Origin of the sequence: Methylobacterium aquaticum (assembly GCF_016804325.1) — a bacterium.
Lineage (GTDB): Bacteria > Pseudomonadota > Alphaproteobacteria > Rhizobiales > Beijerinckiaceae > Methylobacterium > Methylobacterium aquaticum_C.
The window spans coordinates 4912672-4968126 of record NZ_CP043627.1 but is presented as its reverse complement, the minus strand read 5'-3'; the positions used below and the strand labels follow the sequence as shown (position 1 = coordinate 4968126).

Below are 55455 nucleotides of genomic sequence, written 5' to 3'. Positions count from 1 at the left end.
TCAACGACCGTTTCGGCCACGCCGTCGGCGACGAGATCCTGCGCGGACTGGCGCGCTGCCTGTCGGCCGCCCTCCACCGGCCGGGCGACCTCGTCTGCCGGATCGGCGGCGAGGAGTTCGGCGTCATCCTGGCCGGCACCGACGCGGAGGGGGCGGCCCGGGTCGCCGAGCGCCTGCACGCCGAGGTCGCGACCCTGGCGGTGGCTTCCGCCGGCATCCCGGTCGGCGCGGTCACGGTGAGCATCGGGCTCGCGGAAGCGATCGGCGGCGCGCAGGGAGAGCTCTACCGGGCGGCCGATGCGGCGCTCTACGCGGCGAAGAGCGGCGGCCGCAACCGCACCTGCCGGGCCGAGGCGCGTCCGGCCGTTCCCCACCTGCGGCTGGTCGCCGGCGCGGGCGTCGCGGGCAGCGTCAGCGCACCGTGAGCAGGATGCGGGCCGCGAAGGCGCCGAACAGCCCGGCGAACAGCCAGTCGATCCCCCGCATCAGCCGCGGCCGGGCCTGGAGCGCGCCGGTGACCCGGGCGGCGCCGAGCACCATCAGGATTCCGAGCGGCAGGAACAGGACGATGAAGGCCAGCCCCAGGACAGCGAGCTGACCGCTCGGGTCGGGAGCGTCGGCCCGCACGAATTGCGGCAGGAAGGTCAGGAAGAACAAGACCACCTTCGGGTTGGTGAGGTTGACCCCGAGCCCGACCCAGAAGGTGCGCCACAGGCCGCCCCGCACGGTCTCGGCCCGGACGTGGAGGGACGAGCCGCGGCGCAGGGCGTCGACGGCGAGCCAGGCGAGGTAGAGCGCGCCGACCACCTTTAGCACCGTGAAGGCGGTGGCGGAGGCGGCGATGACCGCCGAGATGCCGAGCACGGCGGCGAGCGTGTGGACCAGGGTGCCGAGGCTCGTGCCCAGCACCGTGACGATCCCGGCGCGTGTCCCCGACCCGATGGTGCGCGCGAGCGTCAGGCTCATGTCGGGACCGGGCGTGACGAACAGCACCAGGCAAGCGGCGAGATAGGCCAGCAGCGTCGGGGTATCGGGCAGGAAGCTCATGGAGCGGCTCCGCGGGGTCTGGCCCGGTCTGTACCCGTCCGCGCGCCCCGTGCAAGCCGACGCGAAACCCTGCTGCGCGAGCCTGGAAAGCCGATCCGGAATCCGCCGCGGCGCGAGCCGTTGAAACGCGAAGCGCCCGCCCGGAAGAATTCCGGGCGGGCGCGGGGGGGACGCCGGTGATCGGGGAGGCGTCAGAAGGTGATGCCGCCCTCGATCATGTAGCGGTCCTGCGAGGTGCGGTTGCCGGTGCGGCCGAAGCCGGTGCCGAGCGTGCCGAAGGCCAGGTCGCCGCGGGTGATGTCGTAGAGCTGGACCCGCGAATACTCGCCGCGGACGAAGAAGCGATCGAAGGTGAAGGTCGGGGTGACGGTGAAGGACAGGGCCGAGCTGCCCGCGCCGTAGAGCAGGCTGGTGCCGCCCGAGAAGCGGTCGCCGGTCTGGGTGATGTACTCGACGCGGCCGGCGAGCGAGAAGTTGTCGTTGAAGGTATAGGCCGCCAGGACCGCGCCGCCATAGGTCGAGGCCCCCTCGACGATGCCGATCCGGAAGTCACGCGCGACGTTCGTGTACTGGAAGTAGGGCGTGATCGTCCACGGCCCGTTCGAGTAGGTGTAGTTGATCGACAGGATGCCGCTGTTCTGCTGGAACAGCGGGGTCGCGTAGGAGTAGCGCAGGCTGCGCGACAGCACGTCGGTGCGGTCGAGGTTGAGGCCGCCGTTGATGCCGAAGGTGTTGTTGTCGTCGAGCTTGTAGGTGACGGCGCCGGTGAGCCAGCTGATGTTGCCGGAGAAGAACCCGTCGGTGCCGGCGACCGAGGCCGACCACGGGCCGTCGCTGTAGTTCACCTGCACGCCGTGGTTGATGATGTTCTCCTGGTTGAACAGGAGGCCGCGGGAGATGTTCAGGTTCTGGAACGTGAACGGCGCCTCGGTGCCGATCAGGGTCGGCATGCGGCCACCCTGGATCGACCAGTTGTCGTTGAACACGTACTTGCCGAAGGCGACCGGCAGGGGCGTGAACAGCAGGTCGGTCTGGTCGAGGGCGCTGTAGTTCAGGAAGCCGAGGGACGGGATCGCGTAGGCGCCGGCCTGGACGTAGAACTGGAACGGCCCATCGGCCTTCTGGATCCAGCCCTGGATGTTGGTGAAGTCGACCCGGGCCGCCCGGTCGCTCGGCAGCGGCGCGGCCGAGAACGGGAAGGGGTTGGTCTGGGTGTAGGCGTAGCCGGTGATCGCGCCGCCGACATAGATGTCGCCGAAGCCGCCGAGGGTGACGCAGGACGGGTTCGGGTTCGGCTTGATCACGCCGCCATAGGCCGGCAGCGACAGGGTCGCCTTGCAGCGTTCGACAACGGCCACCGGGGCAGGGGCCGGGGCGGCCAGGTCGGCGGCGTGAGCGAAGCCGGACGACAGCAGGGCGACGGTCAGGCTGCTGAGGGTGAAGCGCATTGCCACGTTCGGGAAGTCCATCTGGGGCCGGATGAGGCCGGGGCCAACTGCAGCCAAGCTGGCAGTGTGGCGGCACCGTGGCAAAACCAATTGTTGGGCGTTTGCTCAAAAAATAGGCAATTTAGGCACTGTTGCGAGGGTGTATCCGGCGCCGTGTCTTTCGCGCAACGCGGGTGGATACTTGGTGGACGTACAACGAACCTCTCCATTGACGTCGTGGCCTTGGGGAAGGTCGCCTCGGCTCCGACCTCCACGGCGCGCGAATCGTCGAGCGCCGCGGGTCATGCGATTGCCGATCGATCGCTTCGCGATGCGGAAATCGGCTTCGCTCAGACGTGTGAAGCCTACGGCTTCACCGCGCGGGCTCGGGATACGAATTCCGGAAGTGATCTTCTGGAATTCGTATCACGCCTCCTCCGCCAGCATCCGCCGCAGCCAGTCGAGGAAGGCCGAGGCGGCCGGCGAGAGCGGGCGGTCCGTCGCCGGGATGGCCGCGAAGCCGTCGGGGAAGCGATGGAAGCCGCAGGGGGCCACGAGGCGGCCCGCCGCGAGGTCGTCGCGCACCAGGACCTGCTCCACCAGGGCGATGCCGAGGCCCGACAGCGCGGCCTCAATGCACAGGCCGTTATGCGGAAAGGCGGTGTCCCGCTCCGCCGCGACCTGCCTGCCGGTCGCCGCCTCCCAGGCCGGCCAGGAATGCGGCGTGTATTCGTGGAGGATCCGGGTCCCGGCGACGAGGCGTCCACCCTCCGCCCGGACCGGGTAATCGGGCGCGCAGACCACCCCGAAGGCCACGTCGCCGAGGCGGATCGCCCGCGCCTCGTCGCGGATCGGACGGGCGAGGCGGTCCCAGCTCAGCACCAGGTCGGCGCCGTCGTCGCGGATCTCCCGGGCCGAGGTCATCGAGAGGCGCACCTGCACCGTCGGCCGCTCGCGGTAGAAGCCCGAGAGGCGCGGCACCAGCCAGCGCATCGCGAAGGTCGCCCCGCAGGCGAGGTGGATGGTGGTGCCTTGCCCGGCATCGCGCAGGCGCCGGTAGCCCCGTTCCAGGTCGTCGAGCACCCCCGCCACCACGGTCCGAAACGCCTCACCGGCGGGGGTGAGGCGCAGGCCCGTGCCGGCCTTCTCGAACAAGGCGGTGCCGGCCTGCTCCTGCAGCGCCCGCACCTGGCGCGACACCGCCCCGTGCGTGCGCCCGAGTTCGTCGGCAGCCCTCGTCACCGAGCCGAGGCGCGCCGCGGCCTCGAAGGCGCGCAGGGAGGAGAGGGGCGGCAGGTGGCGCATGACCGGTGTCTGTGAGTTTCGCGCACGAAGCGCGCCGGAGAACTCAATATACGGCCGCCCTCGTCCCGGGTAGCAGGGTGGCGCCCGGGACGCGAAGGAGACTCGGGACAAGAAGGAGATCCGCCATGGCCGCCACCGTCATCCCGTTCCCGTCGCCCCGCGCCCCGCGGAACCCGACCGTGAGCCGCGCACACGAACCGCGGCTTGCCGGGGTGGCGATCCTGCGGGGCTGGCTGCGACGCTGGTCGGCCCGCCGCGATCTGGCGCGCGACCTGCCCTTCATGACCGACGAGACGCTCGCGGATATCGGGCTCTCCCGCGCGGAGGCCCGCGCCGAGGCGCGCCGCCCGTTCTGGAGGCTCAGTGCACACGACGCGGCGTGACCCTGCTTCCGCGGCCGGTTGACCGGCCGCAGGTCCGCTGCCAGCCTGCTCCCGCCGGGGCCGACAAGACGCCCCGCCGGGAGGATCCATCCGTGTCCCTACGCGTTCGCGCCGCCATCCTGCACCACGCCCCCGTCGCGCGGCCCTATGCCGAGACGCGGCCCCTGCGCATCGAGACGATCGAGCTCGATCCCCCGGGGCCGGACGAGGTGCTGGTGAAGATCGCCGGCGCCGGCCTGTGCCATTCCGACCTCTCGGTCATCAACGGCGACCGGATCCGCCCGGTGCCGGTGGCTCTCGGGCACGAGGCCTCCGGCATCGTCGAGGAACTGGGACCCGGAATCACCGACCTGAAGCGCGGCGACCACGTGGTGATGTCCTTCGTGCCGACCTGCGGCGGCTGCGCGCCGTGCCGCGAGGGGCGCGGCGCCCTGTGCGAGCCCGGCAACGCCGCCAACGGCCGCGGCACGCTCCTGTCGGGCGCCAAGCGCATCCGCTGCGACGGCGCCGAGGTGAGCCACCACAGCGGCGTCTCGGCCTTCGGCGAATACGCGGTGATCTCCCGCCGCTCGATCGTGAAGATCGATTCCGACATCCCCCTCGTCGAGGCGGCCCTGTTCGGCTGCGCGGTGATGACCGGAGTCGGCGCGGTGGTGAATACCTGCCGGGTGCAGATGGGCCAGAGCGTCGCCGTGGTGGGTCTCGGCGGCGTCGGCCTCTCGGCGCTGATCGGGGCGGTGGCGAGCGGGGCGGGCCGCGTCGTCGCGGTCGATTTGTCGGAGGACAAGCTCCGGGTCGCGCGCGAACTCGGCGCCACCGACGCGTTCCTCGCCTCCGATCCCGACGCGGTCGCGGCGATCCGCGACGCCACCGACGGCGGGGTCGATTACGCCCTGGAGATGGCCGGCTCGGTCAAGGCCTTCGACACCGCCTACCGCATCACCCGCCGAGGCGGCACCACGGCGACCGCGGGCCTCGCCAACCCGAACCACAGCTTCACCCTGCCGCCGGTCGGCCTCGTCGGCGAGGAGCGGGTGGTGCGCGGCAGCTACATGGGCTCCTGCGTCCCGGCGCGCGACATCCCGCGCTACATCGCGATGTACCGCCAGGGCCGCCTGCCGGTGGACAAGCTGATGACCGGCACGCTGACCCTCGACCAGATCAACGAGGGCTTCGACCGGCTCGACCGCGGCGAGGCGATCCGGCAGGTGATCGCGATGTAAGCAAGTGTTCGCGGTGTGAGAGAGGCCGTCTCGGGCTCCACCGACCCGACACCCTCGATGTCATCCCGGGGCTCGCCGTAGGCGAGAACCCGGGATCCATAGCCGCTGGCGACGCCGGACAAGGCGGGTAGCGTTCCGCTTCATCTTGCATCGTCGGCGGTTATGGATCCCGGGCTCCGCTTTCGCGGCCCCGGGATGACTCGGAGGGTGACAGTGTCGGCGGGAGAGCCGAAAAAGCTTCCGCGGTCCGGGCGCCAGTCGCATCACGATCCTGGAAGGGTCGGACCGCAGCGTTCGCGATCGATGCGAGCGTGTCGGGGAGGGCACGCCTCGTGTTTTTCCTCCCCGAATCTCCATCCTCGACCACCCGCTTCGCCGATCCCGGCCGCGCTGCACTTGTCGCCTGCGCGCGCGCATGCATCGATGGGCGACCACCACGAGGGGGCCGCCGCTGCCGGCCCGAGGGTTTTCTTTCAAGGACGTGCCATGGGGCTGTTTCAGGATGCCTTCTCCCGGATCGGCCGGGTCGTCATGTCCTATGCCGGCGACACCGCCTTCCTCCACGCCGCCTGCTCGGCGGCCGCCACCGTGATCCTGGCCGACCAGGAGATCGACGAGGAGGAGATCGAGACGGCGCTCGCCGACCTCAGCAACAACCCGATCCTGCACAAGTCCTACGGCGTGCTGAAGCTCGAACAGGAGCTGCACGAGGCGATCGCCCGGGCGAAGAGCCGGGCCGGGCGGCTGGAGAACCTGCGCTTCGTCGGCGCCATCGCCGACCGTCCGCTGGAGCAGCGCCAGGACGTCTTCCTGATCGCCGCCGACGTCGCCGACCAGGGCGGGATCAGCGAACTGGAGCACAAGGCCCTCGACGAGATCGCCGAGGTGCTCGGCGTCGAGAAGACCGCCCTTCTGGGCGTGTGAGGGCCTGACACCGGGCGAGTCCGCCCCATCTCCTCCCCGGTCCAAGGATGGGGAGCATGTCGCGATGGATGTCGGATTTCTCGGGCTCGGCCGGATGGGCCGGGGGATGGCCCTCAACTTGGTGAAGGCGGGCCATCGGGTCCGGGTGTGGAACCGCTCGGCGCAAGCCGCGGAGGCCCTGCGCGCCCACGGCGCCGAGCCGGTGGCGACCCCCGCCGAGGCGTTCCGGGGCGATGCCGCCGTGACGATGCTGGCCGACGACGCCGCGCTCCACGCCGTCATCGTCGAGAGCGGCCTCCTCGACCAGGCCGAGCGGCCGAAGGTGCATCTCGGGACCAGCACCATCTCGGTGGCGCTGGCCGAGGAACTGGCGGCTATCCATGGCCGGGCGGGCGTCGCTTACGTCTCGGCACCGGTCTTCGGCCGGCCCGACGTGGCGGAAGCCGGCAAGCTCAACATCCTGGCGGCCGGCCCGGACGACGCCATTCTCGCGGCGCAGCCGCTCCTCGACGCGATGGGGGCGAAGACCTGGCGCTTCGGCGAGGCGCCGGCCCGGGCGAACACCGTCAAGCTCGCCGGCAACATGATGATCGTCGCGGCGATCGAGGCGATGGGCGAGGCCTCGGCGCTCGCCGAGGCGCACGGCGTCGCCGCCGCAGACCTCCTCGACCTCCTGACGAACACGATCTTCGCCGCGCCGGTCTACAAGAACTACGGCGCCTCGATCGCCGCCGGCCGCTACGAGCCGCCGGGCTTCGGACTGGCGCTCGGCGCCAAGGACGTGCGCCTGGCCCTCGCAGCGGGCGAAGCCGCCCGGGTGCCGATGCCGCTCGCCAGCGTGCTGCGCGACGGCCTGCTCGAGGCGCTCGCCCATGGCGACGGCGAGAAGGACCTGGCGGCGCTCGCCACCGTCTCGATGCGGCGGGCGGGCCGGGGCTGAACCCTGCCCGCGACGGCGCCTACTCGGCGGCGATGCGCCGGGGGCCGAGATCGAGGGCGGCATGCCCCAGGGTCTCGGCCACCGCGGTCAGGATCCGCGACAGGGCGTCGAAGCCGGGGCGGGGCAGGAGCTTGCGCTCGTCCATGTAGAGGGCGCGGTTGATCTCGATCTGGAGGGCGTGGCGGCCGAAGGCGGGCTCGCCGTAATGCTCGGTGATGAAGCCGCCGGCATAGGGCTTGTTGCGCACCACCCTGAGGCCGTGGCCGCGAAAGGCGGCCTCGGCGCAATCGATCAGGTCGGGTCCGCAGGCGGTGCCGAAGCGGTCTCCGAGCACCACGTCGATCGCCGGTCCCTCGTCGCGGCCGAGGCTCGTCGAGGGCATCGAGTGGCAGTCGATCAGGACGGCGTGCCCGAAGGTGCGGGCGGTGCGCGCCACCAGGTCCTTGAGGGTGCGGTGATAGGGCTTGTACAGTTCCTCGATCCGCGCAATCGCCTCCTCGACCGGCAGGCGGCCGCGGTAGATCTCCTGGCCGTCCGCCACCACCCGAGGCACCGTGCCGAGGCCGCCCGCCACCCGCATCGAGCGCACGTTGACGAAGGGCGGCAGCCGCCCGTCGAACATCCGCGGGTCGAGCTCGTAGGGCTCGCGGTTCACGTCGAGATAGGCCCGCGGGAAGGCGGCCTGCATCAGCGGTGCGCCCAGGGCGACGACGGGCGCGTAGAGCCGGTCGACGAAGGCGTCCTCCGAGCGGCGCAAGGCCACCGCGTCGAGCCGCGACGCCGCCACGAAGGAAGCCGGGTAGACCGCGCCCGAATGGCCGGTGTTGTAGACGAACGGCAGGGTCTGCCGCTCCGGCTCGTCCACCCGGAAGGGCGGCGTGAACAGGCTGGCGGGAGAGGCCTGGCTCATCCGGCGGTCCGGGGGCGGAGGGAGGGGACAGGAGGAGAGGGCATGGCAGGGGGGACATGGGACGCGGTCGCACCTTCATCCGGCTAATCTGGCGCCGCGGCCCGGCCCTGTCCACTGCCGCGAGGGTGTGGCGCCCCCGCAAATCCGGTCCGGATTCCGCCGGCGAATCCCGTGGGGAACCCGCCCCGAGGGGCGGCGCGTCAACACTCTGTTTACCACGCGGCCGCTTTATGGAATGAACACAGCGAATCGGAATCCAGGACTCCCGTTCATGAAGATCCTCCTCGCGGAAGACGACAACGACATGCGTCGCTTCCTCGCCAAGGCGCTCCAGAACGCGGGCTACGACGTGGCCTCGTTCGACAACGGCCTCTCGGCCTATAACCGCCTGCGCGAGGAGCCGTTCGAGCTCCTGCTCACCGACATCGTGATGCCCGAGATGGACGGCATCGAGCTGGCGCGCCGCGCCACCGAGCTCGATCCCGACATCAAGGTGATGTTCATCACGGGCTTCGCCGCGGTGGCGCTCAACCCCGATTCGAAGGCCCCGAAGGACGCCAAGGTCCTGTCGAAGCCCTTCCACCTGCGCGAGCTCGTCACCGAGGTCGAGAAGCTGATGGCGGCCTGAGGACCGCCCCGGGTCGAGATGGCGAGGGCGGACTGACGCGCCGCCGCTGGCGCGCTCCGTCGCGGGCGCCTATATTGGGCAAACCCCGATTTCGGGCCTCCCCCGCAGCGCACGAGCCGACGGATGCAGCCGGTCACGATCTACACCACCAGCTGGTGCCCCTATTGCTCGGCGGCCAAGTCGCTGCTGCAGGAGAAGGGCGCCGCCTTCACCGAGATCGACGTCGAGGCCAAGGCGGGTGCCCGGCGCGAGATGATCGACAAGGCCGGCGGCCGCACCAGCGTGCCGCAGATCTTCGTCGGGGCGACCCATGTCGGCGGCTGCGACGATCTCTACGCCCTCGACAAGTCCGGCCGCCTCGATCCGCTGCTGGCCGGCTGAACCTCTGGCGGGGGCCGGCCGCTCGTCGTAAGCTGGCCGGGCCTTCCCGGAGTTCCCGCGCATGACCGCTCCCCGCTTCGTCGCCGCCTGCGTGCAGATGCGCTCCGGCCGCGACCCCGCGCAGAACCGCGATGCCGCGGTGACGGGCATCCGCGAGGCGGCGGAACGCGGCGCGCAGTACGTGCAGACGCCCGAGATGACCTCACTCCTCGAGCGCGACCGGCCGAGCCTTTTCGAGAAAATCCGCGAGCCCGAGCACGATTCGACCCTCGGGGCGCTCCGCGACGTCGCCCGAGAGCGGGGCGTCGTGGTCCATGTCGGCTCGCTCGCGGTGAAGAATGGCGACAAGGTCGCCAACCGCGCCTTCGTGATCGACCGCAAGGGCGCGATCTCCGCGGCTTACGACAAGCTCCACCTCTACGACGTCGACCTGCCGAACGGCGAGAGCTACCGCGAATCGGCCACCTATACCGGCGGCGCCCGGGCCGTCGTGACCGACCTGCCCTGGGGCCGGCTCGGCGTCGCGATCTGCTACGACGTGCGCTTTCCCGCCCTCTACCGGGCGCTGGCCGAGGCCGGGGCCGAGATCCTGTCGGCGCCCGCCGCCTTCACCCGCCAGACCGGTGAGGCGCATTGGCACGTGCTCCAGCGCGCCCGGGCGATCGAGACCGGCTCGTTCATGATCTCGGCGGCGCAGGGTGGCCGGCACGAGGACGGGCGCGAGACCTACGGCCACTCGCTCATCGTCGATCCCTGGGGCCGGGTTTTGGCCGAGTGCGACGGCAACGAACCCGGCGTGATCCTGGCCGAGATCGACATGGCCCTGGTGGCGGATGCCCGCGCCCGCATCCCGGCCCTGCGCCATGCCCGCCCGGTGGTGGTCGAGACGGCCGGCGCCTGACGGGCTTCCCTTGCGGCCGGATTTCCGCCACACCGAGGGTTCGCGGAATCGCGAGACCCTCGCAAATGCGCGCCCGGCCACCGATATCCTCCCCATGATCCGCTACGCCCTGTCCTGCGAGTCCGGCCACAGCTTCGAGAGCTGGTTCCCGTCGAGCGAGTCCTACGACGAGCAGGTCCGGGCCGGCTTCGTGACCTGTCCGTTCTGCAACAGCCCGAAGGTGGCCAAGCAGATCATGGCGCCCTCGCTCGGCCGCGCGGCGACACTGCCGGCTCCGGTCGAGGCGCCGAGCGTACCTGCGACGCCTGCGCCGGCGGAGGCGCCGGTCAGCCTGGTCTCGGAGCCCGAGCGGCAGCTGCGCGCGATGATCCGCGCCCTGCACGAGCACGTCGCCCGCACCGCCGACCATGTCGGCGAGAATTTCGCGACGGAAGCCCGGAAGATGCATTACGGCGAGGCCGAGCAGCGGGCGATCTACGGCGAGGCGAGCCTCAACGAGGCGCGCTCGCTCATGGAGGAGGGGATCGCGGTGCAGCCGCTGCCGTCCTTGCCGGACGACCGGAATTGAGCGTCGGCTCATTGTTCTCTCAGAGCCTGTTCGACTTGCTCGGGCTGCACCGTGGTGAAAATTCCTGTCCATCCCACAACCTCATCCTGAGGTGCCGCGTAGCGGCCTCGAAGGAGGGCTCCAGAAATCTCAGCGATAGCTGGAGCCCTCCTTCGAGGTCAGTCGATCTTCAATCGACTAACACCTCAGGATGAGGTCGCGGAGGGGAGAAAATCCACCGATCGGCCAAACAGGTTTTCAGCTCGCCAGAAACAGCACCGACCGGTCGGACGCCTCCAGCACCGTTTCCGCCAGGGGGCCGAAGGCCGCCCCCTCGCCGGAACGGCGGGTGACCCCCATCACGATCAAGTCGTGATCGCCGGCCCGGGCCTGGCGCAGGATCTCGCGCTCGAGCGCCCGCGTGGCGCGCACCTGCGTCCGCACCCGTAGGCCCGCCTGCTCGGCGAGATCGAGCACGTCGCGCAGCGCCTCCGAATCGCCTTGGGCCAAACCGGTGAGGCGCCGGGTCCCGGCGGCCTGCGAGAGGAACAGCACCGTCAACGGCGCACTCGCGCCGCGGGCCAGGGTCACGGCGATCTCGGCGCCGCGCCGGGCGGCCCGGGTGCCGTCGATCACCGCCAGGACCGACAGGGCGGCCCGCTCCGGGTCCCGGCTGTGCGACCCCCGCGCCGCCGTGATGGCGAGCGGTCCGTCGAAGCGCTCCGCGGCCTGCGCCACCGCGTCGGCGAGCCCGCCATCGGGCGCCACCGTCGGATCGATGCCGACGATCAGGAGATCGTAGCCCTTGGCGGCCTCCTCGCCCACGACCTCCGCGGCGGGCGCCTCGCGGGCGAGTTCCGTCACCTCGACCGCCGCGGCGTCCTCGTCGTCCGTTCCCTGCCGGGCGCCCCGCGCCGCCTCCGTCACCGCGCCCGACAGGACGGCCTCGTCCGTCGCGGCGCCCAGCCGCACCACCGTGACCGGCATGCCGCGCGAGCCGGCGACGAGGCCGGCGAGCCGCGCGGCGAAGCGACCCTTCGGGCCGTCATCGGCGGCGACGAGCAGGCGTTCGAGATTGGCGACGAAGCCGCTCTCCTCCGCCGCCTCGCGCTCCAGCCGCTCCTTCTCCTCGCCCTTGAGCGGCAGGCGGTGGAGCGCCCAGCGCAGGGTCGGCGGCATCGCCAGGGTGGTGATCAACGCCATGGCGACGATCATCGTGAACAGGTCCTGGCTCAGCGCCCCCATGCCGAGCCCGATCGAGGCGACGATCACCTCGGTCGAGCCGCGGGCATTCATGCCGCAGGCGAGCGCCAGGGATTCCGACCGCCGCAGGCCCCCGAGCAGCCCGCCCGCGAAGGCGCCGGCGAACTTGCCGAGGCTCGCGATGGCGATGAGCCCGAGGGTGAGGAGCAGGAGGCGGGGGTCGCGCAGGATGGTGAGGTCGGCGCTCAGGCCGGCGAGCCCGAAGAAGATCGGCGCGAACAGGGCGGTGACGACGCCGCGCAGCTGCTCGTCGATGCGCTTCGTCAGGATCGGAGACTGGCCGACGAGAAGGCCGGCCACGAAGGCGCCGAGCACCGTATGCACGCCGATGGCCTGCGTGATCAGCGCCAGCACCCCCATCAGCACCAGGATCGCGGTGATCACCGCGGCCTCGCTGCGCAGCGAGTCGTTGGCCCAGCGGATCAGCCAGAAGACGAGGCGGCGCCCGACCGTGAGGCTGAGCCCGAGGAAGGCCAGGGTGCCGGCAAGGCTGCGGCCGACCTCCCACGGGTCGATCGTGCCGGCCTGCGCCAGGCTGAAGATGACCGCGATGATGACCCAGCCGATCGTGTCGTCGATGATCGCCGAGGCGACGATGACCTGGCCGACGTTGCGGCGCAGGAAGTTCATCTCGCGCACCACCATGGCGACGATCTTGACCGACGAGATCGCGAGCGCGGTGCCGAGGAAGAGCGCGGTGACGAGGCGCAGTTCCGGATGCGGCAGCATCGCCTCGGGCAGGAACCAGCCGAGCAGGAAGCCGCAGCCGAACGGCACCGCGACGCCGGTGACCGAGACGCTGAGCGCCGCGCGCCGGACCTTGCGCACCAGGGCGAGGTCGGTCTCCATGCCGGTCATCAGCAGCAGGAGCAGGATGCCGAGCTGGGCGATGCCGTCGAGGAGCGCCTTCTGGTCGCGGCCGGGCGGAAACAGCCAATGTTGCGCGTCCGGCCACAAAGCCCCGAGGAAGGAGGGGCCGAGCAGGATGCCGGCCAAGAGCTGGCCCATCACCGCCGGCTGCCCGATCCGCAGCATCGCCTCGCCGAGCAGGCGCCCGACGGTGAGGAGCAGGACGATCTGGACGACGAGCACCACCTCGGACGGGCCGCCGCCCGAGCCGATTCCGGCGGCGTGGGCGGTGCCGGCGGCGAGCAGCGCGACGACGAGGAGCGCCGTCCTCATGCGGCCGAGCCCGTCGGGAGGAGAAGCCCGGGGTGAGGGGAGGACGCAGGGACGCTGGTTTCTCGCACGCGGGTCTCTCGTGTCCTCTCGCTTCGAGCGAGCGTCAACCGGGGCGCGCTTGACCGGTTCCTGAAACACCGTCAAGGCGGTCGGCGAGGGCAAGCGCCCGTTGCTCGTTGCTCGTTGCTCGTTGCCCGTTGCCCGTTGCCTGTACGAGCCGGGAGCCCGATCCTCGCCAGGGCGGTCACCCGGCGCTCTTCCAACAACAAACGATTTTGCGGAGGAAACCCCATGCGAGCCTTGAGGCTGCTGCGCACCGCGGCAGCGGGCGCGGCCCTGTCGCTGATCGCCCTCGCGGCCCTCGCCGCCGACTACCCGGCGCCCAAGGAAGGCGACTGGACGATCAAGGACTTCAAGTTCCACACCGGCGACGTCCTGCCGGAGCTGCGCCTGCACTACACCACGATCGGGGATCCGAAGGGAGAACCGGTGGTCGTCCTGCACGGCACCACCGGCTCGGCCGCCAGCATGCTGACGCCGGGATTCGCCGGCGAGCTGTTCGGCCCCGGCCAGCCGCTCGACGCGGCCAAGTATTACATCGTCATCCCGGACGCGATCGGCCACGGACGATCGTCCAAGCCGTCGGACGGATTGAAGGCGAAGTTCCCGCGCTACAACTACGACGACATGGCGGAGGCGCAGTACCGGCTGCTCAAGGAGCATCTCGGCCTCAACCACGTCCGCCTGGTCATCGGCAACTCGATGGGCGGGATGCATGCCTGGATCCTGGGCGTGAAGCATCCCGGGTACATGGACGCCCTCGTCCCGATGGCGGCGCAACCGAGCGAGATGGGAAGCCGCAACTGGATCATGCGCCGGCTGCTGACCGAGACCATCCGGCGCGACCCGGCCTACGCGAACGGCGAGTACACGACGCAGCCGCCATCCCTGCGGGTCGCCAACGTGTTCTTCGCCCTGGCCACCAGCGGCGGCACGCTCGCCCTGCAGAAGCAGGCGCCGACCGGGGCGCTGGCCGACAAGCTGGTGGATGCGCGCCTGAACCAGCCGTTCAGCGCGGATGCCAACGACTACATCTACCAGTGGGATTCGTCGCGCGGCTACAATCCCTCCCCGGGCCTCGAGACGATCGAAGCGCCCGTCCTGGCGATCAACTCGGCGGATGACGAGCGCAACCCGCCCGAGACGGGGATCATGGAGCGCGAAATGAAGCGGCTGAAGACCGGGCGCCTCTACCTGATCCCGGCCAGCGCCGAGACCACCGGGCACGGCACCACGGCCTTCGCCCGGTTCTACAAGCAGCAGCTCCAGGATTTCCTGCAGGCCGCGCCGAAGCGCGCGATCTAGGTCGTCGGCGGGTCTTCGGTCCCGAAGTCCCGTCGATTGGCGCAGCCGTATCGATATCCTTCACGTCGTTTTGGAAGAGAGCCCCCGGGACCACTCCCGGGGGCTCTCTTCTCATCTCACGCCTTCTCGAGCACGTAGGTCCCCGGCGCCGCGCCCAGAGACGGCAGCACCCCGCCGCCGGGCTGGCGCGCCGGCACCCGCTCGGAATTCTGGTATTCGAGCCAGCTCAGCCAGTAGGGCCACCACGAGCCCTTGTGCTCGGTCGCAGCCGCGATCCAGTCCTGGAGCGTGCCGTGGGCCGGCCCGCCGGTCCAGTACCCGTATTTGGGCTTGGCCGGCGGGTTGACCACGCCGGCGATGTGGCCGGAACCCGCCAGCACGTAGTCGACCGAGCCGCCGAAGGCACGGCAGCCCTCGAAGACCGAGAGGGCCGGGGCGATGTGGTCTTCCCGCGTCGCGAGGTTGAACACCGGCACCGTCACCTTGCCGAGGTCGAGGCGCACGTTGCCGAGCACCATCTCGCCGCGCGACAGCTTGTTGTCGAGGTAGCAGTTGCGCAAGTAGAACGAGTGGTTGGCGGCCGGCATCCGGGTCGCGTCGGAGTTCCAGTACAGGAGGTCGAAGGGCAGCGGCGCCTTGCCCTTCAGGTAGTTGTTGACGACGTAGGGCCAGATCAGGTCGTTCGGCCGCAGCATGTTGAAGGCGTTGGCCATCTTGGCGCCTTCGAGGTAGCCGCGGTCCTTCATGCCGGATTCGATCGAGCGGATCTGCGCCTCGTCGACGAAGACCTTCAGGTCGCCGGCATGGGTGAAGTCGACCTGGGTGGTCAGGAAGGTGCTGCTCGCGATGCGGTCGTCGCCCACCGCCGCCATGTAGGCGAGGCTGACGGCGAGCAGCGTCCCGCCGACGCAGTAGCCCACCGCCGAGACCTGGCGCTCGCCGGTCGCCTGCTCGATCGCCTCCAGGGCCGAGAAGATGCCCTCGCGCATGTAGCTCTCGAAATCCTTCGAGGCGTGGCGCGCATCCGGGTTGACCCAGGAGATCACGAACACCGTCAGGCCCTGGGCGACCGCCCAGCCGATGTAGCTCTTGTCCTTGTTCAGATCGAGGATGTAGAACTTGTTGATCCAGGGCGGCACGATCAGGAGCGGGCGCTTGAAGACCGTGTCGGTCTGCGGCGCGTACTGGATCAGCTCGATCAGGTCGTTGCGGAACACCACCTCGCCCGGGGTGTTGGCCATATTGACCCCGACCTTGAACTGGCCCTGGTCGGTCTGGCGCACGCGCAATTCGCCGCCGCCGGCCTCGACGTCCTCGGCCAGCATCTTCATGCCGCGCACGAGGTTGGCGCCGTTCTCCCGGAAGGTCTCGCGGATGAGTTCGGGGTTGGTCGCCACGAAGTTCGACGGCGACATCGCGCCGGAGATCTGCCGGACATAGAACTGCGCCTTGGCGCGGGTATGGTCGTCGAGCCCCTCGGCCTCGTCGACCAGCACCTCGGCCCAGCGGCTGGTGATCAGGTAGCCCTGCTTGAGGAAGTCGAAGACCGGGTTCGTCGTCCATTCGGGGGCGGCGAAGCGCTTGTCCTTGGGGTCGGGCAGGGCGACCGGCGTCACGGTCTCGCCCTGCATGCGCTGGAGGGTCGAGCCCCACAGGGCCAGGAACTGCCCGCCGATCAGGCTCTGGGCCTCCAGCGCCTTCTGGGGATCGGTGAACCACTTCTCGGCCACGGTCCCGAGCGTGCGCACGACTTCCGTCACCGAGTCGGCGAGCGCCGTGTTCGGCTTGCCCGCCTCGAGGGGCTTGGCGTAGGCGGCGAGCGCCCGGCTGAACTGCTCGGTCATCAGGCCCGCATTGCGCGACAGGACCTCCACGTCCGCGATCGGACTCTGCGCACCCGGCGCCGTGCTCCTCTCAGATGTCACGCGCGTTCTCCTCCCTCATTATCGACGGCCCGCCGCAGCAAGCCGCCTTTCGGACAAAATATCGTCGCAAACCGCCGGTTCCGCCAGATGACCGGACCGGGTTTCCTCATCGCCACGGTGCTCTCGCGCAAGGTTCCCCTCACGTCATGCCCGCGTTCCCCGCTCTTTCGCCCACCCTTCGTTGCACTGCAACATGCTTGGTCTGCCTTGCGGTCATTCTTTCCACCGGCGGTTGCGTCCTCGACGGCGCCGGGGTGCGCGACGCCGCCAAGTCGGCGGGTTTCGGCCCCAAGGAGGTCGCGGCGCCGGACTTCGTGACCCGGTCCCGGCGCGGAAACGGAGACTTCCTGCCGGTCGGCGAGTCGGCCCCGCCCCGCGAGACTCGTGCCAAGTCGGCCGCCGGGGTGAAGCAGCTCGAGGCCGAGCTCGACGCCAGCCGCCAGCGCAACGAGGTCCGGGGCCGCGACGCCGCCAAGGTCGGCGGCGCGGTCAAGCCGCCGGCTCCGCCGCAAGCCCCCTCCAACTAAGGTCCCGCCGGGCGAGTGACGCAAGTTCGGGCGCCCGAACTTCCTCTCGCCCCAAAACCCTTCTAGACAGCATCTGTGACACGCGCGTCGCAGCGGCGGCGCCGATCCAGGACCCGGCCATGACCGATTTTCACCGCATCAAGCGACTGCCCCCCTACGTCTTCGAGCAGGTCAACCGGATCAAGGCCGCCGCCCGCGCCAACGGCGCCGACATCATCGACCTCGGGATGGGCAACCCGGACCTCGAGGCGCCCCGCCACGTGATCGAGAAGCTGGTCGAGACCGCCGGCAAGCCGCGCACCGACCGCTACTCGGCCTCGAAGGGCATCGCAGGCCTGCGCCGCGCCCAGGCGAACTACTACCAGCGCCGCTTCGGCGTCTCGCTCAACCCCGACACGCAGGTCGTGGCGACGCTCGGCTCCAAGGAGGGCTTCGCCAACATGGCGCAGGCCATCACGGCGCCGGGCGACGTGGTGCTGGTGCCCAACCCGAGCTACCCGATCCACGCCTTCGGCTTCCTGATGGCGGGCGGCGTGGTCCGCTCGGTCCCCGCCGAGCCGACCCCCGCCTTCTTCCCGGCGGCCGAGCGGGCGATGCAGCACTCGATCCCCAAGCCCGTGGCGATGGTGGTCTGCTACCCCTCGAACCCGACCGCCTACGTCGCCTCCCTCGACTTCTACCGCGACCTCGTCGCCTTCGCGAAGAAGCACGAGCTGATCCTGCTCTCCGACCTCGCCTATGCCGAGGTCTATTTCGACGACGACAACCCGCCGCCCTCGGTCCTGCAGGTGCCGGGCGCGATCGACGTGGCGGTGGAGTTCACCTCCCTGTCCAAGACCTTCTCGATGGCCGGCTGGCGGATGGGCTTTGCCGTCGGCAACGAGCGGCTGCTGGCGGCGCTCACCCGGGTGAAGTCCTACCTCGACTACGGCGCCTTCACGCCGATCCAGGTCGCCGCCACTGCCGCCCTCAACGGCCCGGAGGACTGCATCCACGAGATGCGCGCCACCTATCGCCGCCGCCGCGACGCGATGGTCGATGCCTTCCAGAAGACCGGCTGGGACATCCCGGTGCCGTCCGCCTCGATGTTCGCCTGGGTGCCGATCCCGGAGCGGTTCCGGAGCCTCGGCAGCCTCGAATTCTCGAAGCTCCTGGTCGAGAAGGCCGACGTGGCGGTGGCTCCGGGCATCGGCTTCGGCGAGCACGGCGACGATTACGTGCGGATCGCGCTGGTCGAGAACGAGCAGCGCATCCGCCAGGCGGCCCGCAACATCCGCCGCTTCTTCGACAACGCCGACCGCACGCTGCACAACATCGTGCCGATGCAGAAGGTCGGCTGAGGCGAAAAACTTGTGGCCGGGGGGCGACAGGGGAGGCGCAATCGCGTCCCCGGCCGCCCTCCGGGTTGATCCGGGCCTCGTGCGGCGTCAGGGTGCGGCCAAGGTTTGGCTTCACCCTCAGGGTATCCGATGCGTCGCTCGCTGAAGTTCGTCGTTCTCGCCGCCGCGGCCGCCCTGCCGGCCGCCTGCGCGCCGAACCCGATCATCGCACGCGACCCCGTCCCGGCCCCGGGCCCCGACATCGCCTATCGCTGCTCCTCGACCCCGGCGCTCCTCAACGGCTACTGGGCCGAGTGCGAGCGGATCCGGCGCGAGCGCGAGGTCGTGATCCGCACCAAGGGCTGACGCGCACCCCACACCCGGACAGGTCGCCGCGCCCTCGGAACCGGGCGCCGCTCCCCATGCGTTAACCGGCATCCGTCACCGGAGGATGCCCCGCGTGGTCCGTCGTCTCATCCCGCCGCTCGCAGCCCTGGCCTGCTTTTCGGGCCCGGCCCTCGCGCAAGCGCCCCTCGCGGTTCGGGTGCGCCCGCCGGCCGTCGCGCCCGACATCTACAACCGCGCCGCCGCGCCCGGCCCCACCGTTCTTCAGGTCTCGCCCGGCGTCATCGTCGGGCCGCTGCCCGCTGGCCCGAGCGGCCTGGTGGCGATCCGTGCCGTGCCGATCGCCGCCGTCACCAACGGCGCCGCCTTCGGGCCGACCGGCTACGGCTACTACAACGACAGCCTCAGCGAAGGCCCGCTCGACCGCCCGCACCGCATGGCCGATTACGTCCTCGGCGGCCGGGCCTACTGATCCTCACCCCCAACGAAGGAAACGTCCCATGCGTACGCGCCTCCTCGCGGCGGGCCTTTTCGCCGGCCTCGCCACCCTCGCGGCGGCTCTGCCGGCCGCCGCCCAGAGCGTCGGCTACGTCACCGGCTTCCCGGGCAAGGACCCGGCCGGCGACGACGAGATCGGCTGGGGCCCGGCCTACCGGCCCGAGACCAGCTTCTCGCAGCCCGGCACCCCGCCGACCCCGGGCGACTTCGCCGGCGCCGCCTATCGGGCGCGCACGGGGCACGGGCCCTACGACGCGATCCAGGCCCCGATGCGGCCGGTTCGCGCCTACCAGTACCAGAACCCGGGCTACGGCTACGCGCCGGCGGGTTACTACGGCGAGCGCGAGTATGCCCCACGGGTGCGGAGCGTGCGGGTGAAGCACCGGCATCATGCCAAGGCGAAGATGCACCGGGCGTATCGGCAGGTGATGCGCTGACGGTTCGTGCAACTTGCTCAGTAAAACCGTCCACCCTCCTGGTCATTCCGGGGCCGCGCAGCGGAGCCCGGAATCCAGAACCGCAGGTGGGACAGGATCAATCGTAACGCGATCCGCCGTATTCTGGACACTCGGCGGCTCTGGATCCCGGGCGCCGCTGCGCGGCCCCGGGATGCCCCTGTGAGGTGGGGCCGTCGGTCAAGCGCTGGACGTGATCTGGACGATCGCGCTTCGACCTGGGCCGCTCCTCAAGCAAACCCTTCCAGCACGATTTTCCCCTTCGCCCGCCCGCTCTCCAGGAGCGCGTGCGCCCGGCGCAGGTTCGCGGCGTTGATCGGGCCGAAATGCTCGGCGAGCGTCGTGCGCAAGCGCCCGGCCTCGACGAGGCGTGCCACCTCGTCCAGCAACTCACCCTGCGCCCCGATGTCGACGGTGCCGAACATCGGTCGGGTGAACATGAACTCCCAGTGCAGCGACAGGCTCTTGCGCTTGAGGAGCGACACGTCGAGCGTCGCCGGGTCGTCGATCAGCGCGAGCCGCCCTTGGGGCGCCATCAACTCGACGATCGCCGCGAGGTGGCTGTCGGTGTGGGTGGTCGAGAAGACCAGGCCCGGGGCGCCGAGGCCGAGATCCGCCACGGCCTGCGCCAGCGAAGCTCCGTGATCGACCACGTGATGGGCGCCGAGTTCCCGGCTCCACGCCTGCGTCTCCGGCCGCGAGGCGGTCGTGATGACAGTGAGGTCGGTGAGCTGACGCGCCAGCTGCGTCGCGATCGAGCCGACGCCGCCGGCCCCGCCGACGATCAGCACGGCCTTGGCCGCGCCGGGCACGACTTTACGCACGTCGAGCCGGTCGAACAGCGTCTCCCAGGCGGTGATCGCGGTCAGCGGCAGGGCCGCGGCCTCGGCGAAGGAGAGCGAGGCGGGCTTGTGGCCGACGATGCGCTCGTCAACGAGGTGGAACTCGGCATTGGTGCCGGGGCGCTCCAGGGCGCCGGCATAGAACACCTCGTCACCGGGGCGGAACCGCGTCGCCTCGGGCCCCGCCGCCACGACGATGCCGGCGGCGTCCCAGCCCAGGACCTTCCAGCCACCGGCCTCCGGGGCGGCACGGCGGCGCACCTTGGTGTCGACGGGGTTCACCGACACCGCCCGGACCTCGACGAGAAGGTCGCGGCCGGTGGGCTCCGGGCGGGGCAGGGTGATGTCCTGGAGGGCGGCTTCGTCCTCGATCGACAGCGAGGTCTGGTAACCGACGGCGCGCATGGGCGGGCTCCTCTGCATCATTCGCCGAAGTGGTCACCGGTTCGGCGAAGGGAATGATGCGAAACGAGAACCTGGGCGGGCCTGCGCGAGCAGGACTGCTCAGGGATGACTGAGGCGCAGATGACCGCTACCCTCAGCCTGCGCAAGAACGCACATGAAGCGCCCATAGTGTCGAAAAGGATACCGTGATGGCCCGCACCCGGCACCGCAGCCTGGATTGCAGCCCGGGCTGCGCCGTCGAGGCGACGCTGCAACTCATCGACGGCAAGTGGAAGGGCGTGATCCTCTACCACCTGCTGGCCGAGGCGCCGGAGGATTCCCTCCGGTTCAACGCCCTGCGCCGCCGGATGCCGAACGTGACCCAGCGCATGCTGACCAACCAGCTGCGCGAATTGGAGGCGGACGGGTTCCTGCATCGCACCGTCTATGCCGAGGTGCCGCCGCGCGTGGAATACCGCCTGACGGCGCTTGGCCGCAGCCTCGAACCGGTGATCCGGGCGCTCAAGGCCTGGGGCGACGCGCACGCAATGTCGGCGCCGGAGGCCGACGCGGCCTGACGGTTCAGCGCGACAGGCTGCGGAAGACGCACACCCGTCCGCGATCCTCGTAGCCGGCCGGGCATTGCGCCACGCAGGCACCGGCGGCGAATTTGAGGGGAGGGCGGCAGGAACTCTCCTCCTGTTGTGCCCGGACCGATGGCGGCCGCAACAGGCCGACCACGATCGTTACGGCGGCGGTCAGGATGATCCCGAGGGCGACGAGGCGCAGCACGGCTCCGCACTCCTGGTCTTGTGCATCGCACCGTATCATATGGGCCGCACGCGGTGCACCGACAGGGCCGGGCCCGGAAGGCGATACAGGAACCTGGGGCCTGGGGATGGTGCCGTGCGGCATCCTGGCTCCCCCTGCCTGCGCGCTTGACCCGCCCCGGCAGACGTGGCCCCACTCAGGGATATCGGTCCGGCCACGCTGCCGGCCTCAGCCCCGGCAGCACGGACCCCGCCTCTCGCGCAGGGAAAGGACAGGACATCAGACGATGGCGGAGCTCAGCCGTCCGGACCTCGATTACCGCCTGAAGCAGCAGAAGATCCTGTCCGAATTCGGTGTCGAGGCCCTGCGCGCCGACGATCTCGGCCGGCTGCTGCAGCGCGCCACGGAACTCTGCGCGGACGGGATGTCGGCCCAGTTCTGCAAGGCGCTGGAATACAAGCCGGACCGGGATACGCTCCTGGTCATCGCGGGCGTCGGCTGGGGGCCGAACGTGGTCGGTCACGCCCTGGTGGGGGCCGACCTCGCCTCTCCGGCGGGCTACGCCCTCAAGACCGGGCGACCGGTGATCTCGAACCACCTCGAGAACGAGCGCCGCTTCCGCACCCCGCAGCTGATGGCCGATCACGGCGTGCGCCGGGCCCTCAACGTGCTGATCCAGAATCGCGAGGGCGATTTCGGCGTGCTCGAGGTCGATGACACCCGCGAGGGCCAGTTCGATGAGGCCGACATCGCCTTCATGCAGGGCTTCGCCAACCTGCTCGGCGGCGCCATCGAGCGTCAGCGCGCGGAAGCCCGCCTCCAGGCCGCCCTCGACCGCCAGGAGCTGCTCACCCGCGAGATGAGCCACCGGGTCAAGAACAGCCTCGCCACCGTGGCCGGCCTGCTCTCGCTCCAGGCCCGCACCACCGAGGACCAGCAGGCCCGCGACGCCCTGGCGGATGCCCGCTCGCGGGTCGAGGCGGTGGCGCAGGTCCACGACCAGCTCTGGCGCCAGCCGGATCTGGCGGCGGTGGAGCTGTCGGGCTTCCTCGGCTCCCTGTGCGAGAAGCTGCGCGAGAGCGCGCCCGGCCACGCCATCACCTGCGAGGCCCCCGCGATGCCGATCCCGGCCGACCTCGCGATCCCGCTGGGGCTGTTCGTCAACGAGCTCGTCACCAACGCGGTCAAGTACGCCTATCCCGGCGGCCACGGCCCGGTGCGGGTCGCGGCGGTGCCGGAGGGCGAGGGGCGGTTCCGCCTCAGCGTCTCGGATGACGGCGTCGGCCTGCCGGAGGGGTTCGATACGGCCGCCGCACGCCGCAGCCTCGGCATGCGGGTGATCCACGGGCTGGCCCGCCAGCTCGGCGGCGAACTCTCGGTCACGGGCCAGGGAGGCGCCTGCTTTTCCCTGACGGTGAATCTCGCGTCGGCATAGCCGGTCCCGGCGGATTTTTCGGGACCGTCGCGGTGAGCCGCTTCCCACGGCCGCAACTCTTGCACTAGGCTCGCGGCAGCGCTGCCGCTTCGCGACGCCAAGGGTCGACGGCAAGGGTCGACGCCAAGGGCGAAAGCGGCGCCACGGGGACCGGAGAACCGGACCCGCCTCGAACAAGCCCGGGCATCAGATCCGGGCGGATCGTCAAGGGTGGAAACGATGGGCGAGATTTCTCGCGGCGGCCCGAGCCGTCGCAGCCTCCTGGCCTCCGGCGCGGCCGCGGCCGGACTCGGGTTGATGGGTGCGCGCCCCGCTTTCGCGGCGGTGGACTGGAAGAAGCACGCCGGCACCACCCTCGAGGTCAACCTGATCAAGGGGCCCCGCGGCGACCTGCTCCACCGCAGCGCCGCCGAGTTCACGGCGCTCACCGGGATCAAGGTCTCCTCCGAGGTGATCCCCGAGCAGCAGCAGCGCCAGAAGATCGTCATCGAGCTGACCTCGGGCCGGCCGAGCTTCGACGTGGTGCACCTGAGCTACCACGTCCAGAAGCGCCAGTTCGACAAGGCCGGCTGGCTCGCCGACCTCTCCGGGTTCATGAAGGACCCGAACCTGACCGAGCCGTCCCTGAAGGAGGCCGATTTCAGTTCCGCCGGCCTGCAATACGCCAAGACGCCGAACGGCGAGATGCGCTCGCTGCCGCTCTCGGTCGATTACTTCATCCTCTACTGGAACAAGGAGCTGTTCCAGAAGAAGAACGTCGCCTACCCCGAGACCTTCGACGACATGATGCGGGCGGCCGAGACGCTGACCGACCCGAAGGCCGGCACCTACGGCTTCGTCGGACGGGGCCTGCGCAACGCCAACATGGCTCTGTGGGGCGCATTCTTCCTCGCCTATGGCGGCCGCTTCCTCGACGACAAGGGCAACCTGCTCATCGACGGCCCGGAGGCCGTGGAGGCGACGAAGCTCTACCAGCGCCTGCTCACCAAGACCGCGCCCCCCGGCGTCGTCGGCTTCAACTGGATGGAGTCGATGGCCGCCTTCACGCAGGGCCGGGCGGCGATGTGGCTCGACGGCGTCGGCTGGGCGCCGCCGCTGGAGGATCCGAACGCCTCGCGCGTCGTCGGCAAGGTCGGCTACGCCGTGGTGCCCAAGGGCCCGAAGGACCACGCCTCGGCCACCTACGGCGACGGCATCGGCGTCGCGTCGGCGAGCACCAAGAAGGAGGCCGGCTACCTCTACTGCCAATGGGCGGTGTCGAAGCTGATGGGCGGGCGGCTGCTCCAGGCCGGCGGCGGCGTGCCATTCCGCGACTCGATCCTGAGCGACGCGGAGGTCCAGCAGGGCGTGAAGATGCCGCGCGAATGGCTCGATTCGGTGATCGGCTCGGCCAAGATCAGCAAGCTCGGCTTGCCCGTCGTGGTGCCGGTGGCGGAGTTCCGCGACATCGTCGGCTCGGCCGTGACCGCGACCCTGTCGGGGGCCGACCCGGCGGCCGAGCTGAAGAAGGCGGCCGAGCAGTACCGGCCGATCCTCGAGCGCAGCGAGAAGGCGTGATGGTGCGGGCCGGCCTCGCATCGCCCGCGGACGACCTGTCATCGGCCGACGAGGCCGCGCCCGCTCCCCGCTGGCGCCCCCCGGGCTACTGGCCCTTCGTGGTGCCGGCTCTCGTCGTCGTCGTCGGGGTGATCGTCTTTCCGTGGGCCTTCACCCTGTGGATGAGCGTGCACGAATGGAAGGTCGGCGCCGCGCCGGCCTTCGTCGGCCTCTCCAACTACACCCGGCTGCCGACCGATCCGCGCTTCCTCGACGCGGTGTGGCAGACGCTTCTCTATACCGCGCTCTCGGTGATTCTGCCGCTGGTCCTCGGGACGCTGGCGGCCTGCGTGTTCCACGCCAAGTTCCCGTTGCGCGGCTTCCTGCGCGGCGTGTTCATCCTGCCGATGATGGCGACGCCCGTCGCCATCGCGCTGGTCTGGACCATGATGTTCCACCCGCAGCTCGGGGTGCTGAACTATCTGCTCTCGCTCGTCGGCATTCCGGCCCAGCTCTGGGTGTTCCATCCGGCGACCGTGATCCCGTCGCTGGTCCTGGTCGAGACCTGGCAATGGACCCCGCTCGTCATGCTGATCGTGCTCGGCGGCCTCGCGGCGCTCCCGACCGAGCCCTACGAGAGCGCGCAGATCGACGGCGCCTCGATCTGGCAGATGTTCCGCCACATCACCCTGCCGCTGGTGGCGCCGTTCCTGTTCGTCGCCGCGATGATCCGGATGATCGACGCGGTGAAGAGCTTCGACATCATCTTCGCGATCACGCAAGGAGGGCCGGGCACGGCATCGGAGACGATCAACATCTACCTCTACAGCGTCGCCTTCGCCTATTACGACGTCGGCTACGGCTCGGCGATCGCCGTGGTGTTCTTCCTCCTCATCATCGCGCTCGCCGCCGCCCTGCTGGTGGTCCGCAAGCGCACGCAAGGGGCGGTGGCATGAACTGGCGCTGGCTCCTGAAGCAGGCCGCCCTGCTCTTCGCCGTCCTCGTCATCGTCTCGCCGGTGATCCTGTTCTTCGTCTGGATGCTGTCGCTCTCGGTCAAGTACGAGATCGACAACGCCGCCTATCCGCCGGTGCTGATCCCCGAGCGCTTCGCCTGGAAGAACTACACCGACGTCCTCGAATCGAACCGGTTCTCGACCTACTTCCTCAACAGCCTGCTGGTCACCGGCACGGCGACGCTGCTCGCGCTCCTCGTCGGGGTGCCGGCGGGCTACGGCATCGCCCGGATGAAGGCGGCCAAGGCCGCGGTGGTGATCCTCGTCGCCCGCATCACCCCGGGCCTGTCCTACCTGATCCCGCTCTTCCTGCTGTTCCAGTGGCTCGGGCTTCTCGGCACCTTGTGGCCGCAGATCATCATCCACCTCGTCGTCACGGTGCCGATCGTGATCTGGATCATGATCGGCTATTTCGAGACCACGCCGCTCGAACTGGAGGAGGCCGCCGTCATCGACGGCGCCAGCCGCTGGCAGGTCTTCCGCTACGTGGCGCTGCCGATCGCCAAGCCGGGCATCGCGGTCGCGATGATCCTGGCGGTGATCTTCTCCTGGAACAACTTCGTCTTCGGCATCGTGCTCGCCGGGCGCGAGACCCGGACCCTGCCGGTCGCGGTCTACAACATGATCTCGTTCGACCAGCTGAGCTGGGGCCCGCTCGCGGCGGCGGCCTTAATCGTGACGCTTCCGGTGCTGGTCCTGACGGTCGTCGCCCAGCGCCAGATCGTCGCCGGGCTGACGGCGGGGGCGGTGAAGGGGGGGTGAGGGGGATCATTCATCCTCCATCCGTCCCACCCGCGACCTCATCCTGAGGTGTCAGTCCATCTTGATGGACTGACCTCGAAGGAGACTTCCAGAAGTCTCGCGATCCCTGGAGCCCTCCTTCGAGGTCAGCCGATCGCGGATCGGCCAACACCTCAGGATGAGGGCGCGGATGGGACGCGGTGAGGGTCATGATTGCACGCGCCCTCCTGCTATCCCCGTCGCGCATCCCGCCCCCACCCATGTTGACACCAAAAAACGAATGAACGATCGTTTCAATCGAAGGACCGCCGAACGGTCCCCATGACGATCGATGGGTGGGAACGCCGATGCTGCAACGCGCGGACAGCTACGCCGACCTCCTCGAAAAATTCCGCTGGCGGATCCCGGCCCGCTACAACATCGGCACCGACATCTGCGACCGGCACGCCCCGGGCAACCCGCTCGCGCTGATTCATCTCGACCATGACGGCGCCGTGCAGCGTTACGGCTTCGACGACCTGCGCCGGCTGTCGAACCGCTTCGCCAACGTCCTGACGGCGCACGGGCTCGCCCGCGGCGACCGGATCGGCGTGCTGCTGCCGCAATCGCCCGAGACCGCCATCGCCCATATCACCGGCTTCCGGGCCGGGCTCGTCACCATCCCGCTCTTCGTGCTGTTCGGGCCCGACGCGCTCCGCTACCGCCTCGGCAACAGCGGCGCCAGGGCCGTCGTCACCGACCGGGCCGGCGCCGTGCTGCTGGCGGCTTTGCGCGAAGCGCTGCCCGCGCTGGAGCGGGTCTACTGCATCGACGGAGCGGAGGAGGGCGCGGAGGATTTCCACGCCCTGTGCGCGCGAGCCTCGGACGCCTTCACGCCGGTCGATACCGCCGCCGACGACCCGGCGGTCATCATCTACACGTCCGGCACCACCGGCGATCCGAAGGGCGCGCTCCACGCCCACCGGGTGCTGCTCGGCCACCTGCCCGGGGTCGAGATGCCCCAGCGCTTCCTGCCGCAACCGGGCGACCGGTTCTGGACCCCGGCGGACTGGGCCTGGATCGGCGGCCTCCTCGACGTGCTGCTGCCGGCCCTGCATCACGGCGTGCCGGTGGTCTCGCACCGGGCGAAGAAGTTCGATCCGGAAGGGGCGTTCCGCCTGATGGCCGAGCAGGAGGTGCGCAACGTCTTCCTGCCGCCGACCGCCATGAAGCTGATGCGCCAGACCCGCGCGGCGCCCTATCCGGGCCTGAACCTCCGCTCGGTCGGCAGCGGCGGCGAGAGCCTGGGGACGGAGATGCTGGCCTGGGGCGAGACGGTTCTCAGCGTGCCGATCAACGAGTTCTACGGCCAGACCGAGTGCAACCTCGTCGTGTCGTCCTGTGCCGACCTGTTCCCGGCCCGGCCCGGTGCCATGGGCAAGTCGGTGCCCGGCCACGACGTCCGCATCATCGACGGGGAGGGCCGCGAGGTGCCGGACGGCACGACCGGTCACATCGCGGTGCGCCGGCCCGACCCGGTGATGTTCCTCGGTTACTGGCAGAACCCCGAGGCGACGGAGAAGAAGTACATCGGCGACTGGCTGATCACCGGCGATCTCGGCCGGCGCGACCCGGACGGCTTCCTGTGGTTCGTCGGCCGCGACGACGACGTGATCACCTCGTCGGGCTACCGGATCGGGCCGGGCGAGATCGAGGATTGCCTGCTGCGCCACCCGGCGGTGGCTTTGTGCGGCGTCGTCGGCGTGCCCGACCCGGTCCGGACCGAGGCGGTGAAGGCCTTCATCGTTCTCAAAAACGGCGTCGAGGGCACGCCCGACCTCGCCCGCGCGATCCAGGACTTCGTGCGTACCCGGCTCGCCGCCCACGAATACCCGCGCCACGTCGCCTTCGTCGAGGACCTGCCGATGACCGCGACGGGGAAGATCATCCGGCGGGCGCTCCGGGAGCGGGGAGGGGCGTGAGCCGGCCGACCTGGACGCTGAAATCCAGTGAGCACTCCATTTCCACCACACGGGGTCATTCCGGGGCCGCGACAACGGAGCCCGGAATCCAGACGCTCCGGTGTTTCAAGAAAGGTGGGACGATCGCCGCCCGATCCTGAACCATCCGCGGTTTCAGGCTCCGCTTTCGCGGCCGCGGAACGACGAGGAGGGTAGCAGATCCTGTTCGACTTGCGAAAATTAGCTGCAACGACCTTTTCCCATCCCTCTCGCGACCTCATCCTGAGGTGCGACTGAAAGGAGCCTCGAAGGAGGGCTCCAGAAGTCTTCGCGATCCCTAGAGCCCTCCTTCGAGGTCAGTCGATTTTCAATCGACTGACACCTCAGGATGAGGTCGTGTGTGGGGGTAAGTGCTGGAGTCGATCAAACAATCTCTCAAAGCCAGGCCTTTTAAGGTGGTTTTTATTGTGAATGATCTTTATTTTATCCGATGTCGACGCGCCATCTTCTCTCGATCGGCGCCCTGGTATCGGGAGCACTTTCGGTCCCGGGGCGCACCATCAAGCTTGGCTGCGCGATAGTAAATTTTTGCAGACCATCCAAGTATTTGACACCTTAAAAGGCATGGCTCTCAAAGCGCGACCATCCGACAGACCGACCATTTGGACCATCGACCCATCCCCGCCGATCAGGCCTTCCAAACCTGGCCAGCAACCGTCCCCTGGTGACACCATGAAGCTGCATCACTGCGTCGGCGCCCGCTCGTTCCGGCCGCTCTGGGCCCTGGAGGCGCTCGGCCTGCCCTATGAGCTGGCGATGCTGCCGTTCCCGCCGCGGGTCCATGCCAAGGAGTACTTCGCGCTCAATCCCCTCGGGACGATCCCGCTCTTCGAGGATGGCGAGACGCGGATGACCGAATCGGCGGCGATCTGCGAATATCTTGCGGCGCGCCACGGCGCCGGCGGACTCGGATTGCGGCCCGACGAGGCGGAATACGGCCGCTACCTCAACGCGCTGCATTTTGGCGAGGCGACCCTGACCTTCCCGCAGACCCTGGTGCTGCGCTACGGCCGGTTCGAGCCGCCGGAGCGGCGCAATCCCGGCCTCGTCGAGGATTACGCACGCTGGTTCCTGTCGCGGCTCAAGGGCTTCGGGGCGGTGCTGGGAGATCGCCGCTTCGTCTGCGCCGGCCGCTTCACCGCCGCCGACATCAGCATCGGCTACGCCCTGATGCTGGCCGAGTTCGCCGGGCTCGGCGAGCAGCTGCCGGACTTCGCGAAGGCGTACTGGGCGGGTCTGACGAACGAACCGTCCTACGCCCGGGCGCTGGCGGCCGAGCGGGCGGCGGCGGAAGCGCAGGGCGTGTCGCCGGTGCCGTCGCCCCTGGGCGGCTGACGCAGGCCCGGACCGCCCCCTTACGGCGTTTGATCCAGCGCAAGGCCGGGCCGGACGGCCTGCCGCATCGTGAGGGCCGGCCCGCCCCCGCGAGGGGGCCGTTCCAGCCCGGGGGCGTCGACGACCGCCCCCGACCCCGCGTGAGGTCGCCCGATGCCCAACCGAACCCTCCTCGACGTCCTCGCCGGTCGTCCCGTGCGCGGCGTGAGCGGGAGCTTCACCGTCGCGAGCGTGTGCCATCGCCTGCGCGATTACGGCATCGGTGCCCTCGTGGTGATGAAAGCCAGGCGCCTCGTCGGCATCATTACCGAGCGGGACATCGCCATCCGCGTCGTCGCGGGCCACCGCGACCCCATGCTGACCCTCGTGCGGGAGGTGATGACGCCCGATCCGCGGACGATCGATGCCGGGGCATGCCTGGCGGAAGCCCACCGGCTGATGATCGACGGCGGGTTCCGGCACCTGCCGGTGATGCGCGGCGACGACGTGGTCGGGGTGATCTCGCTGCGCGACATCCCGGCTCCGGACGGTCCGTCCGCGCGCGACGCCGTCGGGGTGCCGGGATGAGCGGGAGAGTTCGCGACGGATCGACGAACCCGTAGGGCCGGCGATCGGGGGGCGGTCATGCCGGCGCGACCGGCCCCCGGGGAACCGTGCCTCGAATTCGAAGGGTATGAGGTCCGCCTCTCCCGGGACGCCGCCCACCTGCTCGGGGAGACCGGATTGCCGGGGCGGGCTGCCTGGTCGTCGATCATCGCATGCCGGCATGGACGGGGCCACGCTCGTCATCCGCCTGCGCGAGCGCCGCGTCGGCCCGCCCGCCATCCCGGTCACCGGCCGGGTCACCGAGGAAATGCAGCGGCGCGAGCCGGCTTCCGGCAGGTGGGCGAGAACCCCTTCGAGGACGGAACGCCGCTCGCCGGCACCCACGCGGCCCTCGCCGCGCTTGCCTGAGAACCTTGCCTGAGAACCTTGCCTGAGAACCTTGCCTGAGAACCTTGCCTGAGGACTAAGGGAAATCCCTTACGCGCTGGACCGGAATGTCGCGCCATTCCCCGCTGCCGTAACCCTGTCGTCGCACGCTACCCGGACGAGGGATCCCCATGCAGCTCGCGCTCGCCACCGCCGGCCTCGGCCCCGTGTTCGAGGCCGCGCCAGCCCTCCGGAGCCGGCAGGACGGCACGGACGCCGGCACGCGCCGCCGCTTCGAGGCCGGGGAGGAGATCTACGCCGAGGGCGACCGCGTGGTGCATTTCTACAAGGTCGTGTCCGGCGCGGTGCGGACCTACCGGCTCCTGAGCGACGGACGCCGGCAGATCGACGGCTTCCACCTGCCGGGCGACATCTTCGGCCTCGAGGCCGGCGCCGAGCGGCGGACCGGCGCCGACGCGCTCACCGGCACCACGCTCGCCGCCTTCCGTCGCGGCGACCGCGAGGCGCTGACCGGAGGGGCCGGGGCGCTCGCCCAGGAGGTGGTGGCGGCGATGCTGCGGGCGCTGGAGCGGGCGCAGGATCACATGATGCTGCTCGGCCGCAAGTCGGCGCGTGAGCGCGTCGCGAGCTTCCTCCTCGGTCTCGCGGAGCGGGCCGGGACGGACGGCGCAATCGCGCTGCCGATGTCGCGGACCGACATCGCCGACCATCTCGGCCTGACGATCGAGAGCGTCTCGCGCACCCTGACCCGGCTGGAGCGGGACGGGGTCATCGCGCTGCCGGCCCATCGCCGCACCGTCCTGCTCCGGGACAAGGCGGCGCTCCGCCGCCTGAATGCGTGACGGCCCGCAACGATCGGCGCCGCCGCGGCAGGGCCGGCCGGACGCGTCTCGAACGGCCGGACAGGACCCGCGCCCGTCACCGCGCCGAGGCTGCCGATTGCGATTGCAGGTAGGCGATGACGTCCGCCCGATCCAGCGGATCGGCAAGGCCCCCGAAGCGCATGCGCGTGCCGGGCGCGACCTTGCCCGGATCGGCGAGCCAGCGGTCCATCGCCTCCGGCGTCCAGGTGCCGCCCAGGGCGCCCAGCGCCGCCGTGTAGCCGTAGCGCGGGCTGTTGCTCGCGACCGGCTTGTTCATCACGTCGAAGAGGTTGGGACCGTTGCGGTCGCCGGCGCCGGGGCCGACCGTGTGGCAGGCGGCGCATTGCCCGAAGAGGCGGCCGCCCCGGCGCGGATCGGCGACGCGCAACGCCGCTTCGAGACCCGGATGCTCGCCGAGCATGCGCCGCCGCGCCGCGCCGTCGTCGTCCGCGCAGGCCGAGAGCAGGAGCGCGCAGGACAGGACGAGGCCGGCCCGGGCTCTGCGTGACACGGCGCGATTTCGGACGGTCATCTATTCCGCTCCTCGCCGTGGGTCATGGCTGGGACCGCACGGCCCCGTCCGCCTCACGCGGCTGGCCGCTCCGCCACAGCCTCGACACCCTCGCGGTGGTGCTCTCGCACGAACCGGGCATGGTGTCGCCCGCGCTCCGGGACGGCGGCCTGCGCGCCTTGACGGGACCGCCCCCGTCCATGACGAGCGCAGCACGACCGGACGCAGCCACAGGCGAGACGACACGATGCCCGACGACACCCTTCTCCCGAGCCGACGGACGATCCTCGGCGGTACGGCGGCCCTGGCGACGCTCCTCTCCACCCGGGGTGCCGCGGCGCAGACGCCCGCCCCGCGCCGTTCGCGGCTGATCCTGCTCGGGACCGCCGGCGGCCCGACGCCGAAGCCGAACCGCGCCGCGCCGGCCCAGGCCATCGTGATCGACGGGCACACCTACCTGATCGATGCCGGCAACGGCACCGGCCGGCAGATGGTGCTGGCCAAGCTGAAGCTCGGCTCCCTCGATTCGATGTTCCTCACCCACCAGCATTCGGACCACAACGCCGATTACGGCAACGTGCTCCTGCTCGCCTGGGCGACCGACCTCGCCCACCGGGTGAACACCTACGGGCCGCCGCCGCTCGTCCGGATGACGCGCCAGTTCCTCGAGCTCAACGAATCCGACATCACGACCCGCATGGCCGACGAGGGCCGGCCGCCGCTCGCCGACCTGATCGTGCCGCACGAGGTCACCGGACCCGGAGAGGTGATGCGCGACGAGCGCGTCACCGTCACGGCCGCCCTGGTGCAGCATCCGCCGGTCGAGCCGGCCTTCGCCTTCCGCTTCGATTGTCCCGACCGGTCGATCGTGATCTCGGGCGATACCCGCTACTCGCCGAACCTGATCGCGCTCGCCAAGGGCGCCGACATCCTCGTCCACGAGGTCATGTACCTGCCCGAGCTCGACAAGCTGATCGCCACCGAACCCAACGCCAAGACCCTGCGCGAGCACCTGATCGCGAGCCATACCACCACCGAGGAGGTCGGGCGCGTCGCCACCGAGGCCGGCGTGAAGACGCTGGTCCTGTCGCATTTCGTGCCGGGCGGCTACCCGTTCATCAAGGACGAGGTCTGGCTCGAGGCGGTGCGGCCGCACTTCAAGGGCGAGATCGTGGTGGGCCGGGACCTGATGGAACTCTGAGAGTCTGTTTGACTTACAAAAATCTAGCCGCGACGACCTGTCCTATCCCTCTCGCGACCTCATCCTGAGGTGCGACTGTAAGGAGCCTCGAAGGAGGGCTCCAGAAATCTACGTGATCCCTGGAGCTCTCCTTCGAGGTCAGTCGATTTTCAATCGACTGACACCTCAGGATGAGGTCGCGTGTGGGGATCAGTGCTTGAGCCAATCAAACAGGCTCTGAGGGTGTGTCGGCGCGAGCCGATCAAGACCTGATATCCTCCAGCGTCATCCCGGGTTCCCGGCTGCGCCGGGCCCCGGGATGACGTGGAGGGTTGTCGATGCCGGCGTCGGATCGACTGGTCGGTCGATCAAGCAGGCTCACGGAGCTTGCGGCCCGGAACGAACAAAAACGGCCGCCGGGGCGATGGGCCCCGCGGCCGTCGAGAGGGGCGGGCCTGGTCAGGCCCGCCGATGCGGCTCAGCCGATCGAGCGATCAGAGGCCGTTGAACTTGTAGCTGAACCCGGCGCGGACCAGGTTGCCCTCGGTGGTGAAGCGCGAGGTGTAGGAGCCGCGCGGCGCCGCGCCGGCGGCCGGCGTGAAGCCGGTGTTGTTGACGAGCACGTTGCGGCTGCCGAGGTCGTAGTGCAGGTACTCGGCCTTGATCGTCACGGCCTGGGACTGGATGCCGAGCAGCCCCAGGAGGCTGAAGCGGGCCAGGAGCGAGTCGGTCGGCAGGGCGTACTCGATGCCGCCGCCATAGGCGTAGCCGGTGGCGATGTCGTTGTAGCGGCCGGCATAGGCCAGGGCGCCGCCCCCGGTGTAGAAGTTGGCGCGGTAATCCACGCCACCATAGGCGAAGCCGCCCATGCCGTAGACGAAGAGGCGGTCGAAGGCGTAGCCGGCGCGGCCGACGACGGTGCCGAGCCAGGACAGCTCCTGACGGAAGGCGCTCGGATCGGGCGTGAAGTTGTTCGCGGCGAGACGCGGGCCGAGATAGAAGGTGTTCTTGTGGATGTCGTTCCAGGCCCAGTCCGCCTGGACGCCGACCACGACGCCCGAGCCCGGCGTGAACTGGTAGTTGTAGCCGAAGCCGCCGCCGATATTGGCCAGCCCGTCCTGCTCGTTGCTCACCACCGGCGGGCGACGCAGGGTCGCGACGTTGCCGATCGTGTTGGTCGGCGCGACATCGTTGCCGATGGTGGTGATGCGCTGGCGGTCGGTGAAGGTGTAGTCGGTGTGCAGGCCGGCATAGAAGCCGGTCCAGGTGAAGACCGGAACGGCGGTGAAGACCGGCGGCGGGGCGACCCGGCGCGGCAGGTCCGCGGCCGAGGCCGCTCCGGCGAGGAGCGACGTCGCGGCGCCGGCGAGCATGAACTTCTTGAACACTGGAGGACGCCCCGTTTGAGCGAAATTGTGGCCGCAGGCTAGCTTGGGCATGGCCGGACGCCTATGACCGCCGCGCCACACTCGGCCGTCGACCGGCCGGGTTTCCGAATTTTTTCCGTGCGCTGCCGCACCGGGCGGCCGGCCACCTGCGAGGCGCCATGTCGGCAGACGATTCGGCGGACGACTTGCCCGTTCGAAAGGGCCCGAAGGCCCTGATGATCCAGGGCACCGGCTCGGATGTCGGCAAGTCGCTGATCGTCGCCGGGCTCGCCCGCGCCTTCGCGCGACGGGGCCTGCGGGTGCGGCCGTTCAAGCCGCAGAACATGTCGAACAACGCCGCCGTCACGGCCGATGGCGGCGAGATCGGCCGTGCCCAGGCGCTCCAGGCCCGGGCGGCGGGCGTCGCGCCCTCCGTCCACATGAATCCGGTGCTGCTGAAGCCCCAGAGCGAGATCGGCTCGCAGGTGGTGGTGCAGGGGCGGATGGTCGGCACGGTCCGGGCGCGGGAATACCAGGACTGGAAGCCGCGGCTCCTCGCCTCGGTCGTCGAGAGCTTCGGGCGCCTGCGGTCGGAATCCGACCTGGTCCTGGTCGAGGGGGCGGGGTCGGCCTCCGAGGTGAACCTGCGCCGCGGCGACATCGCCAATATGGGGTTCGCCCGCGCCACCGGGACGCCGGTGATCCTGCTCGGCGACATCGACCGCGGCGGGGTGATCGCGAGCCTCGTCGGCACGAAGGCGGTCATCGACCCGGAGGATGCCGCGATGGTGCGGGGCTTCCTGGTCAACCGGTTTCGCGGCGACCCGGCGCTGTTTGCCGACGGCATGAGCCTGATCGCCGCCCGCACCGGCTGGGAGGCCCTGGGGCTGATCCCGCATTTCCCCGAGGCCGCCCAGTTGCCGGCGGAGGACATCCTGGGATTGCGCGGCGCCGAGAAGCCGGGGGCCAAGGTGGTGGCGGTGCCGGTCCTGCCCCGCATCGCCAATTTCGACGACCTCGATCCCCTGCGGGCCGAGCCGGGGGTGAGCGTGGTGCTGGTCGAGCCCGGCCGTCCGATCCCGGCCGAGGCCGACCTCGTGCTGCTGCCGGGCTCGAAGACCACGATCCCCGACCTCGCCTTCCTGCGCCAGCAGGGGTGGGACATCGACATCCTGGCCCATCGCCGCCGCGGCGGACGGGTGCTCGGGCTGTGCGGCGGCTACCAGATGCTCGGCACGATCCTGAGCGATCCGCAGGGCATCGAGGGGCCGCCCGGCACGGTGGCGGGCTTGGGCCTTCTCGACGTCGAGACCGTTCTGACCGCCGAGAAGCGGCTCGCCGCGGCGAGCGGCGTCAGCCTGCCGGACGGGACGCCCTTCACCGGCTACGAGATGCATGTCGGCGAGACCGACGGCCCCGATTGCGCCCGCCCGCTCCTGCGCCTCGCCGACGGCCGCCGCGACGGCGCGGTCTCGGCCGACGGGCTCGTCAGCGGCACCTACGTCCACGGGCTGTTCTCCGACGAGGGCCAGCGCGCCCTGTGGCTCTCCCGCCTCGGCGCCGCGCCGGGCCCGGAGGCCTACGAGGCGGTGATCGAGCGCGTGCTCGACGGCCTGGCGGACCACCTCGAGGCCCATGTCGATTGCGACCGGCTGCTCGCCTTGGCAGAGTGATTCGGTTCGGGTGCCAAGAACGAGGTCTTGTTCGAATCGATCGTCGGTTTCGACACCCTCCTCGTCATTCCGGGGCCGCGAAGCGGAGCCCGGAGTCCAGAACCGCGGAACGGTCAGGATCAAGCGGACAGCATTCCACTTCATTCTGTTCCACCTGGGCGTCTGGATTCCGGGCTCCGCTTTCGCGGCCCCGGAATGACTTGATGGATTCGAGATCTAGGGGCAATAACCGAGAAATATTTGGAAATATAAGTTTTCTCTCCGAAACAACCTTACGAAAACGTCATCCTGCACTCAGCATTCGTTCAGCCATCGAGGCGCGTCATCGCGCCTGACGGACCAGGAGGGCATGGGCATGGCGGTCGATCCGCGTCGGACGGCGCTCGCCCTCGGGCGGTTCGGGCTCGGCGCCCGGCCGGGCGATCTCGCCCGGGGCGAGCCGGTCGAGGAGGTGTTGCGCCGCGAGATCCTGGCCGGCACCGTGCCCCTGCCGACCGGGCCGGACCTGGGCTCGACGCCGACCCTGCTCACCGCCCTTCGCGCCGAGGAGCAGGCCCGCAAGCTCGCCCGCGCGGCGAGCCCGGACGCGCCGATGCCGGAAGGCCCGCCGGCCCCGTCGATCGAGCAGCGCACCTATCAGGCCGAGGTGGCGGCCCGCCTCGCCCTGGCGCGGGAGGCGCAGACCGGCTTCATCGAGCGCCTGGTGTGGTTCTGGGCCAACCACTTCACCGTCTCGGCGGCACGGGGGCCGCAAATCCGGGTCAGCGCCGGCGCCTTCGAGCGCGAGGCGATCCGCCCGCACGTGCTCGGACGCTTCCGCGACCTGCTGCTCGCCGCCGCGACCCATCCGGCGATGCTGATCTACCTCGACAACGTCGCCTCGATCGGCCCCAACTCGCCGGCCGGCCTGCGCAGGGGGAATGGTCCGGGAAAGGGCCTCAACGAGAATCTCGGCCGCGAGCTTCTCGAACTCCACACGCTCGGCGTCGATGGCGGCTACGGCCAGGACGACGTGACGGCGCTCGCCCGCATCCTCACCGGCTGGTCGCTGCACCGCGACGGCAATGCCGAGGGGCTGCCGGGCGCGACCGCCTTCCGGCGCGGCGCCCACGAGCCGGGCGCCGTGACGCTGCTCGGCCGCACCTATCTCGATGTCGGGCCCGAGCAGCTGCGCATGGCCCTCGACGACCTCGCCGCGCATCCGTCGACCGCCCGCCACGTCGCCACGCGGCTTGCCCGCCACTTCGTCGCCGACGACCCGCCCCCCGCCCTGGTGGCGCGCCTGGCGCGGACCTTCCTCGACCAGGACGGCGACCTGTCGCGGGTTGTGCTGGCGCTCGTCGAGGCGCCGGAGGCCTGGGAGCCGGTGCAGCGCAAGATCCGCTCGCCGCAGGAATTCACCGTCGCGGCGATGCGCGGGCTCGCGCTTGCGCCGGATCCCCGGATGGCGATGGGTGGGCTCGCGGCGTTGGGCCAGCCGTTCTGGTCCGCCCCGGCCCCGAACGGCTATGCCGACGATGCCGGCACCTGGGCCTCGCCGGAGGGCTTGCGGGCCCGGCTCGACCTCGCCGCCCGGACCGGCCAGCTCGCCGCCGGCACCGACCCGATGGCGTTCGCCGAGGCGGTTCTGGGCCCGCTCGCCACCGACGAGACCCGGACAGTGATCCGCCGGGCCGAGAGCCGGGCACAGGGCGTCGCCCTCGTCCTGATGGCCCCCGAATTCCAGCGACGGTGATCCCCATGGAAGACTCCTGCGAGTTCCATCCGAGCCGCCGGGCGATCCTCGGCACCGCGGGCGCGCTGTTCGCCTGGGGCGCCATTCCCCGCACGGCGTATGCGGCGCCCGGCGCCCGGGACGCCCGCCTCGTCGTGGTGATCCTGCGCGGCGCCCTCGACGGGCTCTCGGCGGTGGCACCGCTCGGCGACCCTGCTTACGCGGATCTGCGCCCCGGCATCGCGCTCACCCGCGACGGGCCCGCGGCGGCGCTCCCCCTCGACGGCTTCTTCTCCCTGCATCCGGCATTGCCGACCTTCGCCCGGCTCTACGCCGCCCGGCAGGCCCTGGTGGTCCATGCCGCTGCCACCGGCTACCGCGAGCGCTCGCATTTCGACGGGCAGGACGTGCTCGAGAGCGGCCAGCCCGGCCCCGGCCACACCGCGAGCGGCTGGCTCAACCGCCTCGTCGCCGCCCTGCCGGCGGGGGAGGGCATCCCGCCCCGCAGCGCGCTCGGCGTCGGGGTGGTGCCGCCCTTGATCCTGCGCGGCCCCGCCCCGGTCCTCGGCTGGGCGCCGCCGCGCCTGCCGCGGGCGAGCGACGAACTCGGACGGCGGGTGCTCGGCCTCTACGAGGCGCACGACCCGATGCTGGCCGCCGCCCTCGCCCACGGCCTCGACGTCGATGCCCTGGCCAAAGGCGAATCAAAGGGCGGGCCGAAGGGGAACGGGGGCCTGCGCGGCCTCGCCGAGGGCGCGGCCCGGCTGATCGCCGCCGATGACGGCCCGCGCATCGCGGCGCTCGCCCTCGACGGCTGGGACACCCACGCCGACGAGGGCGGCGCCACCGGCCGCCTCGCCGGTCTGCTCGGCGGGCTCGACGGCGTGTTCTCGGTGTTTTCCGAGATCCTGGCGCCGCGCTGGTCCGACACCGCGATCCTGGTGGTCACCGAGTTCGGCCGCACCGCCCGGGTCAACGGGACCACCGGCACCGATCACGGCACCGGCACGGTGGCGTTCCTCCTCGGCGGCGCGGTGCGCGGCGGCCGGGTGCTGGCGGATTGGCCGGGCCTCGGCCCCGCCCAGCTCCGGGACGGCCGCGACCTCGCCCCCACCATCGACGTCCGGGCCATCGCCAAGGGCTTGGCCGCGGATCTGTTCGGGCTGTCGCCGGGGGTGCTCGGGCGCAGCGTGTTTCCAGGCACGGAAGCGTTGCGGCCGGTGGGTGGGTTGGTGGTGTAGGTGGTGATGGAGTTAGAATGCGAAAATTCGGACTCCACATCCGGGCATCAAATCACGCTCCAGCCAACAAAGCGCGGGATCCCCTGTTCCGTATGGGAGAGGGGTTAGGGGCGATCGAAGATCGCGCAGGGTGGTGACGGTGCCGCAATGGCCCTGAACTGTCGAGCTGCGCAGCTCCACGGTCGGAGATTCATTCTGAACCCGAGCCACCTCACGCGGGATCGTCGATCCCCCGGCCCCTCTCCCGCACGGGAGAGGGGAGGCGCGCCATTCTTCTTCCCGGACAGCCCTCAGCCCGCGGGGAGAGGGGGATCCCGCGCTCACGAATTCACCCGCCGAGTCAAACGCTCGACGTGGTCTCCAATCACCGCGACGCCAGCGCGGGCACCGCCGGCTCGCCGTCCCGCGGCAGGGTGGTCTGCCAGACGGTGCCGCTGCTGCCCTTCTGGTAGCCGTCGTCGTAGAGGCGGCGCATATAGGCGGTGTCGAAGCCCTGGGACGCCGGGACTTCGGGGATGCGCCGGTCGATATAGGTCAGGTTGAAGCCCATGCCGTTGCGGCGGGCGAAGGCCTGGGTGCTGGCGAGCGTCGCCCGGGCGCGGGAGCGCCCGACGGTCGAGAGCGAGCGGACCGCGATCGGCAGGGTGCCGTTCTGCACCACGTCGAAGCTCGGCTCGATGCGGCCGTTGATGACGACGTAGATGTTGGGCGTGCCGCGGCTCGTGGCGATGCGCCCGTCCTGGGTCAGGAAGGCCTCGGGCAGGGTGAAGACCGGGGTCACCACCGAGCCGTCGACATGCATCTCCTGGAAGGCATGGTTGCCGGCCTGGGCGTCGATCAGCATCGGCGGGAAGACCGCCGGCACGCTGGCGGACGCCGTCAGCACGTCACGGAAGAGGTCGACGGCATTGGGCTGGCCGCTCGCCGCGATCGCACCCATGTCCCAGATCACGGCGCGCTGCGAATCGAGGTTGGTGGTGACGACGAGGAGCCGCCGGCCCTTGCGGTGCTCCTCGGCCACCGCCGCCAGCAGGTCGGGCGTCACGTAGCGCCCGACGAGGTCGCGCAGGCGCGCATCGCCGAACAGGCCGTCGCCGGTCAGCACGTTGAGGGGGTTGGGCGAGCGCACCAGGGTCGCGGCCTCGCCGCTGGTGTAGATCTGGCGCAGATAGCCGTCATAAGCCGGCCCGAGGAAGGCGAAGGGCGCGATCAGCGCGCCGGTCGAGACACCCGAGACCATGGTGAAGGTCGGCCGCTTGCCGGTCTCACTCCAGCCGTTGAGCACGCCGGCGCCGTAGGCTCCGTCGCCGCCGCCGCCCGAGAGGGCGAGGTAGCTGAACGGCTCGCGCGAGGCCTTCACCCGGTCGGCCACCGCCGCGAAGCTGCGGGCCGAGCCGTCGGCCCAGAACCGCACGTCCGGAGCCTGGCCCGGCACGGTGGCGGCGGCGGCGTCCGCCGCGCTGTAGGGGGTGCGCGGCAGCGAGGCGCAGGCGGCTCCTTGCGCGCCGATCAGGGCCACCGCGAGGCCCCGGATCCAGGTCGACCGAAGGGACACGATCATCACACCACGAGTTTCACCCAGCCACCCCGCCGGGAGTATCCAACGAATACGGCGAAACGGCAACGCTTATGGCAAAGCTTGGGGTGTCGATCGGTTCCCGTCTGTGATCACTCGGCGGCCTTCGGACTGCCGGCGCGGCGGCCGAAATCCGGCTCGGCGGTCTCCTGGCCGACCGCGACGATGCCGCGGCGGATCGCCCGGGTACGGGTGAAGAGCGCGTGCAGGGCCTCGCCGTCGTCCCAGCGGATGGCGCGGGCGAGCGCCGACAGGTCCTCGTTGAAGCGGCCCAGCATCTCCAGCACCGCCTCCTTGTTGGTGAGGAAGATGTCGCGCCACATCGTCGGATCGGAGGCGGCGATGCGGGTGAAATCGCGAAAGCCGCCGGCCGAGAACTTGATCACCTCGGACTGGGTCACGGTCTCGAGGTCGGCGGCGGTGCCGACGATGTTGTAGGCGATGAGGTGCGGGACGTGGCTGGTGATCGCCAGAACGAGGTCGTGGTGGGCGGGCGTCATCGTCTCGACGACGGAGCCCAAGCCCTCCCAGAATGCCCGCACCCGCGCCACCGCCGCAGGATCCGTGCCCTCGGGCGGGGTCAGGATGCACCAGCGGCCGTGGAACAGGCTGGCAAAGCCCGCATCCGGCCCGGAATGCTCGGTGCCGGCGACCGGATGGGCGGGCACGAAGCCGACGCCCGCCGGCAGGTGCGGCCCGGCCGCCGCCACTACCGCGGCCTTGACCGAGCCGACATCCGACAGGATCGCGCCGGGTGCCAGCGACCCGGCGATCTCGGCCGCCACCGCCCCGATGGCGCCGACCGGCACGCACAGGATCACCAGGTCCGCCCCGGCGACGCCCGCCGCGAGGTCGGTCGTGGCCTCGTCGGCGATCTGAAGCGCGCGCACCCGCTCGATCACGCCCGGGTCGCGGTCGATGGCGACGATCGTTTGAGCGAGCCCGCCCGCCCGGGCGCCGCGGGCGATCGACGAGCCGATCAGCCCAAGGCCGATGATGGCAAGCCGCCGGAACGCCTCAGCCACGCCGGGCGCCCTTCACGAACTCGGTCAGCGCCGCGATGACGGCCTCGTTGGCCTCGGCGGTGCCGATCGTCATGCGCAGGGCGTTCGGCATTCCGTAGGCGCCGACCCGGCGCAGGATCATCCCGCGGGCGGTGAGGTAGGCGTCCGCATCCGCCGCTGTACGCCCGGCCTCGTCGGGGAAGTGGATCAGCACGAAGTTGCCGACGCTCGGCGTCACCGCAAGGCCGAGGTCCTCCAGCGCCTTCGTCACCTTCGGCAGCCACGCGTCATTGTGGGCCACCGCCTTGGCGATGTGAGCGTCGTCCGCCATCGCGGCGGCACCGGCCGCGATGGCGGCGGCGCCGAGGTTGAACGGGCCGCGGATGCGGTTGACCGCGTCGGCGATCGCGGCGGGCGCCACCATCCAGCCGATGCGGAGCGCGGCGAGGCCGTACACCTTCGAGAAGGTGCGGGTCATCACCACGTTCTCGTGCTCGGCCACCAGCTCCAGGCCGGCGGCATAGTCGTTGCGCCGGACATACTCGGCATAGGCCGCGTCGAGGACCAGCAACGTGGTCTTCGGCAGGCCGGCATGGAGGCGCCGCACCTCGTCGAAGGGCAGGTAGGTGCCGGTCGGGTTGTTGGGGTTGGCGAGGTAGACGATGCGGGTCTTGTCGGTCACCGCCGCCAGCAGCGCGTCGACGTCGGTGGTATGGTCGCGCTCCGGCGCCACCACCGGCACCCCGCCCGCCGCCAGGATGGCGATGCGGTAGACCAGGAAGCCGTATTGCGAATACAGCCCCTCGTCGCCCGGGCCCATATAGGCGTAAGTGAGGAGCGACAGCAGCTCGTCCGAGCCGGCGCCGCAGACGATCCGCTCGGGATCGAGGCCGTATTTCTGCGCGATGGCCTGGCGGAGCTTGGTGGCGCTGCCGTCCGGGTAGAGCTCCAGATGCGCCGCCGTCTCCTGCGCCGCCGCGACCGCCGCCGGGCTCGGGCCGAGCGGCGTCTCGTTCGAGGACAGCTTGTGCAGCTTCACGCCCGCCGGCGCCGCGCTCTTGCCCGGGACATAGGCCTCGATCGCGAGGACACCGGGACGCGGGACGGGGCGGAGGGCGGCGGCGGGCGTCTCGGTCGAGGAGAACATGGGCGAACCTTGGGGTCGGCGTCGAACAACGTCACGCCGTCTAGAGCAAGTCGCGGCCTTTGGGAAACGGCGCGACAAGCGCGGGAGCCCTGCGCCGGGCACGGCGGCGATTCGCCGGTGCGCCGCGAGGAGCGCCCGGTAGCGCGGGCGGGCGCGGGGCGATACATCAGGGGCACGAGCCGCCCGTCCCGGCGCGGCCGCGACCCGCCGGATTCATGCGCAGCCAACGCCCGATGATCGCCCCATGCGCCGCCTGATCGTCGAGGAACCCGTCACCCGGGCGGCCCCCTGGGCCTTGCGCCTCGCCTGGCTCTCCCTCGCGGTGGTCGGCCTGTCGCTGCTCCTCGTGCGCGACCCGCGGGCGGAGACCGGGGCGGCCCTCGCGGCCTTGGGCTCCGGGGTCGGGCTCGCGGCTTTGGCGGTGCTGCTCGCGCTGGCGGCCTTCGTGCGGATCTGGCGCGAGGGCGCGCGCGGCCTCGGCGTTGCGGCCGGCGGCCTCCTGCTCGCGGCCGTGGTCCTGGCCTATCCGGCCTATATGGCGGTGCGTGGCGTGATGCTGCCGCCGCTCACCGACGTCTCGACCGATGTCGAGACCCCGCCGGCCTTCTCGCGCTCCCGCGCCGCCTGGCAGGCGCGGGGCTGGCGCCTGCCACGGGATTCCGGTCCCGCCGCCCGGGCGCTCCAGCGCGAGGCCTATCCGCAGATCGCCCCGCTCACCCTCGATCTCGGCCCCGACGAGGCCTTCGCGCTCGCCATGAAGGCGGCGCAGAACCGCAAGTGGCAGGTCGTGGAATCCTACAAGCCCGGCGGCCGGGCGGGTAACGGCCGCATCGAGGCGGTGGTGCGCTCGCGCCTGCTCGGGCTGCCCTACGACGTGGCGGTGCGCCTGCACCCGCGGGCCGACGGAACCCGCATCGACGTACGCTCCGCGACCCGCTTCGGCGACCGGGATTACGGGCAGAATGCGGATCACATCCGGGCATATCTGGACGAGATCGGGAACCTGGCGTTGGCGGTGAAGTAGGCGGGTCCTTCCGAGACGTTTGATCCCACGGTTTGATGGGGCACTCCTCACGCGCGGGTGGAAGGATGCGGCTATGGGCCAGGTTCGCCATGGCTGCGCACAACGATTGCGGCAATCCGTCGAGCGATCCACCCTGGTCGAGACAGCTTGAGGCAGCCCGCGGCGCACTGCACAGCGGGCTCGAGGGGCTTCCGGCATGCTCCCGCGCTGCCCCGTTGGTCCTGATGCACCCTGAGCCCAGCACGACGGCGACACGCCTGCAACGGGCAGCTCCGCTCATGCCGGGCTTCAGCATCCGCGAGGCGGGCCCGAACCCGGCTCGCCCGCTTCCGCAGCGATCCTGGCGCCTGTCTCGACGTCATCGAACGAGAAGCTCAACAGCAAACGTCGTCGTCCCGGTTTTTCGGGAAACCTTCCGGCGCTTCGAGCGTAGCGTTGACTTCAGACATTCCGCCAGAGGATCGAGTGCGATGGAACCGATGAAGCCCATGGAACCGATGAAACCCATGGAACCGATGAAGGGCTCCGAGCCCTGGTGGCCGCAGGAGCTCGGCCAGCCCTCGACCAGCGGTGGCCAGAACGGCATGCGCTACGCGTTCTTCCCCGACAAGCAGCGGCTTCTCGTCGAGACCGACGGCAAGCTGGTCACCTACGATAGCGGCGACCACCGCATCAGCGGCGTCTCCCAGTCGAACGGCCGGGCACCGAGCTTCACCACCCAGGATGGCGACGTGAACGTCAGCGACCTCAAGGTCGTGGATTGAGGGACGCGCCGGCACGCGTTCCTCCCGCGCCGGGTCTGGCCACGGCGCGGGACGGCCCTGTGCGAGCGGACGACCGGCGCTCGATGGTCTGGGGCACGTCGCGCGCCGGTCCGGGCTTGGCGCCGATCCGCCGGGTGACCGACCTCGCGAACGCCGACACGAACGGGGAGGCTGCGAACGACCGGGCCTTGGCGACCCAGCAATCCCTGGCCGTGTCCTCGCTGTCGCTGGCGAGCCGAATCAGCCAGGGCAGCATTCGGCTGCTACGCTGACATCGACGGTCGCGGCGGAGGAGCCCGGCAGGGCTTCGCTGCCGCCAAGGAATGCGGGCGCATGGGAGAGGATGCACCGTCTCCGAGCACGTAGCCGCCCGGATTCCGGCTTGACCCTAAATCCCGGTGCGAGGGAGGGCATCAAACCCTGACGCATGAGGAGGGTCAGAGCCTGTTCGAGCGGATCGGTCTGACCGAAGCTGGAGCGGATCATGGAATATCCTATTCTTCCACCCCGGGCTGAGGTCTGAGGATGGGATGATCCCGGCGTACTCAAATCTTTATATAAAAATTCCGCTCGAACAGAATTTCAGGCAATCGTTGGACGCATGGGCAGGGAAGGGCAGAATGGCCGCCTCACCCCGGCCGATACTCCGAATCCAATGCCGGCAACCCGTCGGTCACGACCCGCCCGCGCTCGACCAGATCCTCCAGATGGGCAAAGACCGAGAGCGCGGCCGCCGGCCGCAACATCGGGTCGAGGCCGGAATAGAGTGCGGCGACGAGGCCCGGGATGGTGCGCTCGCCGGAGGCCACCCGCTCGACGATGCCGGTTTCGCGGGCGCGGCGGTGGCTGAGCAGGCCGCGCACGAAGCGCTGCGGCTCGCGCACCGGGCCGCCATGGCCGGGCCAGTAGATGCTCTCGGACCGGCCGCGCAACTTGTCGAGGGAGGCCATGTAGGCGCCCATCGATCCGTCCGGCGGCGCCACGATGCTGGTCGACCAGGCCATGACGTGGTCGCCCGAGAACAGGGTGTCCTCCTCGAGCAACGAGAAGGCGAGGTGGTTCATGGTGTGGCCGGGGGTGGCCAAGGCCGTCAGGGTCCAGCCGGGCCCCGCGACGCTCTCGCCCTCGCTCAGCTCGCGGTCCGGCCGGTGGTCGGCATCGCCCGCCGCGTCGAGCCGTCCCTGTTCGGCGCCGCGCACGGCACGGGCCGGCCGGTGCGGGCCGCAGCCGAGGATCGGGGCGCCGGTCGCGGCGGCGAGCGGGCGGGCGCCGGGCGAGTGGTCGCGATGGGTGTGGGTGACGAGGATCGCCTCGATGGTTTCCCCGTCGAGGGCGGAGAGCAGCGCCGCCCGGTGCGCCGGGTGGTCCGGGCCGGGATCGATCACCGCCACGCGGCCATGCCCGACCAGGTAGGTGCAGGTGCCGCTCTGGGTGAAGGGCCCGGAATTCGGGCAGACCAGCCGCCGGATCAGCGGCGACACCGCCTCGACCCGGCCGCTCGCCGGGGCCTCGCGCAGGAAGGTCGGCGCCGCCTCCGGCGCCTCGGACTCGCTCATCGGACGGCCTCAAGCGGCGTTGACGACCCGTCGGGGTTAGCCGGCGCGCCTCACCCTGTCGAGGGGAGGCGCGCGCCTCAACTCGCCATCCACGCCCAGCACAGCAGGCCTGCGAAGAACAGGCCGGAACTCACGAAAACGGCCGCGACTTCGCGGAACGACGACAGACGATTCTCGAGCGCGGGCGACATGGCGAACGACGATGCGGGAGGGAGCCGGGCGGAAGCCTCGGCGGGGATGAGTTTCGTCACGAGCCCCTGTGAATCGCAAGCGCCGTCACGGCGTCCTCCCCCGGAAGACCGTCCCTGTCTCCGGCCGGCAACAGAATCCGCCGCCTCGGCTCAGCGGAACGGGGAGGGCACCACGATCCGCATCGGGCCGGCGGTCGCGTCGCTCACGACTTCGGCAAAGCCGAGGTTGCCGGAGGCGTAGCGCAGGCGGCCGAACCCGCCGGTCTTCTCGGCGGTCAGCGAGCGGCGGAACTCCGCCCGCGCCCGCTCCAGCCGGCTCACGTCCAGGGTGCGGTCGAGGTCGCGCCGCTCGCCCGGCGAGAGGATCGCCGCGCGGCGGAAATCGACGAAGCGGGCCTCCCCGCCCCAGCCGCGGCCCGCGAAGACCTGGGCTCCCGTGCCGCCCGCCACCGCGTCGCCGGGCCGGAGGGTCGTGTCGGTGAGGAGCAGCCGGGCATAGCCGCCCGGGCCCGGGCTGCAGGTGCAGTTCTGGATCCGCTTGCTGCGATGGGCGAAGGCGGCGGCGAGGCTGCGATAGGGCTTGCCGGTCCGGCTCACGGCCTGGTCGAGCTCCTCGCCGGCCCGCACCGTATAGAGGGCGGTCTCCGCCCCCGGGCAGGCCGCCGCGCAGGCCTGCTCCTGCTCGGGCGGCGCGGTCCGTCCGTCGAGATTGGCGAGCGGAAACAGGTAGCCGTCGCAGGTGCGCACGCAGACCGTGCGGGCAGGGTTGCCGGCGCCGGTGTGGCGGCTCGCGGCGGCGTCATCGGTCCGGCGCGGGGAGGCGGATTGCGCGACCGCGGCCCGCGGCCGCGGCGCCGGATCGGTCCAGCGCGGCCGCTCGACCGTCGCCTTCGCCGGCCGGCTCGTCCAGCGCGCCCGCCGCTCGCCCAGGGACGCCTCCGGCCGCGGCGCCCGCGCCGGCAGGCCGAGGCTGCGCGGCACGTCGCCGAGCAGGAAGTCGAGCACGCCGGCATCGTCCGCCGCGTGGACCAGGGTGGTGCCCGCCCCGACGCCCCCGATGCCGAGGAGCGCGCCGAGCGCCAGCGCGCGGGCGAAGGCACGCGTCCGGGCGCCGCCGGATGGAGTCGAGGGGAAGTTCACGGGATGCCTCACCAAAGGTTAAGGCGAATTAACGAGTCGTCGGGGACTCATGCAACTGCGGAAAAGCGCTGAGATAACAGTTTCCTGACTCGATGCCGGCAGCGGGGTGATTCGGTGTCCGGCAGGCGGCCGTCGCGCGGACCGCGCCACCGTTCGGGCTCTGGTGCGTTGTGGAGGGGAACGGCGGCAGCGTGCGGACCGCCCGCCAGAAGGAGATGGGCCATGGATTCCGACCGGATCATCGGCGCTGGCAAGGAGCTCGGCGGCAAGGTGCAGCAGCGATTCGGCGAGTGGACGGGCGATGCCGGCACCCAGGCGCAAGGGCTCGCCGACCAAGCGGCGGGCGCGGCCCGCAACGTCTACGGCCAGGCCAAGGACGGGGTGAGGGACGCGGTGCGCGGCCTCGCCGATACGGCGCCCGACTATGCCGACCAGGCCCTCGAGACCGGGCGCCGGACGTACCGGCGCGCCGACCGGGCGGTAGCCCGCCAGATCGGCGACCACCACCTCGCCGCCCTGCTGGTGGCGGGCGGGATCGGCTACGTCTTCGGCTGGCTGCTCCACAACCGCCGCTGACGACCGTTCCCTCGGGACCGGTGACGCCTGCGGACGTCGCCGGTCCTGTGCTCCCGCCGCCACGCCCGTCGAAATCCCTGTGCACCACCCCCCGATCCCGCTTGAGGCAACGCCCCGTTGAGTGCGAGCCCGGCAGGATGGCCGTCTGGCCGGGACGGGAGCGCGGATGGGTATCGAGGGGTTCGTCGTCGACGGGCTGACGCAGGACGCGCAACGCCGCGCCGCGGATCCGCGGGCCTCGGCCTGGGTGTCGGCCAATGCCGGGGCGGGCAAGACCAAGGTGCTCACCGACCGGGTGGTGCGCCTGTTGCTGCACGGCGCGGCCCCGGCTAAGATCCTCTGCCTCACCTTCACCAAGGCCGCCGCCGCCAACATGGCGATCCGGGTGTTCGAACGCCTTGGCCGCTGGGTCACCCTCGACGAGGCGTCCTTGCGCACCGAACTGACGGCGCTCGAGGGCGAGGCACCGGACGGCGCCACCCTGCGCCGCGCCCGGCGCCTGTTCGCTCGCGCCGTCGAGACGCCGGGCGGGCTCAAGATCGAGACCCTGCACGCCCTGTGCGAGCGCCTGCTCCACCTCGTGCCGTTCGAGGCCAACGTGCCGGCCCGTTTCGTGGTGCTGGACGAGGCCCAGACCCGCGAGGCGATCGACCGCACGATCGACAACGTGCTCGCCGACGCGGTCGATACCCGCCATCCCGATCTCGCGGCGGCGCTGAGCCTCGTCGCCCCCGAGGCGGCGGGCGAAACCTTGCGCCGCGCGATGACGGCGGCGGTGCAGAATCGCGGCCTGATCGGCCACAAGGACGGGCTGCCGGCGCGCCTGGCCGCCTTGCGCGGCGCGCTAGGGCTTGGCGCCGACGAGACGCTTCCGGCGATCGAGGCGCGGATGCTCGAGGGCGGGCCCGACCTTGCCGGGCTGATCGCGGCGCTCCGCACCGGCAAGGCCAACGACGAGAAGCGCGCCGACGCCCTGGCGCTCGCTCTCTCCGCCACCGGCCCGGCCCGGCTGACGCTGACCCTCGCGGCCTTCTTCAAGGACGAGGGCGAGGGCGACCCCTACGCCGCCTCGTCGCTCGGCACCAAGTCGGTCCCGGCCGATGCCAAGGAGGCGCTGCTCGCCGAGCAGGCCCGGCTCGGAGGGCTTCGAGACCGCCTCAAGGCCGCCCGGGCCTTTGCCCGCACCGAGGCCCTGTTCACGCTCGCCGCCGAGATCCACCGCCGGATGGAGGCGCAGAAGGCGCGCCTCGGCGCCCTCGATTTCGACGACCTGATCCACAAGACCCTCGACCTGCTGACGCGGGTCGATTCGGCCTGGGTGCTGTACAAGCTCGACCGCGGCGTCGACCACGTGCTGATCGACGAGGCGCAGGACACCAACCCGCAGCAATGGGAGATCCTGCGCCGGATCACCGAGGATTTCTGTGCCGGCGAGGGGGCCCGCGAGGCGGGCCAGGGCCTCGCCCGCACCCGCTTCGCCGTCGGCGACCCGAAGCAGTCGATCTACAGCTTTCAAGGCGCCGCGCCGGAAGAGTTCGAGACCACGCGACGGGCCTGGCGCCGGGAATCGGAAGGGGCCGGGCTGCCGTTTGCCGATGTCGGCCTGACCCTGTCGTTCCGTTCCGCGATCGGCGTCCTGCAGGCGGTCGACGCCACCTTCGCGCTGGCGGACCATTATCGCGGCCTGTCCTTCGGCGACGCGGCCATCGGCACCGCGCATTCCACCGCCCGGGTGCGGGCGCCGGGCCAGATCGAGCTGTGGCCGGTCGAGCGGCCGAGCGCCGAGGAGGAGCCCGACGCCTGGACCCATCCGGTCGACGCGATCGAGGCCGGGGCGCCGGCCCTCGTCACCGCCCGCCGGGTCGCCAGGGCGGTGCGCCTCTGGACCACCGCGGGCGACGAATCCGGCCGGGTCTGGCGGCCCGGCGAGGTCCTGATCCTGGTGCGCAAGCGCTCGGCCGCCTTCGAGGGCGTGATCCGGGCGCTCAAGGCCGAGGGCGTGCCGGTGGCCGGCCAGGACCGCCTCGACATCGCCGCCCACATCGCGGTCCTCGATCTCGTCGCCGCCGGCCGCGCCGCCCTGCTGCCGCAGGACGACCTGACGCTCGCGACCGCGTTGAAGACGCCCCTCGTCGGCCTCACCGACGACGACCTCGTCGCCATCGCCGCCGGGCGCGACCCGGCGGAATCCCTGGTCGCGGCGTTGCGGCGCCGGGCCGAGGCCGGCGACCCGGCCGCCCTCCGCGGCGTCGCTGCCCTCGACGGCTGGGCCTTGCTCGCCCGCGAGCACGGGCCGTTCGGCTTCTACGCCGAGCTCCTAGGGCCGCGCGGCGGCCGTGCGCTGCTGGTCCAGCGCCTCGGCGGCGAGGCGGGGGACGCCATCGACGTCTTCCTCACCGCCGCCGCCCAGGCCGAGGCCGGACCGGACGCGCCCTCGCTGACCGGCTTCCTGTCCCGTTACGCCCCGAGCGGCGGGCGCGATGCCGGCGGCCATACGGTGAAGCGCGACCTCGATTCCGCCCGCGACGAGGTGCGGGTGATGACCGTGCACGGTGCCAAGGGCCTGGAAGCGCCCCTGGTCCTGGTGCTCGACGGCTGCGATGCGCTGGGCCGCGATCCGCCCCTGGTCCCGATCCGGCTCAAGGACGGCAGCACGGTGCCGGTCTGGTCGAGCGCCAAGGCGCATGACAGCCCGGCGATCACCCGTGCCCGCGACGCGCTCCACGCCAAGGCCGGCGAGGAGCACAACCGGCTGCTCTACGTCGCGATGACCCGGGCCAAGGACCGGCTGGTGGTCGCGCCCTATTCCGGCAACGACAAGGAGACGCCGGCCGAGGCCTGGTGCGAGATGATCCGCCGCGGCCTGGTGCAGCGGCTCGGCGGCGTCGAGGTGGCGGAGATGCCATACGGCCCGGCCGAGAGCTGGCGCGAGGGCGCGGCCCTGCCGGAGGCACCCGCCGCACCCGCGGGGGTCGAGGAACCGGCCCTGGTGCCGGACTGGCTCCATCGTCCGGTCGTGCCCGAGGCCGAGCCGCTGCCGCCGCTTCGCCCCTCGGGGCTAGGCGCCGCCGACGAGCCGCGCCGGTCGGATGCCCGCTCCAGCGACCCGGCGGCCCGCCGCCGCGGCGTGCTGGTCCATGCCCTCTTGGAGCACCTGCCGAGCCTCGCGCCCGAGCGCCGGCCGGCGGCGGCGCAAGCGTTCGTCGCCGCCCGCGCCCCGGGCCTCGATCCGGACAGGCGCGGGACGATCGCCGCGGAGGCCCTGCGCCTCCTCGACGATCCCGACCTTGCGGTGCTGTTCGGCCCTGCCGCCCGGGCCGAGGTGACGCTCGCCGGCAGCATCGAGGTCGGAGGCGTCGCGCGCCCGGTGCATGGCCGGGTCGATCGCATCGCGGTGACGGAGGAGGCGGTCTGGCTCGTCGATTTCAAGACCGGCCGCCCCCCGGCGCCCGGCGCGCCGACGCCGCGGGGTCAGGCGGCGCAGGTCGCGCTCTATGCCCGCCTCCTCGCGACGATCTATCCGGACCGGCCCCTGTACCCGCTGCTCGTCTGGACCGCCGGCCCGATCGTCCGCCGCCTCACGCCAGAGGAATGCGACGCCGCCCTCGACACGCTGGCGTGAGCGAGGGTGCTCCACCGCACGAGTGAAGCGGGGATGGCTTGGCCGTGACGCTTGATCGGCCCCGGTGCGGTTCTTACCTTCTGTTTCACGCGAGCCGGTCCGCGCCGTCGGCCGGCTTCATGACGAGAAGGATTTTTGGCGATGGCAACCGTGAAGGTGACCGACGCGAGCTTCGAGCAGGACGTGCTGCAATCGGCCGAGCCCGTGGTCGTCGATTTCTGGGCCGAGTGGTGCGGCCCGTGCCGGGCGATCGGTCCGGCGCTGGAGGAGATCTCCAGCGAGATGAACGGCCGGGTGAAGATCGCCAAGGTCAACGTGGACGAGAATCCCGGCATCTCGGCCCAATACGGCATCCGCTCGATTCCGACCCTGATGATCTTCAAGGGCGGCGAGCTAGCCGGCCAGAAGGTGGGCGCGGCCCCGAAGGGCGAACTGGCCCGCTGGATCCAGGCCAGCGCCTGAGCGCATCGACTCCGGCGAATGCCGAGAAGCCCGGCCGAGAGGCCGGGCTTTCTCATGTCGGGCGTGGACGAGCGTACGTGGTCGATGACGCCGCCGCCGCCTCACCCCCGCCGCAGCAGGGGCCGCGCGCTTCCCGGGCCATGGGCGACCCAGATCGCCTCGCAGGCCGCCTGCCGGTCGCGCCGCAGCCGGGTGTCGAGGTCGTCGAGGGCTGCCTGGAGGCGGACGGAGCGGGTCTTCTGGAAGAAGTCGGCGTGGTTCAGCCGCATCTGTGACGAGAAGGCCCGGAAATGATCGGCATCGATCCGGACGCCGTCGCATTTCCGGCTGGCGAGGTCGGCCTCGAGGCCGGAGAGCAGCACCGGATCCTGCGGTGTCGCCTGTTCCCGATGCGGCTGGGCCGTGAAGCCGAAGGCGATCCAGGACGCGACGGCGAGGGCGGACGCAACGGACGATCGCAGGATCATGGGTGTGCTCGACATGGCGCCATCGACGAGGTTGCGCCGAAAACGAGCAACGACCAGCGCCGTTCCTGATCGGACGGTCTGTCATGTGCGCGGGCGCACGCCCGCGATCGGGCTCGTCTCGGGCGGGTCCATGCGTGATGGGCGGGTGGTGCCGCCTGTCCTTACGTGGGGTCGCGATCGATCCAGGCCGGGTCCATCGCCGCGACATCGTCCACCGGAGCACTCCCGTCGAACGGCGGCGGCCGGGGGGGCTCACCTCGGATCAGGCTCTCGGCCTCGTCGTGATCGACCTCGCGCATCTGCTCGGCGAGCAGCGCGAGGTAGCTCGCCGCCGCGGCCGTGCCGAACAACTCGGCAAAGCGCGCATGGGCGACCGCCGTCATCGTCTCGACCACCGCCTCCGGCGGGCTGCCGGCCTCGACGGCGTTGTCGAACACCGCCCGCCAGGCCCGGGACAGGCGCTCGCGTAAGTCGAAGGTGTCGTCCACGGGTCGGCCTCGTGCGGGCCGGGAACGGCCGACCCGGATTATGGACGCGCGGGCGGTCGGTTTCCAGGCGGGGGGTTCCCATCGGTCGGCCGGGTACGATATCCGCCGCGGCGGTCGCCGCGCGGCGGCCAGGGAGAACAACGCGATGAAACTCTACGGCACCAGCCTGTCGCCCTTCGTCCGCAAGGTGCTCGTCGTCCTCGCCGAGAAGGGCATCGAGGTCCAGCACGTGCCGCTGCGCTTCCACGACCCCGATCCGCGCTTCCAGGCGGCGAGCCCGTTCGGCAAGATCCCGGCCCTGGAGGACGGGGATGTCCGGCTCGCCGATTCCTCGGCGATCATCCACTACCTGGAGCGTAAGCACCCGGAGCCGGCGATGCTGCCGGCAGGTGCGCACGATCTCGGCCGGGCGATCTGGTTCGACGAGGTCGGCGATACCGAGCTGTTTCCGGTACTGATCAAGCCCTTCGTCCAGCGGGTGCTGCGGCCAAAGATGATGAACCAGCCCTGCGACGAGGCGGTTGTCGCCAAGTGCATGGGCGAGGAGCTGCCGCGGCTGTTCGATTATCTCGAAGGGGTGATCGACGGGCCGTATCTCGTCGGCGGCGCCTTCGGTCTGGCCGACATCTCGGTCGCGACGACGTTCCACAACCTGCATCTGGCCGGCGAGGCGGTCGATGCGGGGCGCTGGCCGAAGCTGGCGTCCTACTTCACTGGCATCCTGGAGCGCCCGTCGTTCCAGACGGCGATCGCGGCCCGGCAAGGCTGAACGAGGACCGCTTAGAAAGGGAGGGAGAGGGGGCTTTTCCGCGTCCCCTCTCTCAGCGTCCCTTGGCGCTGCGGCGGTAGAAGCCGTCGACCTGGGCCTGGGCCTCGGCCCGGTCCCGCTCGTTGGCCGCCGCCATCGCCTGCTCCTGCAGGGTGACGATCCACTGATCCTTCGGCCCCTCCGCGGCGTCGCGGGCGAGCGTCAGCCAGGCGAGACCCCGGGCGCGCTGCACCGTGACGCCCTGGCCGTTGATCAGGAGCTGTCCGAGCAGCGCTTGCGCCGCCGGATGCCCCTTCTCGGCGGCGAGGTTGAACCAGCGCGCCGCCTGGCGCGGGTCCTGGCCCACGCCGGTCCCGTCGAGATAGAGCCGGGCGAGGTTGTACTGCGCGTTCGGGTCCCCGTAATAGGTCGCCGCGTAGTTGAACATGTCGTAGGCGCGCTCGACGTTCGCGCGGACGTAGGAGCCCTTGATCCCGTCGAGGAAGTAGCGGCCGAGCGCCGTGAAGGCGCTCGCCACCACGCCGGCATTCGGCGCCTCCGGTCCCTCGTCGGCATTCTCGTCGGCGATCTTCGAGAAGAACTCGAACGCCTTGAGGTCGTCGTGCGGGACCCCGTCGCCCTCCGCATACATGCGGCCGAGCTTCCACAGGGCGAGCGCGTGGCCCTGGCCGGCGGCGTATTCGAGGGCGCGCGCCGCGCCCTCCTTGTCGCCGGCATTGTAGTCGCGCATGCCCGTCCGCATCGCCTCGCGGGCGTTGCGGTAGCCCGTTGCCGCGGGCACCGGGGTCCGCACCGCGGCGTCGAGCGCCGCAGCGGGACCCGCCCCGGCCATGGTCAGGCCGAGCAGCGCGAGGAGGAACCGGCGACCTGCCCGCTTGGGCAGGCCGGCCTCAGATATCCGCATAGGAGAGCGTCTCCTGGGCCCCGCCCGGATGCGTCACCGCGCCGGTCACCGCCGGGCCGACGGTCTGCGCGTATTTCCACAGGTAGCCCGAGGTCGAATCGTTGGCCCGCGGCTGCCAGGCCGCGCGGCGCCGGGCCAGCTCGTCGTCCGTGAGGTCGACCGAGAGCGTGCCCTGGATCGCGTCGATGCGGATCATGTCGCCGTCCTGCAGGAGGCCGATCGGCCCACCCACCGCGGCTTCGGGCCCGACATGGCCGATGCAGAAGCCGCGGGTGGCGCCCGAGAAGCGCCCGTCGGTGATGAGCGCCACCTTGTCGCCCATGCCCTGGCCGTAGAGGGCGGCGGTGGTCGCCAGCATCTCGCGCATGCCGGGGCCGCCGCGCGGGCCCTCGTAGCGGATCACCAGGACCTCGCCCTCCTTGTAGCTGCGGTTCTTCACCGCCTCGAAGCAGAGTTCCTCGTTGTCGAAGACCCGGGCCGGGCCGGCGAAGGTCTGCTTCTCCGGCGGCATGCCGGCGACCTTCACGATCGCGCCTTCCGGCGCCAGGTTGCCCTTGAGGCCGACCACGCCGCCGGTCGCGGTGATCGGCTGGCTGGAGGGACGCACCACGTCCTGCTGGGCGTTCCACGCCACCTTGGCGAGGTTCTCGGCGATGGTGCGGCCGGTGACGGTGATGCAGTCGCCGTGGAGGAAGCCGCCGTCGAGCAGCGTCTTCATCAGGAGCGGGA

Annotated in this window: 55 protein-coding genes (2 of these 55 cut by a window edge); 35 read left to right on the top strand and 20 right to left on the bottom strand. The window is 70.9% G+C overall.

Going from position 1 to position 55455, the window contains the following annotated elements; genetic code table 11:
- A protein-coding gene (locus tag F1D61_RS22640; RefSeq protein ID WP_203154359.1) for a sensor domain-containing diguanylate cyclase crosses the window boundary here: on the top strand, window positions 1–425 show its 3' portion. 1117 nt of this gene lie to the left of the window's left edge; only the last 425 of its 1542 coding nucleotides appear in the window; its start codon lies beyond the left edge, outside the window; it ends in the stop codon at window positions 423–425.
- Here the strand turns inward: F1D61_RS22640 and F1D61_RS22635 are convergent.
- From F1D61_RS22635 to F1D61_RS22625, 3 genes are all read right to left on the bottom strand, one after another.
- The gene (locus tag F1D61_RS22635) at window positions 412–1047 is read right to left on the bottom strand and encodes a LysE family translocator (protein ID WP_203154358.1); all 636 of its coding nucleotides are present in this window, start codon (window positions 1045–1047) and stop codon (window positions 412–414) included. The two genes, F1D61_RS22640 and F1D61_RS22635, sit on opposite strands and share 14 nt — an antisense overlap.
- Before the next feature lie 191 nt (window positions 1048–1238).
- Entirely contained in the window at window positions 1239–2501 is a 1263-nt protein-coding gene (locus tag F1D61_RS22630; RefSeq protein ID WP_203154357.1) for a porin, read from the bottom strand.
- 399 nt (window positions 2502–2900) lie between these two features.
- On the bottom strand, window positions 2901–3779 hold the full coding sequence (locus tag F1D61_RS22625) for a LysR substrate-binding domain-containing protein (protein WP_203154356.1): 879 nt from the start codon (window positions 3777–3779) through the stop codon (window positions 2901–2903).
- A gap of 125 nt (window positions 3780–3904) precedes the next feature.
- On the opposite strand from F1D61_RS22625, the gene F1D61_RS22620 reads away from it, so the two are divergent.
- From F1D61_RS22620 to F1D61_RS22605, 4 genes are all read left to right on the top strand, one after another.
- Window positions 3905–4162 carry a DUF1127 domain-containing protein gene (locus F1D61_RS22620; RefSeq protein ID WP_203154355.1) on the top strand — a complete coding sequence of 86 codons (258 nt, stop codon included), beginning with the start codon at window positions 3905–3907 and terminating at the stop codon, window positions 4160–4162.
- Between the two features lie 92 nt (window positions 4163–4254).
- Window positions 4255–5385 carry a zinc-dependent alcohol dehydrogenase family protein gene (locus F1D61_RS22615; protein WP_203154354.1) on the top strand — a complete coding sequence of 377 codons (1131 nt, stop codon included), beginning with the start codon at window positions 4255–4257 and terminating at the stop codon, window positions 5383–5385.
- Between the two features lie 486 nt (window positions 5386–5871).
- Window positions 5872–6309, top strand: a complete 438-nt coding sequence (locus F1D61_RS22610; protein WP_203154353.1) for a Tellurite resistance protein TerB — start codon at window positions 5872–5874, stop codon at window positions 6307–6309.
- 64 nt (window positions 6310–6373) lie between these two features.
- Complete coding sequence (locus F1D61_RS22605) at window positions 6374–7249, top strand: NAD(P)-dependent oxidoreductase (protein ID WP_203154352.1); 876 nt, start codon at window positions 6374–6376, stop codon at window positions 7247–7249.
- 19 nt (window positions 7250–7268) lie between these two features.
- On the opposite strand, the gene F1D61_RS22600 is transcribed toward F1D61_RS22605, so the two are convergent.
- Window positions 7269–8159 (bottom strand): N-formylglutamate amidohydrolase, encoded by an 891-nt coding sequence (locus F1D61_RS22600; RefSeq protein ID WP_203154351.1) that lies wholly within the window; start codon window positions 8157–8159, stop codon window positions 7269–7271.
- Window positions 8160–8430: 271 nt separating this feature from the next.
- Here F1D61_RS22600 and cpdR point away from each other — a divergent pair, with 271 nt between their 5' ends.
- The 4 genes from cpdR (at window position 8431) to F1D61_RS22580 (ending at window position 10637) form a co-directional block, all read left to right on the top strand.
- Window positions 8431–8787, top strand: a complete 357-nt coding sequence (gene cpdR / locus F1D61_RS22595) for a cell cycle two-component system response regulator CpdR (protein ID WP_048427828.1) — start codon at window positions 8431–8433, stop codon at window positions 8785–8787.
- A 123-nt stretch (window positions 8788–8910) separates the two neighbouring features.
- Window positions 8911–9168: a glutaredoxin 3 gene (gene grxC / locus F1D61_RS22590; RefSeq protein ID WP_203154350.1), complete on the top strand. Its 258-nt coding sequence runs from the start codon at window positions 8911–8913 to the stop codon at window positions 9166–9168.
- Between the two features lie 61 nt (window positions 9169–9229).
- On the top strand, window positions 9230–10069 hold the full coding sequence (locus F1D61_RS22585; protein WP_203154349.1) for a carbon-nitrogen hydrolase family protein: 840 nt from the start codon (window positions 9230–9232) through the stop codon (window positions 10067–10069).
- 94 nt (window positions 10070–10163) lie between these two features.
- The gene (locus tag F1D61_RS22580) at window positions 10164–10637 is read left to right on the top strand and encodes a DUF1178 family protein (RefSeq protein ID WP_203154348.1); all 474 of its coding nucleotides are present in this window, start codon (window positions 10164–10166) and stop codon (window positions 10635–10637) included.
- A gap of 237 nt (window positions 10638–10874) precedes the next feature.
- On the opposite strand, the gene F1D61_RS22575 is transcribed toward F1D61_RS22580, so the two are convergent.
- On the bottom strand, window positions 10875–13061 hold the full coding sequence (locus tag F1D61_RS22575) for a cation:proton antiporter (protein WP_203154347.1): 2187 nt from the start codon (window positions 13059–13061) through the stop codon (window positions 10875–10877).
- A 291-nt stretch (window positions 13062–13352) separates the two neighbouring features.
- On the opposite strand from F1D61_RS22575, the gene F1D61_RS22570 reads away from it, so the two are divergent.
- The gene (locus F1D61_RS22570) at window positions 13353–14426 is read left to right on the top strand and encodes an alpha/beta fold hydrolase (RefSeq protein WP_203154346.1); all 1074 of its coding nucleotides are present in this window, start codon (window positions 13353–13355) and stop codon (window positions 14424–14426) included.
- 116 nt (window positions 14427–14542) lie between these two features.
- Here F1D61_RS22570 and phaC read toward each other — a convergent pair whose 3' ends face one another.
- Window positions 14543–16351, bottom strand: a complete 1809-nt coding sequence (gene phaC / locus F1D61_RS22565; protein ID WP_432443165.1) for a class I poly(R)-hydroxyalkanoic acid synthase — start codon at window positions 16349–16351, stop codon at window positions 14543–14545.
- Between the two features lie 254 nt (window positions 16352–16605).
- Here phaC and F1D61_RS22560 point away from each other — a divergent pair, with 254 nt between their 5' ends.
- The 5 genes from F1D61_RS22560 to F1D61_RS22540 all read left to right on the top strand — a co-directional run bounded on the left by F1D61_RS22560 (window position 16606) and on the right by F1D61_RS22540 (window position 19477).
- A complete protein-coding gene (locus F1D61_RS22560) occupies window positions 16606–16878 on the top strand; it encodes a hypothetical protein (RefSeq protein WP_246775479.1) in 273 nt (90 codons plus the stop codon).
- A 119-nt stretch (window positions 16879–16997) separates the two neighbouring features.
- The gene (locus tag F1D61_RS22555; RefSeq protein ID WP_203154344.1) at window positions 16998–18218 is read left to right on the top strand and encodes an LL-diaminopimelate aminotransferase; all 1221 of its coding nucleotides are present in this window, start codon (window positions 16998–17000) and stop codon (window positions 18216–18218) included.
- Window positions 18219–18347: 129 nt separating this feature from the next.
- The gene (locus F1D61_RS22550; RefSeq protein WP_203154343.1) at window positions 18348–18563 is read left to right on the top strand and encodes a hypothetical protein; all 216 of its coding nucleotides are present in this window, start codon (window positions 18348–18350) and stop codon (window positions 18561–18563) included.
- An 85-nt stretch (window positions 18564–18648) separates the two neighbouring features.
- Window positions 18649–19014, top strand: coding sequence for a hypothetical protein (locus F1D61_RS22545; RefSeq protein WP_203154342.1), 366 nt, complete (start codon window positions 18649–18651; stop codon window positions 19012–19014).
- A 28-nt stretch (window positions 19015–19042) separates the two neighbouring features.
- Window positions 19043–19477, top strand: a complete 435-nt coding sequence (locus F1D61_RS22540) for a hypothetical protein (RefSeq protein WP_203154341.1) — start codon at window positions 19043–19045, stop codon at window positions 19475–19477.
- Window positions 19478–19725: 248 nt separating this feature from the next.
- On the opposite strand, the gene F1D61_RS22535 is transcribed toward F1D61_RS22540, so the two are convergent.
- A complete protein-coding gene (locus F1D61_RS22535) occupies window positions 19726–20742 on the bottom strand; it encodes a zinc-binding alcohol dehydrogenase family protein (protein ID WP_203154340.1) in 1017 nt (338 codons plus the stop codon).
- 188 nt (window positions 20743–20930) lie between these two features.
- On the opposite strand from F1D61_RS22535, the gene F1D61_RS22530 reads away from it, so the two are divergent.
- Window positions 20931–21299, top strand: a complete 369-nt coding sequence (locus F1D61_RS22530; RefSeq protein ID WP_203154339.1) for a winged helix-turn-helix transcriptional regulator — start codon at window positions 20931–20933, stop codon at window positions 21297–21299.
- Window positions 21300–21303: 4 nt separating this feature from the next.
- Here the strand turns inward: F1D61_RS22530 and F1D61_RS22525 are convergent, their stop codons facing one another.
- A complete protein-coding gene (locus F1D61_RS22525) occupies window positions 21304–21513 on the bottom strand; it encodes a hypothetical protein (protein ID WP_203154338.1) in 210 nt (69 codons plus the stop codon).
- 265 nt (window positions 21514–21778) lie between these two features.
- Between F1D61_RS22525 and F1D61_RS22520 the strand changes: the two genes are divergently transcribed.
- The 8 genes from F1D61_RS22520 (at window position 21779) to F1D61_RS22485 (ending at window position 31329) form a co-directional block, all read left to right on the top strand.
- Window positions 21779–22927 (top strand): sensor histidine kinase, encoded by a 1149-nt coding sequence (locus F1D61_RS22520; protein WP_203154337.1) that lies wholly within the window; start codon window positions 21779–21781, stop codon window positions 22925–22927.
- A gap of 297 nt (window positions 22928–23224) precedes the next feature.
- A complete protein-coding gene (locus F1D61_RS22515; RefSeq protein WP_246775477.1) occupies window positions 23225–24484 on the top strand; it encodes an ABC transporter substrate-binding protein in 1260 nt (419 codons plus the stop codon).
- The gene (locus F1D61_RS22510) at window positions 24484–25419 is read left to right on the top strand and encodes a carbohydrate ABC transporter permease (protein WP_203154335.1); all 936 of its coding nucleotides are present in this window, start codon (window positions 24484–24486) and stop codon (window positions 25417–25419) included. The genes F1D61_RS22515 and F1D61_RS22510 overlap by 1 nt, the downstream gene beginning before the upstream one ends.
- Window positions 25416–26240: a carbohydrate ABC transporter permease gene (locus F1D61_RS22505; RefSeq protein ID WP_203154334.1), complete on the top strand. Its 825-nt coding sequence runs from the start codon at window positions 25416–25418 to the stop codon at window positions 26238–26240. Before F1D61_RS22510 ends, F1D61_RS22505 begins: the two co-directional genes overlap by 4 nt.
- 326 nt (window positions 26241–26566) lie before the next feature.
- Complete coding sequence (locus F1D61_RS22500) at window positions 26567–28180, top strand: acyl-CoA synthetase (RefSeq protein WP_203154333.1); 1614 nt, start codon at window positions 26567–26569, stop codon at window positions 28178–28180.
- A gap of 711 nt (window positions 28181–28891) precedes the next feature.
- Window positions 28892–29554: a glutathione S-transferase family protein gene (locus tag F1D61_RS22495; RefSeq protein ID WP_203154332.1), complete on the top strand. Its 663-nt coding sequence runs from the start codon at window positions 28892–28894 to the stop codon at window positions 29552–29554.
- Between the two features lie 153 nt (window positions 29555–29707).
- A complete protein-coding gene (locus tag F1D61_RS22490; protein ID WP_203154331.1) occupies window positions 29708–30121 on the top strand; it encodes a CBS domain-containing protein in 414 nt (137 codons plus the stop codon).
- 536 nt (window positions 30122–30657) lie between these two features.
- Window positions 30658–31329, top strand: a complete 672-nt coding sequence (locus tag F1D61_RS22485; RefSeq protein WP_203154330.1) for a helix-turn-helix domain-containing protein — start codon at window positions 30658–30660, stop codon at window positions 31327–31329.
- 76 nt (window positions 31330–31405) lie between these two features.
- On the opposite strand, the gene F1D61_RS22480 is transcribed toward F1D61_RS22485, so the two are convergent.
- Window positions 31406–31861 (bottom strand): c-type cytochrome, encoded by a 456-nt coding sequence (locus F1D61_RS22480; RefSeq protein ID WP_348649386.1) that lies wholly within the window; start codon window positions 31859–31861, stop codon window positions 31406–31408.
- A gap of 247 nt (window positions 31862–32108) precedes the next feature.
- On the opposite strand from F1D61_RS22480, the gene F1D61_RS22475 reads away from it, so the two are divergent.
- Window positions 32109–33062: an MBL fold metallo-hydrolase gene (locus F1D61_RS22475; RefSeq protein WP_203154328.1), complete on the top strand. Its 954-nt coding sequence runs from the start codon at window positions 32109–32111 to the stop codon at window positions 33060–33062.
- A gap of 473 nt (window positions 33063–33535) precedes the next feature.
- On the opposite strand, the gene F1D61_RS22470 is transcribed toward F1D61_RS22475, so the two are convergent.
- Window positions 33536–34429 (bottom strand): outer membrane protein, encoded by an 894-nt coding sequence (locus tag F1D61_RS22470; RefSeq protein ID WP_203154327.1) that lies wholly within the window; start codon window positions 34427–34429, stop codon window positions 33536–33538.
- A gap of 215 nt (window positions 34430–34644) precedes the next feature.
- On the opposite strand from F1D61_RS22470, the gene F1D61_RS22465 reads away from it, so the two are divergent.
- The 3 genes from F1D61_RS22465 (at window position 34645) to F1D61_RS22455 (ending at window position 39036) form a co-directional block, all read left to right on the top strand.
- Window positions 34645–36081 carry a cobyric acid synthase gene (locus F1D61_RS22465; protein ID WP_203154326.1) on the top strand — a complete coding sequence of 479 codons (1437 nt, stop codon included), beginning with the start codon at window positions 34645–34647 and terminating at the stop codon, window positions 36079–36081.
- Between the two features lie 355 nt (window positions 36082–36436).
- A complete protein-coding gene (locus F1D61_RS22460) occupies window positions 36437–37816 on the top strand; it encodes a DUF1800 domain-containing protein (protein WP_246775476.1) in 1380 nt (459 codons plus the stop codon).
- A gap of 5 nt (window positions 37817–37821) precedes the next feature.
- Window positions 37822–39036, top strand: coding sequence for a DUF1501 domain-containing protein (locus F1D61_RS22455; protein WP_203154324.1), 1215 nt, complete (start codon window positions 37822–37824; stop codon window positions 39034–39036).
- A gap of 364 nt (window positions 39037–39400) precedes the next feature.
- On the opposite strand, the gene F1D61_RS22450 is transcribed toward F1D61_RS22455, so the two are convergent.
- From F1D61_RS22450 to hisC, 3 genes are all read right to left on the bottom strand, one after another.
- Window positions 39401–40597, bottom strand: a complete 1197-nt coding sequence (locus tag F1D61_RS22450) for a patatin-like phospholipase family protein (RefSeq protein ID WP_203154323.1) — start codon at window positions 40595–40597, stop codon at window positions 39401–39403.
- Window positions 40598–40704: 107 nt separating this feature from the next.
- Window positions 40705–41637: a prephenate/arogenate dehydrogenase family protein gene (locus F1D61_RS22445; RefSeq protein WP_203154322.1), complete on the bottom strand. Its 933-nt coding sequence runs from the start codon at window positions 41635–41637 to the stop codon at window positions 40705–40707.
- Window positions 41630–42763, bottom strand: a complete 1134-nt coding sequence (gene hisC / locus F1D61_RS22440) for a histidinol-phosphate transaminase (protein ID WP_203154321.1) — start codon at window positions 42761–42763, stop codon at window positions 41630–41632. The genes F1D61_RS22445 and hisC overlap by 8 nt, the downstream gene beginning before the upstream one ends.
- A gap of 244 nt (window positions 42764–43007) precedes the next feature.
- On the opposite strand from hisC, the gene F1D61_RS22435 reads away from it, so the two are divergent.
- From F1D61_RS22435 to F1D61_RS22425, 3 genes are all read left to right on the top strand, one after another.
- Entirely contained in the window at window positions 43008–43787 is a 780-nt protein-coding gene (locus F1D61_RS22435; RefSeq protein WP_203154320.1) for a DUF1499 domain-containing protein, read from the top strand.
- Between the two features lie 506 nt (window positions 43788–44293).
- Window positions 44294–44551, top strand: a complete 258-nt coding sequence (locus F1D61_RS22430; protein ID WP_348649385.1) for a hypothetical protein — start codon at window positions 44294–44296, stop codon at window positions 44549–44551.
- Window positions 44552–44634: 83 nt separating this feature from the next.
- The gene (locus F1D61_RS22425) at window positions 44635–44823 is read left to right on the top strand and encodes a hypothetical protein (protein WP_203154318.1); all 189 of its coding nucleotides are present in this window, start codon (window positions 44635–44637) and stop codon (window positions 44821–44823) included.
- A 357-nt stretch (window positions 44824–45180) separates the two neighbouring features.
- On the opposite strand, the gene F1D61_RS22420 is transcribed toward F1D61_RS22425, so the two are convergent.
- The 3 genes from F1D61_RS22420 to F1D61_RS22410 form a co-directional block, all read right to left on the bottom strand.
- Window positions 45181–46107, bottom strand: coding sequence for an MBL fold metallo-hydrolase (locus F1D61_RS22420; RefSeq protein WP_203154317.1), 927 nt, complete (start codon window positions 46105–46107; stop codon window positions 45181–45183).
- A 77-nt stretch (window positions 46108–46184) separates the two neighbouring features.
- Window positions 46185–46358 carry a hypothetical protein gene (locus F1D61_RS22415; protein WP_203154316.1) on the bottom strand — a complete coding sequence of 58 codons (174 nt, stop codon included), beginning with the start codon at window positions 46356–46358 and terminating at the stop codon, window positions 46185–46187.
- A gap of 90 nt (window positions 46359–46448) precedes the next feature.
- Window positions 46449–47438, bottom strand: coding sequence for a DUF2865 domain-containing protein (locus tag F1D61_RS22410; protein ID WP_246775475.1), 990 nt, complete (start codon window positions 47436–47438; stop codon window positions 46449–46451).
- A gap of 222 nt (window positions 47439–47660) precedes the next feature.
- Here F1D61_RS22410 and F1D61_RS22405 point away from each other — a divergent pair, with 222 nt between their 5' ends.
- The 3 genes from F1D61_RS22405 (at window position 47661) to trxA (ending at window position 52098) form a co-directional block, all read left to right on the top strand.
- The gene (locus F1D61_RS22405) at window positions 47661–48014 is read left to right on the top strand and encodes a CsbD family protein (protein WP_203154315.1); all 354 of its coding nucleotides are present in this window, start codon (window positions 47661–47663) and stop codon (window positions 48012–48014) included.
- Between the two features lie 166 nt (window positions 48015–48180).
- Window positions 48181–51636: a double-strand break repair helicase AddA gene (addA, locus tag F1D61_RS22400; RefSeq protein ID WP_203154314.1), complete on the top strand. Its 3456-nt coding sequence runs from the start codon at window positions 48181–48183 to the stop codon at window positions 51634–51636.
- 141 nt (window positions 51637–51777) lie between these two features.
- Entirely contained in the window at window positions 51778–52098 is a 321-nt protein-coding gene (gene trxA / locus F1D61_RS22395) for a thioredoxin (protein ID WP_203154313.1), read from the top strand.
- Between the two features lie 101 nt (window positions 52099–52199).
- Here trxA and F1D61_RS22390 read toward each other — a convergent pair whose 3' ends face one another.
- Complete coding sequence (locus F1D61_RS22390) at window positions 52200–52580, bottom strand: hypothetical protein (protein ID WP_203154312.1); 381 nt, start codon at window positions 52578–52580, stop codon at window positions 52200–52202.
- A 146-nt stretch (window positions 52581–52726) separates the two neighbouring features.
- Complete coding sequence (locus tag F1D61_RS22385; protein WP_246775474.1) at window positions 52727–53053, bottom strand: hypothetical protein; 327 nt, start codon at window positions 53051–53053, stop codon at window positions 52727–52729.
- A 145-nt stretch (window positions 53054–53198) separates the two neighbouring features.
- On the opposite strand from F1D61_RS22385, the gene F1D61_RS22380 reads away from it, so the two are divergent.
- Window positions 53199–53822, top strand: coding sequence for a glutathione S-transferase family protein (locus F1D61_RS22380; RefSeq protein ID WP_203154311.1), 624 nt, complete (start codon window positions 53199–53201; stop codon window positions 53820–53822).
- Window positions 53823–53874: 52 nt separating this feature from the next.
- On the opposite strand, the gene F1D61_RS22375 is transcribed toward F1D61_RS22380, so the two are convergent.
- Window positions 53875–54726: a tetratricopeptide repeat protein gene (locus F1D61_RS22375; protein WP_203154310.1), complete on the bottom strand. Its 852-nt coding sequence runs from the start codon at window positions 54724–54726 to the stop codon at window positions 53875–53877.
- On the bottom strand, window positions 54713–55455 hold the final stretch of the coding sequence (ilvD, locus tag F1D61_RS22370; protein WP_203154309.1) for a dihydroxy-acid dehydratase. 991 nt of this gene lie beyond the right edge of the window; 743 of the gene's 1734 nt are visible here — the last part of the coding sequence; its start codon lies beyond the right edge, outside the window; its stop codon occupies window positions 54713–54715. The genes F1D61_RS22375 and ilvD overlap by 14 nt, the downstream gene beginning before the upstream one ends.

Coding starts and splice junctions, on each gene's coding strand:
- F1D61_RS22545 (WP_203154342.1), top strand. CDS start 18,649: ATGCCCCGCGTGGTCCGTCGTCTCATCCCGCCGCTCGCAGCCCTGGCC.
- F1D61_RS22450 (WP_203154323.1), bottom strand. CDS start 40,597: ATGATCGTGTCCCTTCGGTCGACCTGGATCCGGGGCCTCGCGGTGGCC.
- F1D61_RS22485 (WP_203154330.1), top strand. CDS start 30,658: ATGCAGCTCGCGCTCGCCACCGCCGGCCTCGGCCCCGTGTTCGAGGCC.
- addA (WP_203154314.1), top strand. CDS start 48,181: ATGGGTATCGAGGGGTTCGTCGTCGACGGGCTGACGCAGGACGCGCAA.
- F1D61_RS22390 (WP_203154312.1), bottom strand. CDS start 52,580: ATGTCGAGCACACCCATGATCCTGCGATCGTCCGTTGCGTCCGCCCTC.
- F1D61_RS22495 (WP_203154332.1), top strand. CDS start 28,892: ATGAAGCTGCATCACTGCGTCGGCGCCCGCTCGTTCCGGCCGCTCTGG.
- trxA (WP_203154313.1), top strand. CDS start 51,778: ATGGCAACCGTGAAGGTGACCGACGCGAGCTTCGAGCAGGACGTGCTG.
- F1D61_RS22430 (WP_348649385.1), top strand. CDS start 44,294: ATGGAACCGATGAAGGGCTCCGAGCCCTGGTGGCCGCAGGAGCTCGGC.
- F1D61_RS22605 (WP_203154352.1), top strand. CDS start 6,374: ATGGATGTCGGATTTCTCGGGCTCGGCCGGATGGGCCGGGGGATGGCC.
- F1D61_RS22510 (WP_203154335.1), top strand. CDS start 24,484: ATGGTGCGGGCCGGCCTCGCATCGCCCGCGGACGACCTGTCATCGGCC.
- F1D61_RS22475 (WP_203154328.1), top strand. CDS start 32,109: ATGCCCGACGACACCCTTCTCCCGAGCCGACGGACGATCCTCGGCGGT.
- F1D61_RS22380 (WP_203154311.1), top strand. CDS start 53,199: ATGAAACTCTACGGCACCAGCCTGTCGCCCTTCGTCCGCAAGGTGCTC.
- F1D61_RS22465 (WP_203154326.1), top strand. CDS start 34,645: ATGATCCAGGGCACCGGCTCGGATGTCGGCAAGTCGCTGATCGTCGCC.
- F1D61_RS22570 (WP_203154346.1), top strand. CDS start 13,353: ATGCGAGCCTTGAGGCTGCTGCGCACCGCGGCAGCGGGCGCGGCCCTG.
- F1D61_RS22580 (WP_203154348.1), top strand. CDS start 10,164: ATGATCCGCTACGCCCTGTCCTGCGAGTCCGGCCACAGCTTCGAGAGC.
- F1D61_RS22610 (WP_203154353.1), top strand. CDS start 5,872: ATGGGGCTGTTTCAGGATGCCTTCTCCCGGATCGGCCGGGTCGTCATG.
- F1D61_RS22420 (WP_203154317.1), bottom strand. CDS start 46,107: ATGAGCGAGTCCGAGGCGCCGGAGGCGGCGCCGACCTTCCTGCGCGAG.
- grxC (WP_203154350.1), top strand. CDS start 8,911: ATGCAGCCGGTCACGATCTACACCACCAGCTGGTGCCCCTATTGCTCG.
- F1D61_RS22435 (WP_203154320.1), top strand. CDS start 43,008: ATGCGCCGCCTGATCGTCGAGGAACCCGTCACCCGGGCGGCCCCCTGG.
- F1D61_RS22555 (WP_203154344.1), top strand. CDS start 16,998: ATGACCGATTTTCACCGCATCAAGCGACTGCCCCCCTACGTCTTCGAG.
- F1D61_RS22540 (WP_203154341.1), top strand. CDS start 19,043: ATGCGTACGCGCCTCCTCGCGGCGGGCCTTTTCGCCGGCCTCGCCACC.
- F1D61_RS22530 (WP_203154339.1), top strand. CDS start 20,931: ATGGCCCGCACCCGGCACCGCAGCCTGGATTGCAGCCCGGGCTGCGCC.
- hisC (WP_203154321.1), bottom strand. CDS start 42,763: ATGTTCTCCTCGACCGAGACGCCCGCCGCCGCCCTCCGCCCCGTCCCG.
- F1D61_RS22535 (WP_203154340.1), bottom strand. CDS start 20,742: ATGCGCGCCGTCGGTTACCAGACCTCGCTGTCGATCGAGGACGAAGCC.
- F1D61_RS22505 (WP_203154334.1), top strand. CDS start 25,416: ATGAACTGGCGCTGGCTCCTGAAGCAGGCCGCCCTGCTCTTCGCCGTC.
- F1D61_RS22405 (WP_203154315.1), top strand. CDS start 47,661: ATGGATTCCGACCGGATCATCGGCGCTGGCAAGGAGCTCGGCGGCAAG.
- F1D61_RS22490 (WP_203154331.1), top strand. CDS start 29,708: ATGCCCAACCGAACCCTCCTCGACGTCCTCGCCGGTCGTCCCGTGCGC.
- F1D61_RS22425 (WP_203154318.1), top strand. CDS start 44,635: ATGGTCTGGGGCACGTCGCGCGCCGGTCCGGGCTTGGCGCCGATCCGC.
- F1D61_RS22635 (WP_203154358.1), bottom strand. CDS start 1,047: ATGAGCTTCCTGCCCGATACCCCGACGCTGCTGGCCTATCTCGCCGCT.
- F1D61_RS22375 (WP_203154310.1), bottom strand. CDS start 54,726: ATGCGGATATCTGAGGCCGGCCTGCCCAAGCGGGCAGGTCGCCGGTTC.
- F1D61_RS22620 (WP_203154355.1), top strand. CDS start 3,905: ATGGCCGCCACCGTCATCCCGTTCCCGTCGCCCCGCGCCCCGCGGAAC.
- F1D61_RS22455 (WP_203154324.1), top strand. CDS start 37,822: ATGGAAGACTCCTGCGAGTTCCATCCGAGCCGCCGGGCGATCCTCGGC.
- F1D61_RS22520 (WP_203154337.1), top strand. CDS start 21,779: ATGGCGGAGCTCAGCCGTCCGGACCTCGATTACCGCCTGAAGCAGCAG.
- F1D61_RS22500 (WP_203154333.1), top strand. CDS start 26,567: ATGCTGCAACGCGCGGACAGCTACGCCGACCTCCTCGAAAAATTCCGC.
- F1D61_RS22585 (WP_203154349.1), top strand. CDS start 9,230: ATGACCGCTCCCCGCTTCGTCGCCGCCTGCGTGCAGATGCGCTCCGGC.
- F1D61_RS22550 (WP_203154343.1), top strand. CDS start 18,348: ATGCGTCGCTCGCTGAAGTTCGTCGTTCTCGCCGCCGCGGCCGCCCTG.
- F1D61_RS22515 (WP_246775477.1), top strand. CDS start 23,225: ATGGGTGCGCGCCCCGCTTTCGCGGCGGTGGACTGGAAGAAGCACGCC.
- cpdR (WP_048427828.1), top strand. CDS start 8,431: ATGAAGATCCTCCTCGCGGAAGACGACAACGACATGCGTCGCTTCCTC.
- F1D61_RS22575 (WP_203154347.1), bottom strand. CDS start 13,061: ATGAGGACGGCGCTCCTCGTCGTCGCGCTGCTCGCCGCCGGCACCGCC.
- F1D61_RS22600 (WP_203154351.1), bottom strand. CDS start 8,159: ATGAGCCAGGCCTCTCCCGCCAGCCTGTTCACGCCGCCCTTCCGGGTG.
- F1D61_RS22460 (WP_246775476.1), top strand. CDS start 36,437: ATGGCGGTCGATCCGCGTCGGACGGCGCTCGCCCTCGGGCGGTTCGGG.
- F1D61_RS22625 (WP_203154356.1), bottom strand. CDS start 3,779: ATGCGCCACCTGCCGCCCCTCTCCTCCCTGCGCGCCTTCGAGGCCGCG.